We start from the raw sequence: 50495 nt of genomic DNA on the forward strand, positions 1-50495 counted from the left end.
TACGGTGATCATTCTTGGCATTACCAAAGACTTCGGCGGCATCTATTTCACTGTTCTCGTTGTTGAGCACACGAAGCTTCCCATGCGTTTCTCCATTAAGGGGGATCCACTTCTGCAACATATTTTTATCTGATATTTTATCCAGATAGCGGCTGAATTCGCGGGCATGCAAATTGATGACATTGCTCCCCTTTTTAAACGTATCAATTTCTTCCAACACGGTAATAGGAATGGCAATATCATTTTTTTGGAAGTTTTTGACGGCGTCACAATCATATAAAAGAACAGAAGTATCAAGAACGAAAATCTTTTGCTTATCAACAGGAGCCATAGAGCGTAGATTTTTGATTTCAAAAGAACAGTGACAAACAACGTATTCTTATTACAACGTTATATAATCACCCTGTGAGAATCAATAGTTAATATGAAGTTAATTAAAAGTTAATATATGGGGATACTGACGCTCAGTTTGACAAATGGTATAAGGCAATAGAGGTGGCGATGGCCGCATTTAGGCTTTCTACCGGCGGCTGCGGGGAAGGCGAAGAAATTTCTACCTGGTGGCGATTATCCGTCATAAGCCGGTTGTCAATGCCATGGCCTTCATTACCGACAACAAGCACCGTTTTCTTTCTTCTGGATTTAAGAGAGGCAAGCGGTACCGATCTGGCGCCCTTGTTAAGCAACAACACCTCCCAGCTATCTTCTTCAAGAGCTTGAAGTAATGTGGCCAAACCTCCATTGAGATGAGGAATGGTTCCGGTCGCTCCCGCCGTACTACGCACTACTTTAGGGTGAAAAAGATCAACCGTTCCCTTACCGGACAAAAGTGCCCGCGCCCCGAACCAGGAAGCCGTGCGAATGATCGTGCCTACATTGCCCGGATCCTGTACAGCATCCAAAGCCACGACAATGCCTTCATTTCGGCTTATGGACTCAATGGAGGCTTCTTCGGGCATATGGCATAAAGCCAACACTCCCTGGGGCGTATCCGTATCGCTGACCTCCGCAAAATGCGCTTCATCCAAAATAACGCCCTCAACTTTTTTCGCTCTTTTCTTCCATTCTTCTTCCCTCTGATACCCCCGTGTCTTGTCAAAAAACAGCGTTTTAATACGCACAGATTGGTTCTCTGCAACCTGGCGCACAGCTCGCCCCCCCTCCACTATAAAAAGTTGCTCTTGTACTCGGTATTTCTTCCGATTCAGTTTTCGCAGGAGGGTTAGCTGACGGTTAGACGCAGTTCTCATAAAATATTTTTTGAATAACGATTCTATCTTCTTAGCCCGTAAATTAAACAGCTTCTTCTTTTAAACACAAAAACTATCCTTATCTTAACGCCCAACGAATAGTAAAAAAAGACATTAGATCCATCATGGAATTTCTGAAGAAACTGGGCATTGAGGGCACCAACCTGGGAACGAGTACCGGACAAAAGTTTATAGGCTCGGGTGCAAAAGAAACCATTTCGAGCCATACCCCTATCGATGGCTCCCAAATTGCAGATACGACCGTCACTACCAGAGAAGAGTATGACCAAGTGGTAAATACTGCTTTGGAAGCCTTTGAAGAGTGGCGTATGACTCCGGCTCCCAAACGGGGTGAAATAGTTCGCCAAATTGGGCTGGAACTGCGAGAACATAAAGAATACTTGGGACGACTGGTGACTTATGAAATGGGAAAAATTTACCAGGAAGGCCTTGGAGAAGTCCAGGAGATGATTGATATCTGCGATTTTGCAGTCGGTCAGTCGCGCATGCTTTATGGAAAAACGATGCCCTCTGAGCGTCCCCGGCATCGAATGTATGAGCAGTGGCATCCGCTGGGCATTACAGGTATCATTTCTGCCTTCAACTTTCCTGTCGCCGTCTATAGCTGGAACGCCATGATCGCAGCCGTGGCCGGCAATGTAATGATTTGGAAAGGATCCGAGAAAACACCGTTGTGCAGTATCGCCGTACAAAATATCATTGCCAAAGTCTTAAAACGTAACGACCTGCCGGAAGGTATTTTCAACCTTGTTACGGGTGGACGCGAAGTTGGTGAATGGATGACCGAAGATGAGCGCCTTCCGCTTATTTCAGCCACCGGTTCTATTCGCATGGGTAAAGAAGTAGCCAAAACGGTTGCCGGACGACTGGGGAAGACGATCCTTGAACTGGGTGGAAATAACGCCATCATTGTATCAAAAGATGCTGATTTAGAGATGGCAGCCCGGGCTATTGCTTTCGGGGCTGTCGGTACCTGTGGACAGCGCTGTACTTCTACCCGGCGGCTGATTATCCATAAAGAGGTGTTTAACCCGCTCAAAGAACGGCTCGTTGAAATATACAAAGAAGTTAATATCGGCAACCCCCTCAAAGAAGATACCCTTGTTGGTCCTTTGATTGATCAGCAGGCAATTGACAATATGCAGAACGCGCTACAAGAGGTGCAGGATGAAGGCGGAGAAGTTATTTATGGTGGAGAAGTATTAGAAAACAAACAACTTGATGGGGGGCATTATGTACGACCGGCGATCGTGACGGCCCAAAATGACTGGGACATCGTACAGGAAGAAACCTTTGCACCTATCCTTTACTTGACTCAGTATTCTGACCTCGATGAAGCCATTTCATTACATAATGGTGTCAAACAAGGGCTTAGCTCTTCCATCTTTACGTTAAATATTCGGGAGGGCGAAACCTTTTTAAGCGCCCGGGGATCCGATTGTGGCATCGCCAACGTCAACGTTGGTACCAGCGGGGCAGAAATTGGTGGTGCCTTTGGTGGCGAAAAAGAGACCGGCGGGGGACGTGAGTCGGGCTCTGATGCCTGGAAAGCCTATATGCGCCGGCAAACAAACACTATTAACTGGGGCTCGGAGATGCCCTTGGCCCAAGGTATTGAATTTGATGTAGATTAGCCGACAACAAAACCGAAAGTCATCCACTGGCCTCCACAAACTTTAGCATAGCGCACCAAAACTACAAAGCCTTCCTCTCCGGAGGGCTTTATAACTATATGACAACCTTTTCAAATTCAAGAGTCTATTAATATGTCTATAATATATTGACCGATAAACCGGCAGAAAGAACCTGCTTAACCTGCACTTGTTTTGAAAAGTCTTCATCATAGATCATCACGAACTGGAAAGACATGTTCATAAAGTCATTGATCTTTCCAACTACTTCATTAGAAAAGTTAATGTCTGTCCGGTTGATATGCCGCTGCAGGTTGGTAAAAGTCTCTACAGAACTAACCAGGTGAACATTTTTAAAAATATCCTTTTCAAAAAAGAATGCTGCCGAATAACCAGGCTCAAAACGGAAGCTTTTAGGATTTCTGGTATAAACCCCGTACGAACCCGATGAAAATGGGTCGATCAACCTGCTTACTTCGGAGTCATATAACCCATAACGTTCTGCCAGTGCATCATTCGCAACGATAGTTTCTTTCATTGCTAAACCCGTCTGTGCAGAAAAATAATCAGCTGGAGTATAGGCAATACCAACAACCTGGGTAAAATAAGCGGGCGAAAAAATCTCCGAAATCAATTCAGGATTTTCCCCATCCGGCACATTATAGTTAAATCCTTTGTCGAACTGAGTACTGAAATTGATATTGGCAAATGCACTCCAGCGCTTATTATCGAAGAGATAACTGAATTTATTATTGATCGCAATACGATCGTCGGTTTTGCGCGTCCCTTCATCCTGAATCCTTGCCTTACCATACTTAAAATTGGTATTTAAGGCATAGGCAAACCGATCCTTACGATACATCAGGTTAAATACCGTAGAGGCCGTTACACTTATAGTATTCGTCCCCCCCTGGCTCCAGTTGTCATAAGCAGCCTGGGCTCCATTAAGCCCGCTAACCCAAGAAGCATCCCAACCTTCCAAAGAGTCAGCAACGATGACCGTTTGATCAATTCTGGAAATATCATGGATAGATATATCTTCATCATCCTCAAGAAGTTTACTTATCCGGATTGCTTCCTGCCCCGATACATCCCGGACTGCCGATAGTATCAGCACTATCAGAACAAACAAGGAGGCATATTTGCGCATATTGATGCAGTCGTTTTAAGGAAAAATTTCGGGTTAAAAATACAACAAATAATTAAACCGGGAAACACTACTTTATTGATGAAACAAACGGACCTGTTGAACATGGTCTTCATCTGTAACCACGGTTACATGCTCATCCAGCTTAGTGGGCAACTCCATACCACAAAATTCTGCTTTAATCGGGTATTTCCGATGGCCACGGTCAATAAGCACCGCCGTATGCATTTCACTTGGTTTCAGCAATTCATCGATTGCTTTTAAGGCTCTGAACATGGTATGACCTGAAAAGATCACATCATCAACAATGACTATAAAATATTTCTTGTCGGCCTCTTCTGGGCTCCACTGCTTATTCTCTTCCGAACCTTCCTTTACCAAAAACTGCCGGGCTTCTATATCCGCCCGCAGAATATTTGAAAGCATCTCTGCCAGTTGTCGGGCCACGACGTAACCACGCTGATCGATACCGAACAACAATACCGGATTATTGGATCGATTCTGTTCATTAATTTCGTGAGCCATGCGTTCCAGCGTTCGCTGAACTCGCTTTGCCGTCATCAGTGTCAACGTATCTGTATCAATCATATTACCTTATATTAAATTTTATAAAAATAATTACTCTGCACATTTAAAATATCTGACACATTTCATACCTTAAATATAGAAGATTAGCAGATAAGGTAACATTCATTAAAACAGACTTATTATGACAAAGAGATCCAGCCTCCGTTCCCTCTTGTTAGCTACCGGTTCATTTATTGGGGGAGTAACACTCGGCGTTTTATTGACTCCCAGAAATGGCCGTGAAACCCGACACTGGGTATCATCGCAGGCCTCAGAACTGTCTGACTGGATGAGTAAACATCACAGGACAGCTCGCCAGAAAGGAGAAACAGAGCTTCATAACATCCGTCAAAATGTACACAAAGGGCTGCGCCGTAACATTCCCGACTTGTATGAGGCTACCGAAAATATCGACTTGAGTGACGATGGGTTAACCGGTGCGTAAAACTGCTCCCACATACCATGAAAAGCTCCTCCATTGGATATGGGAGACCCGCAATTTTAACACTCGGAGCCTGCATACTGCTTCCGGAGATCCGGTTAAAATACATTTTCCCGGCCAAAGTAATAAATCCGACGGCCCTGATTTTTCCGGTGCCCAAATAGAAATTGGTCAACTTCAGTGGTATGGTGATGTGGAGATACACTGGAAATTGTCCGACTGGCATGCCCATGGCCACGGGCAGGATCCGCGATATAACAATGTTGTTCTGCATGTGGTATTCCGCTCCACAGATCAGCGTAGCCTCCGCAAGGATCGAACTTCGGTGCCTACTTTATGCCTTGCTCCCCAGCTCTCACATCCGCTGGAGGCCTTTCTGGAAGAGTACCTTAAACATCCTCAGCTTCCCTGCAGCAAACAACTGTCTTATATTTCTGAAGAAGCTTTTGCCCGGCAAATAAAAAAAGCGCACAACGAATATTTTGAGCAAAAAATTGATGACCTGCTATCATTCTATGACCCAGATCTCCCTCCCAGCCGTGCCTGGTTAAAAATTCTAACGGTTGCATTATTCGACGGCCTGGGCATTTCCCATAACCGCGAATCAATGCGTAAATTGTGCTCCCACTTAGTTGAACGAATTACTGAATTCGACTCAGCAGACGATTGTAAACGCCATGCGCTATCTCTTTCCGGGCTATTGGATGACAGCCCCTCGCCTACTTCCTATAAATGGAATCATAAAGGGTGCCGGCCGAATAACCAGCCCCGCATCCGTATTCAGCAAGCGGCCCTTGCGTTTTGGTATATTTATCAGCAGCCGTTTGGTCACTGGATGCGCACGCCCCCGCAGAAGTCGTGGAAAAAACTCATTCAGTCCATCGACATGGCCCCTTCTGTGGGTCCGGAACGATCTTCTATTCTATTTGGAACCGTCTTTTTGCCTTCTTTATATATATTGGGCAATCTCTTCCATAAAACATCACTAAAAGATAAAGCCTGGAACCTGTGGGTTAACCATGAGGTAAAGCTACCAAAATCACTATTGAAGAAGTTTCACAAAACTGAACTTCGTCCGGCACTCTATAACAACAAACTGGGAACCATCCACCAGTTGCGCAACTATTGCCAAAAAGGAGGATGTCAAAAATGTTTTGTGTTTAAAAATGAAATTTTCTCTTGATTAATAATCAGTAAATCCCTATTATCTGAATCTCTTAAAAAAGGGAACAAATTGCCCGGTCGTCTAATGGCAGGACAGCGGTTTTTGGTACCGTCAGTGGGGGTTCGAGTCCTCCCCGGGCAACAACATAAAAGCTTACAAGAAAGGATGACTGCAAGGCCATCCTTTTCTTTTATTTTAAACTTCTGAATTTCGCTTCTTTGGACACCCCATTAGCTATATTCGCCGGCCGTAGTAATTTAGCTTTGACGCGAGCTATCGCTGAGCAATATGGTACTGAATTGGGAGAAGTAACCATCAGGCCATTTTCAGATGGCGAGCTCTATGTTAAGTATGAGCAGAGCATCCGCGGGGAAGATATTTTTGTGGTACAATCAACCACCCCGCCGGGAGATAATATAATGGAGCTTTTGCTTCTGTTGGATGCTGCAAAGAGAGCCTCCGCGAAGCGGGTAACAGCCGTGATGCCCTACTTTGGCTACGCCCGGCAGGACCGAAAAGACCAGCCGAGGGTCTCTATTGCTTCTAAAATGATGGCTAACCTGTTAACTGAGGCAGGTGCCGACCGCATTTTAACCATGGATCTTCATGCGGCACAAATTCAGGGCTTTTTTGACATCCCGGTTGATCATCTATATGCCAGCAGGTTATTTATCGATTATTTCAATGAAAATCCGATAGATAACCTGGTGGTAGTAGCGCCGGATGTGGGCAGTCTTAAAATGTCTCGCTCTTATGCGAAACGTCTTGGTGCACGCTTGGCCTTTATTGATAAACGCAGACCTAAGCAGAATGTGGCTGAGGTCATGAATATTGTTGGAGAAGTTGAAGGCAAAAATGTCCTCATCGTCGATGACCTGATCGACACGGCAGGTACGCTTACCAATGCCGCATCGGCCCTCAAAGAACGGGGTGCCCTAAATATTATCGCCACCTGTACGCATCCTATTTTATCGGGCCCTGCGTATCAGCGTATAGAAGATTCACCTATTGACCAGCTTTTGGTAACGGATACTGTTCCGCTGCGCAAGCCTTCACATAAAATACAGGTATTAAGTGTAGCCGGAATTTTTGCAGAAGCGATCCAACGTATCCATACGAACGATACCATCAGCGCACTTTTTGATGATTAACTTGGTAACCACAAAAACACGAAAGCACTAATTAATAATCTTCACTATAGCTTACATTCATCGAATAAAGCTTTGTACAAACTGAAAATTATCGAATTTTGAGAAATCACATTTGGTGATTTTGTGCTTTAGTGGTAAAAATTTAACTTAACAGAATCATGACTACTCCTGAAGTTGTTACATTAGAAGGAAAAGTAAGAGAAACCGGTCGCAAGGCCGCCGATGCACTACGCGATGCTCTGCGTGTGCCCAGCGTGTTGTACGGACCTGAAGTTGATGAAAACATTCACTTCTCAATTGATGAACTTGAGCTTGAGAAGGTCTTGTCTGTGAGCAAGCGTCAAATTATTGAGATTGAAGTTGACGGGGAAACCTACCGCACCTTGCTCAAAGAGGTAGAATTTCATCCATTGACAGACCGACCAGTACATGTTGATTTCTATGTATTGGCTGATGACCATAAGGTTACCCTGAGTGTACCTATCCATCTCGATGGTACGCCAGCCGGAGTTACAGAAGGAGGCGGTCGTATTTTCCAGCCAATGCACATTTTGCGCATTCGTGTAACGCCTGATCTTATCCCCGGCGTTTACAGCGTAGATGTAAGCTCCCTTGAAATTGGTGATTCTTTGCACGTGCGAGATCTTGACCTCGAAGGTATTATACCCCTCGATGATCTCGGCCGGACCATTGTTACTATACGTCCTCCAAAGTCCGAAGAACTGCTTACTTCTTCTCTCATTACCGAAGAGCCCAGCGAAGAAGAGCTCGAAGAAGGCGAACTGCCCGAAGGCGAAGAAGGAGAACTTGCCGAAGGCGAGGAAGCTGCAGAAGGAGAAGACGAAGAAGGTGACGAAGAAGCAACCGAATAACGATCTTCATAAATCTGATGGAATGACGCTATGCCTATTATTGTAGGTCTGGGCAATCCCGGACAAAAGTATGCCGGGACTCGTCATAACATTGGCTTTGAATTTATCGATTTACTGGCAGATGCACTGTCAGTACGAATGGGGCCCGGCAAGGGCCCTTTTCATGTTGGTAAAGGTCGCCATGCGGGCCATAATCTTTACCTCGTAAAACCTACCACCTACATGAACAAAAGCGGCGATGCCGTTCGCAAGGTATTGGACTGGTATAAAGAAGTACCCAGCCAGTGCCTGATCTGTTATGACGACCTTGCCCTTGATGTTGGAACCATCCGGTTACGGCCCGGGGGAAGTGCTGGCGGACATAACGGCATTAAGGATATTATCCAGAAACTCGGTACGAACAAGTTTCCCCGTTTGCGCATTGGCATCGGTGATGACTTTCCCAAAGGCCAACAGGTGCAACATGTACTTTCTTCCTTTACAGCAGAAGAAGCTGACGTTATGGAATCGACTTTAGAAAAGGCCGTTGATGCCACCTTTACCTTTACAAGAGAGGGTATCGAACAGGCTATGAATGATTTTAATTAACGTACCCACGGCCTTTGACATTATTACCTTTCTGAACTTTCAGAAACTACCCCTCCCTTTAAAATTCGATCGAAATTTATAAAAGGCAGAATGTCCTGCCACTACCCTCCAATTTTGGCCCTCCCTCCCCTCTTGTTGCTTTTCCAGTAACACTTTCCGTAATTGATTATTTACTTTTCCAATTATATTCGCCAATAATAATGCTCAAAGACAACTCATACTTCTATGGATACATTAATAACCTACCTTATACCGGCCAGCGGTGTAATAGCTCTACTTTATACATTCCTTAAATCTTCCTGGGTTTCAAAGCAAGATGTTGGAACGGCTAAAATGTCCAACATCAGTGATCACATTGCCCGTGGTGCAATGGCCTTTTTGAAGGCTGAGTATAAAGTACTCTCGATTTTCGTTCTCAGTGTTGCAGTACTTCTTGGTGTTACCGCCAATGCTGAAACATCTCACTGGCTTGTTTCGCTCTCTTTTATTATCGGTGCCTTTTGTTCCGGTATGGCTGGATTTATAGGCATGAAAGTGGCTACCAAGGCGAACGTGCGTACCACTAATGCCGCTCGACAAAGTTTAGGCAAAGGCCTGAACATTGCTTTTGCAGGCGGCTCTGTAATGGGACTGGGGGTTGTAGGATTAGGAGTATTAGGATTAGGACTACTATTTTGGTTATTCGGTGATATGTTTGGCACAGGCTCCTACCAAAGTGTGAACAAAGTATTGGCTGTCGTTACCGGATTTTCTTTTGGAGCTTCTTCTATCGCACTTTTTGCCCGTGTCGGTGGTGGAATTTATACCAAAGCGGCAGATGTAGGTGCCGACCTTGTGGGTAAAGTTGAGGCGGGTATCCCGGAAGACCACCCCTTAAACCCCGCCACTATTGCTGATAATGTCGGCGATAACGTCGGTGATGTAGCTGGTATGGGGGCCGACCTATTTGAATCTTATGTGGGCTCTATCATCGGATCTATGGTGCTGGGCGCAGCTTTTATGGCCAATCCAGAATGGTCGGATAACTTTAACGGGCTTTCTGCAGTGCTGCTGCCTCTTGTACTGGCGGGAACCGGTATTTTAACTTCTATCGTAGGCACATTTTTTGTCCGCGTCAAAGAGGGCGGAAACCCACAAACGGCACTCAATATTGGAGAATTTGTCTCAGCAGCCATTATGCTTATTGCATCCTATCTTCTCATTCAATGGATGCTTCCCGCCAGCTGGACGTTTACTGATCCTATCTCAGGCGCCCAGCATACTATTACCAGCCTGGGCGTCTTTTGGGCTACTATCTTTGGATTAGCCGCCGGTTTACTCATCGGGCTAATCACCGAACATTACACCGGAACAGGAACAGGACCGGTAAAATCTATTGTTGAACAATCCTCAACCGGATCAGCAACCAATATTATCGCTGGTTTGGGTGTGGGGATGATGTCAACGGCTATTCCCATTGTAATTATTGCCACCGCTATCATTGGCGCCTATCATTTTGCCGGACTCTATGGTATTGCCATTGCCGCCGTAGGTATGCTTTCCAATACAGGTATCCAGCTGGCCGTAGATGCCTATGGCCCTATTTCTGATAACGCCGGCGGCATTGCCGAAATGTCCGAACTCCCCGGAGAGGTGCGAGAGCGTACAGACAAGCTGGATGCTGTAGGAAATACGACTGCTGCCATTGGAAAAGGATTTGCCATCGGTTCGGCGGCTCTAACCGCTCTGGCTCTTTTTGCTGCGTTTATAACCTCCTACAATGCCACGCATGAAGTAGCCCTCACAGGTATTGACGTCACCCGACCGACCGTCATGGCCTCGTTATTCATCGGGGCGATGTTACCCTTTCTATTTTCCGCGCTTTCCATGAAGGCCGTAGGGCGGGCAGCCATGTCTATGATTGAAGAAGTGCGCCGTCAATTTCATGAAATTCCTGAACTGAAAGCAGGACTCGAGGCTATGAATAACAACAAAGGAAAAAAACTTGAAGAGTGGTCCTCTGAAGATCAAAAAATATTTGAAACAGCACTTGGAAAGGCTGAATATGAAAAGTGTGTCGATATTTCCACAACGGCCTCCCTGCGCGAAATGGTTGCGCCGGGCGTGCTGGCGGTTGTCGTTCCCGTAGCATTTGGTTTTCTCGGCGGTGCCCAGATGCTGGGTGGCTTATTGGCAGGCGTTACGGCCTCGGGCGTGCTCATGGCCCTCTTTCAATCCAATGCCGGTGGTGCCTGGGATAATGCGAAAAAAATGATTGAAGAAGGTTATGAGTACAATGGAGAAACGCTTACCAAAGGGTCTGAGGCCCACAAAGCAGCCGTGGTTGGAGATACGGTCGGAGATCCTTTTAAGGATACTTCCGGTCCTTCACTCAACATTCTGCTCAAGTTAATGTCCGTTGTAGCCTTGGTTATTGCTACAATGATCTAAGCAGGTTTATTATTTTATATTATTGCCCTGCTCTATATAAAATGGAGTAGGGCTTTTATTTTGAGTTTATTGCGTACGAAGTATTGCGTATCTTCAGAACAGGCTAAACAATATGTAATACGAAATACACACTGCGCATATCTATATGGATATTTTCAAGCTCTTCTTCAACCATGATCAGCGGTTGGACAAACTCGCAAAACGAAATGCCAATAAAACACCCGAAGAAGTTGAGGCTACGCTGGCTGACTTTATGAAGCCCGACCCCACTTACTCGAAATTCTATATTACCGGAACGCGGTTGGAGGAAGAAAAGTTTGGGCTCGACACCCTCAATAAGGGTTCTCATATCATCAATCAGCTTGGAGATGTTTTCTCTGACCGTACCATCTACACTTCAACAGGTTCTTTCGAGAATTTGAGTAAAGCCCTGTCAGCTACGGATATTGGGGGCGTTATGGTTATTGCATCAGAAGAGCCAACCATAGACTTTGAAACACTTCGGATTGATGAAGAATCTAATATTGGCCATAAAAAAGAAGGTCTTAGCAATATTTTAAAATCGGGAGCTTATGTCATGTATAAAGAACAGGCTCATGATGGATTCGACCTGCATCTGCTTTCAATGGAGAATATTTATCCTTCCCTATTTGATGCCTTTCAGCCCCTGGTAGAAGAAGATTTTCGATTTTTTAGCATCAATAGCAAACGAATGGGCTCAGAGCGTCACTTCTACTTCGAAACATGGACCCTCGACCGCCCCCCGCACGGCGCTGAAGAGGTATTTACAGAGACTGTGTTATAGATAACAAACGTGAGACGGCAAAAATGAAAAGTGAGTAAAAAAACATAAAACGATAGCTACACAATATTAGCTGGGCCACCTAAAGCCACGTTTTAGAGCTGTTGGCACTACTTTTTACATCACGTTTAGCGTCTTCCTTTTCACCTCTCACTTTTGCCATCTTCTTCTAAATGACTGATAATCAGCAAGCGTGAGCTCGTATCCGGATTAAACTCATTTCCTTCGTAATCGCCGTATATCTGGTCTATTACCAATCCACGGTCGTGCATTGTTTCCTTAAACCATGGAAGCTCATAAAGTTTAACCCGTTCCGAATAGGTTTTTGTTCCCTCAACATGGTCTCCATCTCCCTTAAATTTGATTTCTTTGTGTACGGCATCATCTTTAATATATCGTCGTATCTTATAGTCAATACCGTGAAAAGCACCTTCATCAGAGGGTTGGATCGACCGACGAACCTTAGCCGCATTTAAATAATCCAACACAAAAACACCTCCTGGTTTTAGCATCTGTACGATGCTGTCAAAGACGCTGGCATTTTCTTTTTCTGTTTCAAAATAGCCGAAAGTCGTAAATAAATTAACAATAGCATCGAACTTCATCGGTAACGGATTTCGCATATCCCGCACTTCAAATCGCAAATGTTCAGCATCCAGTGCCTCAGCCTTCTCCCGGGCCGTCGCTATCGCCTGCTCCGAAAGATCAATACCTGTAACATCATACCCTTCGCGGTATAAATTGATGGCGTGCCTTCCACGACCACATCCTAAATCCAATATTTTTGAACATTTCTCCAACGGAAGCGTCTGTGTGAGCAAATTGACTAGCCGTCTTGCTTCCTCCTCATCCCGATCTGCATATAACTGTTCATATAGTGGACTATCAAACCACTCTTCAAACCAATCCATAAATTATCTTTACCTGTTCTGGAAAATTATTTCTTATAGGTGAATTAAAATTGTCCTTTTTCCCACAAACTTTGCTTTTATATTTGCCGAATTTTAACTTGTTCAAGTTAACAGTGTTAACCCGTTGCCTTTTTAGACTTCAGCAATCATCTAAAATAAAGAAATTCAGGCAGTCATCTTAACCAATTACCTCATATTAACTTTCTAATTTATCACAGAGGTTTTATGCGAAAAATATTAGCTACTATCTGTCTCATGTTATTGAGCTCCGGGGCCGCTTATTCCAGTGGTTTCTCGATCTATGAAGCCAGCATTCGTGCCAACGGCATGTTGGGTGCATTTGCAGCCTATGCCGATCATGTATCTACGATCTATTACAATCCGGCCGGCTTGAGTGGACTCGATGGACTCCGGATAAGCGGAGGAGGGACCATTATTGCTCCGCGTTCCTCCTTTAGAGGGCCATTTGCGAGTTCTTCCGCCTATCCAAGCAGTAATAAAAGGTACGATATGGAGGAACAGAATTTCTTTGTCCCCAATTTTTATGCTTCCTACGAAATTCAGGATGGACTTACCGCTGGCATTGGCGTATATGCCCCTTTTGGATTGGGAACCAAATGGGACCAAGACTGGGTTGGGCGTACAGAAGCTATTAATAGCTCCATCGAAACCATCTTTGTACAACCTACTGTAGGATACCAGTTACCCGATTTTGGCATTGGAAAGGTCAAAGTTGGAGCAGGGTTAGTGATTGCCGCTTATGGGAAAGTAGAGCTCTCTCGGGCGGTAGAAGAGTTTGCAGTCCAGAATGACATATTCGATCTTGAGGGAGAATTGGAGCGACCCGGCTTTGGATATAATCTCGGCCTCCTCTATGAGCCCACCGAAATGGTCACGCTTGGCTTTACCTATCGAAGTAAAGTAACAACAGAGTATAGCGGAGACGCAGACTTTGGGGATCTACCTCCCTCCCTCTTCCCCGAAAATACTGGCGGTGGCACGACCCTCGAATTACCGGCCAACTGGGTGGCTGCGGTCAATGTACAAGCGACCGAAAATTTAAGCCTGGAAGCTGATTATATCTGGTGGGGATGGTCCAGTTACGACGAGCTTGTTATTGAATTTGACCAGACGATCCCTGCTTTTCAGTCCGACCAGCTCGCAAGCACCCGTGGCTACGATGACTCCTGGCAACTCAGGCTCGGCGGCGAATATACGGATGCCTTTACTACCGGGCTTGACCTGCGCGCCGGATTTACTTTTGACCGGTCCCCTCTCAATGAACGATATATGGATCCCACCCTCCCCGATTCTGACCGTCTACTCTTTTCAGGTGGCCTGAGCTATGCTGTTACCGACTACCTGGCTATCGATGCCGCCTATATTTTTATTCGAGCCAAGGAGAGGGAAAACAGATCATCCGTAAATGGCTTGCATGGCGTTTATAATACGCATGCGAACTTACCGTCACTCGGTTTAACCATGAAATTCTAAGCATTAAGGGGATCTTATTATGAAACTTCGAAAACCATTATCTCTTCTCATTCTGGCGTTTGTCATTACGTCAGTGAATCTATATTCTTGTAAAGATTTTAATGATGTAACCTTTGAAGCGGAAAGTGGCAGTGCTGACTTTACAACGGTCGCAGCGGTAGGCAACAGCCTGACTGCTGGCTTTCAAAGCAGTGCCCTATATAATACGGGCCAGCGGTATTCGTTTCCTTCCCTGGTAGCGGGACAGGTTGAGTCTGTTCAAAATTTTGAGCAACCCCTTATCAGCGATCCCGGAATTGGTGGCCGGTTAGAACTCGACAGCTCTCTTCCTCCTACTGATCCGAGCAATACGCCCGTGCCAACCGATGAACAAGGCCAACCCATCAACGCCGATCTCGACCGTCCTTACAACAATCTCGGTGTCCCGGGAAGTATCTTAGCTGATTTTACCGGCCAGGATTTACCGGGAGCGCCCTACTCGGCCCGCAGAGGTAACAATCCGTTTTTTGATATTGTTCTTCGAGATATGGGAGCAACCCAAGCGGAACAGCTGGCCGCCCTTAATCCAACATTTGTTATGTTTTGGCTGGGCAATAATGATATCCTGCGGTATGTAACCAGCGGTGGAACCGAAAACTACCTTCCCCCTGAGAACTTCCAGCAACTTTACCAGGCTTCCATGCAAGCCCTCGCACAAACCGAAGCCGGGGCTGCCCTGTTTAATATCCCTGATGTGGCCAGTATTCCGTATGTATTCCTGGTGAGGCAACGACTCGTACAGCAAGGGGCTATTACTTTTGATGAAGCTACGGGAACGTACCAATTGGTTACCCCTCAGGGAAATCTACCTATTTATATTGAAACCTCCGAGGCTCCTCGTGTTATGCAACAAAATGATTTTCTGTTGCTCCCCTCATCCAGTTATTTCGCTGGTATACAAAGTGGGAATAACCCTCCGCCTGTAAGCCCGTTAAATCCCATCCCGAACAATCTTGTGCTCGATGGCCCCATTACTTCCCCTCCTACGGGTGCGTCTGAATTTGCGCAGGCCCGTGGGGTCGTGCAGCAATACAATAATATCATTGCCTCAGCAGCATCAAGCAATGGATACGCCTTGGTTGATATCAATGCAAGGTTTAGCCAGATACTTGCAGAAGGTGGAGTCACCATTGGTGGCGAAACACTGCGGCCCGTTCCAGGCGAATTGTTTAGCTTTGACGGTGTACACCCGAGTAACCAAGGGCATGGAGTTGTTGCCAACGCTGCCATTAATGCTATCAATAATACATTTAATGCTAATATTCAGACTATAGATATCAGTACTATTCCTCGTGGAATCCCGGTGACAAATTAAAAAAGTCGCTATTTATTTTATTGGAGTCACCATATGGTGGCTCCTTTTTTTATCTCATAGAACTTAACAAGATTTTTAATTTTCCATTTCAAAGTTACATCGGATATTTTTATATTCGTTTAGATTGAGTTTAAATTGAAGTAAGCACCTACACATGCATCCATTAAATACTACCGAAGCCGGAGAACAAATTAACATCCAGTGTTTAGGGTGTAATTGCCAGGATGCCTGTCGACTTCGTGAATTAGGATGTATTGAAGGTGTCAAGGGTAAAATCATTTCCAATAACTCCAACATTGTCTTACAGATCGGCGAATCTCGCCTGGCGATCAGCGAAGAGCTAGCCCGAACCATCCTGGTAAGTCTCAAATAGTTGTACACTCCCCTCTTATGAGTATTCTCCTTTCAGAACAGAAACAGAACGGCAAAAAAACGATTGCAGATGTAACAGGCCCAAAGGCGGCTCGTCTGCTGGAAATGGGACTCTTACCCGGAACGACGGTCGAAGTCATCCGGAGTGCTCCCCTGGGCTTTCCCATCGAAATAAAAGTACGAGGCTATTTATTGACCCTTCGTAAAGAAGAAGCTGAATGTATAGAAATTGAATGAGCGATATCTTGAAGAACCAACCACTCACCATTGCTTTAGTTGGAAATCCTAATACCGGCAAATCTACCCTCTTTAATGCTCTCACAGGGCTTAAACAAAAGGTAGGAAATTATCCCGGAGTTACGGTTGAACGTAAAACCGGCTCTGTAGAAATTGACGGCACCCGGCATAAAATCATTGATCTGCCGGGTACCTATAGCCTGAACCATAAAAAGGTTGACGAACGCATTGCTTACCAGACCCTGATCGGCGAATATGAATACGAGGAAACGCCCGACTTGGCAGTGCTGGTACTTGATTCCACCAACCTCGATCGTAATATGTACCTGGCCACCCAGGTTATGGACCTTGAAATTCCCATGATTGTCTTGCTCAATATGAGCGACTTAGCAGAAGAGCGGGGCATTGAAGTGGATACGAATACTATCCAGAAACGACTGGGAGTTCCTGTGCTACCCATTGTTGCCAAAGATAAAGGCGACATCCAAAACGTTCGACAAGCAATTGCTGATCATGATCTGGAGGCACCCAAGCCGCTAAGCTGGAAACCTCAGCAACCGCTCGCTGAAGCCATCACCCTTATTACAGATGAATGGCTCCATCCGCATACCGATCTGCCGGACCGTGCTCATCCAATTGAAGCACTGCGCTTAATCAGTAACAACCAAGTCTCGGATGATTTCAAAAATCATCCCCGCCGAGAAGTAGCCGAAGAAATTATAGCCAAGGCTCAATCTCAACTCGAAGATGCAGGAGAGAATCCGACCGCAGTTGAAGTGATGGCCCGGTACAAGTTTATTGAACAGTGTACCAGTAATGGTAACGGCAACCATCGGCAAGAAGAGTCGGAAACGCTGAGCGATAAAATTGATGCTGTGGTCACCCACAAGTTCCTGGGACCCGTCATTCTGGTTGCTATCCTGCTGCTAATGTTCCAGGCCATATTTTCCTGGGCTGAGCCCTTCATGAACCTTATTGACCTGTTTTTTGTACAGGCCGGGAATACTGTAGCCGAAACGTTACCGCCGGGTATTCTAAATGATTTACTGGTAGAAGGTATCATTGCTGGATTGGGAGGGGTCGTAATCTTCTTGCCGCAAATAATGTTTCTCTTTTTCTTTATCTCCATACTGGAAGGTACGGGATATATGGCACGCGCTGCTTTCGTGATGGATGGTTTCATGACACGTATTGGCCTGCATGGTCGATCGGTTGTGCCACTCATGTCTGGTTTTGCCTGCGCAGTTCCCGGCATTATGGCTGCACGTACTATCGAAAGCTGGAGTGACCGGTTGATTACCATCATGGTGCTCCCCTTTATGGCCTGCTCAGCCCGACTCCCGGTATATGCCCTGATGATCTCTGCCTTTGTTCCCAATGAAAATGCTTTTGGGTTTATTTCGATGCAGGGCCTAACCTTTTTCGGACTATATATTTTTGGTATTGTGATGGCTATCCTGGCTGCCTGGGTCATGAAAATGTTCTTCACAGATGGCGAATCCACGCCCTTCATGATGGAGCTACCCAGCTATAAAATGCCAAAATGGTCAGCTGTTTTTTACAATATGTTTGAAAGAGGCTGGATCTTTGTCAAAGAAGCCGGTAAAATTATTATGGCTATTTCCATTGTACTCTGGTTCCTGGCTTCTTATCCCAAAGTTGAAGTTCCCGATAGTATCACCAATAGTACAACTACCACTGAAGCATCCTTTAATGCTCAGGAATCTGCCTCTTCGTATAAATTAAAGCACAGCTATGCCGGACAGATTGGCCAATTCATTGAGCCCGTCATCAAACCGCTCGGCTTTGACTGGAAAATAGGTATCGGCCTCATTACCTCTTTTGCAGCTCGCGAAGTGATGGTTGGTACCTTAAATACTATTTACAGCGTTGGAGAAAGTGGCGGAAATACTACCACTTTAAAACAAAAACTGATTAACGATAAAGATCCGGATACCGGTGAAGCTGTTTTCTCAACGCTTTCAGCTATTTCACTTATGGTCTTCTTTGCCTTGGCTATGCAATGCATGAGTACCCTGGCCATTGTACGCCGCGAGACGAACTCTTGGAAGTGGCCTGCTATTATGTTTATATATATGACTGCCTTGGCTTATATTTGTTCTCTGGTTGTCTATCAGGGTGGACAAGCCTTAGGATGGTAATTTAATCCAATTCAAGTTCTTGGTATTATGCAGACGTTTATCGCATTCGGATTGTTAATTGTAGCCGGAGCTTTTTTAAGCTGGAACTTTATCGGAAAGAAGTTCAAAACCTCTTCTGATAAAAGCGGCGAGGATTGCGGTCCGGATTGTAAGTGTTCATAAGCAACACATGTAAATGGATTTCTTTTCGGTTTAATAATTCACATTGCCTTCCAGTATTTGTAACTTCCGCTTCATTATAAATCCTTTGATATATGAGCTTTTTACAAAAACTGGCAAGCGCCATCAGCGATAACCAATCCTGCCTGTGCGTGGGGTTAGATCCTAACCTCGACCTTCTTCCAACTGATGTTCAAGAACTGGATAAATCTGACGTGCAGAAGGTAGAACGGTTTCTTAAAACGGTTATTGAAGTTACGCAGGATCATTGCGCCGCTTATAAGCCTAATCTTGGTTTTTTTGAAGCACTTGGCAGTCAGGGCTGGGAACTTTTTTTTCGTATTCTGGATGAAATTCCCTCCGATAAAATCATCATCGCTGATGCCAAAAGAGGTGACATCAGTTCCACGGCCGAGCATTATTCCAAGGCATTTTTTGAGCAAACAGAAGTCGATGCCATTACTTTAAATCCACTGATGGGTTTTGAAACCCTGGAGCCCTTTTTAGCCGATAAAGATAAAGGCATTTACACATTGGCCCTCACCTCTAATCCCGGGGCGGCAGACCTGCTTCTTCAGAAGCTATCTTCCGGCCAGACAATATCGAGCTATATCGCTCAGCAGCTCAGCTATAAACAAGAAAATAGTGAAGGGGCCATTGGTATGGTTGTAGGGGCTACACAGGCAGAAGACTTACGGCCGGTTATCACTGAATTCTCGGAGGCTCCTCTTCTTATTCCCGGTGTTGGCAAGCAGGGGGGATCTATTACCGCGCTGGCTGATGCTTTGGATGACCACTTGGGTCTCCCGCTTATCAACTCCAGCCGAAGTATCATTTATGCCGGTAATGATACTTCTCATTGGGAACAAGCCGTCTCGGAATCAGCAGAACAATTAACGCATCAATTAAGGCCCATTACAAAGAAGTATGTCTAACAAGAAGACGGTGATTGTATTTACGGATGGAGCCTGCAGTGGGAATCCGGGTCCCGGTGGTTGGGGCGCACTCCTGCAGTGGAATGGCAAGGAAAAAGAAATTACCGGCGGCGCTCCTGAAACGACGAATAACCGCATGGAGATGCGCGCTATCATTGAAGCACTAAAGGCTATAAATCAACCCTGCCGTATTAAAGTTCACAGCGACAGCGCACTGATTGTCAATGCTTTTAACAAAGGCTGGGTCAATGGATGGGTGAAACGAGGCTGGAAGAAATCCAATAAAAAACCGGTCAAAAACCGAGACCTTTGGGAAGCAATGCTTAATGCTATGAAACCGCATGACGTTCAATTTATCAAAGTCAAAGGCCACTCCGATAATGAACGCAACAATCGGGTTGATCGACTGGCCGTAGAGGCTTCTAAAAAGTTTCAGTAAACAGCAAGAAGTGTTGTGTAGGAGACTTTGCAAAACTACACCATCCCGAAAATGATCGGGGCAGGCTTTGTCATTCTCAACAAAGTTCAGGCAGATCCCCCCCCTCTTTTTACTTACGACTATTTGCTTGCCAAATTGGCGAAGGGCTTCAAGTTCATATCTGCGAACTGATTGCGTTGGGCCATCATATAGCCGGTAATGGCAATCATAGCAGCGTTATCGGTACAGTAGGCTAATTGGGGTATGTGTAATTGGCACCCCCTCTCTTTAGCAAGTGTTTGGGCCTTTTGACGCAGCATTGAATTTGCTGACACCCCGCCAGCAAGCACAATCGTGTCAACCTCCGTGTGTTCTATGGCATTAGCCAGCTTCTTGACCAAGACTTCTGTTATAGCTCTTGAAACACTGGCACAAACATCATCCAGATGGTCTTCAAGGAACCCAGCCTGATCATCCTGGTCTTCCAGATAATACATCACCGATGTTTTGAGGCCGGAAAAGCTGAACTCAAAGTCGTTGTCCAGCATGGCTTGGGGGAAATCATGAAACATGGTATCTCCTTCTTTCGCCCGCTGATCAATAACGGGACCCGCCGGATACGGAAGTCCTAATATTTTACCGATCTTATCAAAGGCTTCGCCGGCAGCATCATCGCGCGTTTCGCCCAGCAAGGTATGATCAAATGGCCCCTTGACGTGCACCAGCTGGGTATGTCCCCCTGAAACCGTCAAAGAAACAAAGGGATAATTGGGTTGGCCTTCAATGAAATTAGCGTAGATATGGGCATCCATATGATTGACGCCAACCAATGGAATATCCCTGGAGAGACAGAGTCCCTTAGCGAAACAGAGTCCTACCAGCAACGAACCCATCAATCCCGGCCCCTGCGTTACTGCAACTGCATCAATGGCTTGCAGTGAGGTGTCGGCCTCGGTTAATGCTTGTTCTATGGTCCTCCAAATGGTCTTGTGGTGAGCGCGTGAAGCCAACTCGGGGACGACTCCGCCATACTGTTCATGCACGGCCTGAGAGGCAATTATATTTGATCTAAGCCCCTCATCAGTATAGACCGCTGCCGCTGTTTCATCACAAGAAGATTCAATACCTAAGATATTCATGAAATATTGCGTATCACGTAGTGCGTATTATCTTTATCTGAGATTGAAAATACGAAATACGCATTAAGCCATAAAAAAGGGTTATACATTTTCGCTCACTGCTAATTTATGCCACACTCAGCATCCTTTCTATTGGCAGGTGGGCACGCTCGGCTAGTTCTTTGGGCACCTTCACCTCGTGTTGGTTGTACTTGAGGGACTCATACAGTTTTTCGAGCGTAATCATTTTCATGTATTCACAAACCGCATTATCATTCGCAGCATGGAATGTTTTATCTGGATTTTCTTTGCGCATCCGGTGCAAGATGCCTGTCTCTGTAGCGACCACAAATTCGTTGGCCTCTGATTCACTGGCCCGATTCAACATACCGCTGGTAGAGTGGATATGGCCATCATCACAGTCAAAATACATCGCTGATTTCATCATACAAGAAGTGGAGCATCCACATTCCGGGTGAATCAATACCTCCGCATCCGGATATTCTTTCTGCTTGTCGTTCAGATTCAGCTCGCCAATTTTTTCGTGCACGTGGCAGGAGCCATCCCAGATATTGAGTTCACGTCCGGTTACCATCTCAACATATGAACCCAGAAACTTATCCGGCAAAAATAGCACTTCTTTTTCTTCCGGAATAGATTCTACAATATCAACGGCATTGGAGGAGGTACAGCAGTAGTCGCACTCGGCTTTGATAGCTGCGGTCGTGTTAATATAAGTGACTACCACGGCATCGGGATGCTCGGCTTTCCACTCACGAAGCTGTTCGACCGTGATGCTATCGGCCAGGGAACAGCCTGCATCCAGATCCGGAATCAACACTCTTTTGTCTGGTGAAATAATCGACGCCGTTTCGGCCATAAAGTGCACGCCACAAAAAACGATAACTTCGGCATCCGTCTCAGCAGCCTGGTGCGAAAGGCCCAGCGAATCGCCTATGTAGTCGGCAATATCCTGTACTTCCGGCACCTGGTAGTTATGGGCCAATATAACTGCGTTTCGTTCTTCCTTTAACCGCTTTACTTCGGTTATTAATTCTTGGGTATTCATAAGTTATCCCACAATTTGTATTGTATTCAATTAAGTAAGTTCTTGTAATGTTTGGCTAATATCAAAAGCTTGTACGGAGTGGGTTAGCGCACCCACTGAAATACAATCCACGCCTGTTTCGGCAATATCGCGCACATTCGGGAGCGTTACATTACCGGATGCCTCGGTCTTGGCACGGCCTGCAATTGTTTTAACAGCTTTCCTCATTTCCGCAGGACTCATATTATCAAGCATAATGATATCCGCATCGGAGGCCAGGGCCTCTTGGACCTGCTGAAGTGTTGACGCCTCTACTTCAACATCCAGTTCCGGATAATGATTCCGCACTTTCTGCACGGCCGGTGCAATGCCGCCTGCGGCTATAATGTGATTATCTTTTATCATCGCAAGGTCATAGAGTCCCATGCGATGATTCTGCCCTCCTCCGGCCTTCACGGCATATTTATCTAACAAGCGTAAACCGGGAGCCGTCTTCCGGGTATCCAAAATTTGGGTATCTAACCCCTCCAGCACATCAACAAATTGACGGGTTTTAGTGGCTATGCCCGACATACGCTGGGTAATATTCAAAGCCAGTCTCTCAGCCGTAAGGATGGCGCATGCTTTGCCCTTCATGGATACAATTTCTGCGCCCTTCTTGACGGTCTCACCATCTTTCACATGAGGCTCCCACTGAAGCTCCGAATCCAACTTCTTAAATACCTTTTCAGCAATAGATAAGCCTGCAATTATTCCCTCGTCTTTTGTATTCCAAACCGCTGTCGCAGAGGACTGTTCATCAATAATAGCATTGGTGGTTGCATCACCCGTTCTAATATCTTCCTCAAAGCCCCGGTTTATTAACTCATCAATCATCGCTTCCAGATTGGGGGAAGCCTGGGTTATCTTTGTAGCCATAATTTCAGATAGACTCTATGTGCTGAAATGATCGGTTAAATGTAATATGCCTGGAATCAGACTTACTTTCCGGGAAATCCGTGCGTGTATGCACGCCACGACTTTCCGTTCGTTCCAGGGCAGCCCGTGCAATTAACTCTGCCAGCTGCAGCAATCCCCGTGACCGGATAGAAAAGTATTCTTCCGCTTGGGTTGCCAATAGATTCGACAAATTTTGTAACTGCCCAACGGCATAGGTTAATCCCTCTTGGTTACGCTGAATACCTACATGCTGGCTTAGTAAGCCTGATACTTTTTGCTGCAGATCGGTAAACTGTTTGGATGCCCCTTCGTCGATATCAAATCCACCCACGGATATTGTACCTGTTGAACCGCTGTAATACCGGGCGTGATCGACGGCCCGTTTACTAAAGACCAGACATTCAAGCAGTGAATTGCTGGCCAACCGATTAGCACCATGCACCCCTGTTGCGGCCACTTCGCCACATGCATATAACCCATTGATCGAGGTCTGAGCATCTAAGTTGGTAGCCACACCACCAATACAATAATGAGCAGCCGGTGCTACCGGAATACCTTCCTTTTCAATATCGATACCGTGCTCCTCAATCTTTGTGAAAATATTGGGGAAATGGGCCCATAATTTATCTGCTTCGAGATGACGAACATCCAGGTAGACACAGTTGCTTTGCTGTTGTTGAATCTGGCGGAAGATTTCCTGAGATACGACATCACGGGGAGCCAATTCTTGCTGGGGATGATCCTCCATGAATCGCTCCCCCTCTTCATTAAACAAGTAGGCTCCTTCTCCCCGCACGGCCTCGCTAATTAAAAAAGTTGAACCATCATTAGCATAAAAAGCAGTAGGATGGAATTGAACCAATTCAAGATCCTGGAGCGTAGTTCCAATATTGTACCCCAGCCAGAGACCATCTCCCGTTGAGGTATGGGGATTAGTACTGCGTTGAAATAGGCCCGAGTAGCCCCCTGTTGCCAGGATAGTCACCGGGCTTTGTATTTGTATCGTTTGGTTTTCGTTATACAGGTATGCCGCAGCTCCCTGGCAGGAATCCCCATTACGAAATAATTCATAGACAAAAGCCCGTTCGGTAATAGAAATATTGGGTTCTTCCTGAACCAGTGCCGTCAAAAATTCAATTAATGCTTTACCGGTTGCCGCGCCATTGGCGTGCAAGACCCGACGGTTTGAGTGCCCGCCTTCCAATCCCAAATCCAGCGCCCCGTTCGTATGGTCGAAAACCATGCCAAGGTCGATACATCGTTGTACTTCACGTGCCCCTTCTTTGACCAGAAGATCTACCGCTTCTGTATTACAGAGGGCACGTCCGGCATCAAGTGTATCGCTTTTATGACTCTGAAAGGTATCTTCGCCATCTAAAACAGCAGCGATTCCACCCTGAGCCCAATAACTGCTACTATCTTCTAAATCAGACTTCGTTACAAGTGTAACTTGCCCATACTTGCTGGCATGCAAAGCAGCATTTAAACCGGCTGCACCACTGCCAATAACGAGAAAGTCTGTACTGAGCGTTGTGCTGTTCAAATTATTTGGATTCCTAAAATTTCACCCTAAATATAAGGCATTATTGGCAAGCTCCCCAAGATAATAAAAGAGCCCTTCATTTTTATATGAAGGGCTCTAATTTATTCGATTGTACGGCTGCTTTTATTCTTTGTCGTCTTCGTCAACGACCTCAAAATCAGCATCAACCGCATCGTCTTCATCATCCTGATCGGCTGCTTCTGCATCATTTGCTCCATTAGCAGCTGCACCGGCTGCGCCAGCGGCAGCACCTGCAGCGCCAGGACCAGGTTGACCTTGTCCCTGAGCAGCAGATTGATAAATTTCCTGAGAAGCTTCAGACCACGCTTCGTTCAGCTCGTCCATGGCTTCATCAAGTTCATCGACCTTTTCTTCATCATGCAGCTTCTTAACATTCTCGAGGGCTGCTTCGATCTTCTCCTTGTTGTCATCAGAGATCTTATCTCCGTGCTCATCCAGTTGCTTACGTGTCGAGAAGACCAGGCTATCGGCTTTATTTAACTTCTCGGCACGTTCACGGATGCGTTCATCCTCTTCGGCATGTTCTTCAGCCGATTCCTTCATTTTTTCGATTTCTTCCTCAGAAAGACCGGAAGAAGACTCGATTCGGATGCTCTGTTCCTTGCCGGTACCTTTATCCTTGGCACTAACATTCAGCACACCGTCAGCATCAAGGTCGAAGGTTACCTCAATCTGAGGTACGCCCCGAGGTGCCGGTGGAATTCCATCCAAGTGGAAGCGGCCCAGTGTTCGGTTATCCTGCGCTTTGGCACGTTCGCCCTGCAGTACATGAATTTCTACACTGGTCTGGTTGTCAGCCGCGGTAGAAAATGTTTCCTTTTTACTGGTCGGGATAGTCGTGTTTGACTCAATCAGCTGTGTTGACACACCGCCCAGCGTCTCGATACCGAGGGTCAATGGCGTAACATCAAGCAGAACCACATCGTCAACATCGCCCGACATAACTCCGCCCTGGATGGCAGCACCGACGGCCACTACTTCATCAGGGTTCACGCCCTTGCTTGGATCTTTACCAAAGAATTCTTTGACCACTTCCTGGATTTTAGGGATCCGTGTAGATCCACCCACCAAGATAACTTCGTCAATTTCGTTCTTGCTCAATCCTGCATCACTCAGCGCTTTTTTGCAAGGCTTAACCGTCTTCTGAACCAAGTCATCAATAAGCTTTTCAAACTGTGAACGACTTACATCCACATTCAGGTGCTTAGGCCCGGAATCCGTAGCTGTAATAAACGGCAGGTTCACATTCGTTTTCTGCGAGCTGGAAAGCTCAATCTTGGCTTTCTCTGCGGCGTCTTTCAATCGCTGCATTGCCATTGGATCTTCTCGCAGGTCGATACCTTCATCCTTCTTAAATTCTTTGGCCAGATGATCAATCAGTCGAGAGTCGAAGTCATCTCCACCAAGGTGCGTATCTCCGCTTGTGGACTTCACTTCAAAGACGCCCTCACCCAATTCAAGGATAGAGACATCAAACGTACCGCCACCCAAGTCATAAACAACGATGGTTTGATCCTGGTCTTTCTTATCGAGACCGTACGCCAGCGAAGCTGCTGTCGGCTCGTTAATAATACGCTTTACATTCAGACCGGCAATATCTCCAGCCTCTTGCGTAGCTTTACGTTGTGCATCGTTAAAGTAAGCAGGTACCGTAATAACGGCATCTGTTACCTTTTCACCGAGATATTCTTCGGCGGTCTGCTTCATTTTTTGCAGTACCATTGCAGAGATCTCCTGTGGCGCATACTTGCGATCTTCAATCTGAACGCGAGCGGTATCATCGTCGCCTTTAACGATCTCATAAGAAACCTGTTTGGACTCTTCCTTGACCTCGTTGAAAAAACGGCCCATGAAGCGCTTAATAGAAGAAACAGTTTTCTCTGGATTCGTAATGGCTTGTCGCTTAGCGGGTGCGCCCACCAAACGTTCTCCGTCTTTGGAGAAGGCTACAACTGATGGAGTTGTTCGGCCACCTTCAGAGTTTTGAATAACAGTGGGTTCGTTCCCCTCCATAACGGCAACGCAGGAGTTGGTCGTACCCAAGTCAATTCCTATGATCTTTCCCATAATAGTTATTTATGATTTTTTGTTGGTTATTTAATTCTTTTGTAAAAATCTTTTGTGCTTGTCATCCCGAACTTATTTCGGGATCCAGATGCTGATCTGCCAGCCGGCGGACAGCATCATAAGGCTCTATTTAATTGGTATTGATGTCGCATCATTGAGAACATCAGACTTTGGCATCGTGATCGAGAGCACCCCATCTTTAAACCGGGCGTCTGTTTCAGCCGTATTTACATTTTCCGGCAGTGCGAATGAACGGGAAAAGACCCCCGTCGACCGCTCTTGCCGGCGATAGGTGCTCCCATCGTCTAATTGACCAGTGCGTTCTCCTTTGACGGTCAAAACATGCTCTTTCAGAGCAATATTAATTTCTTTTTTTGATAAACCCGGTAAATCGAGCTTAATGATAAAAGTTTCGTCACTTTCAATGATGTCACAGTCGGGTCTAAAATCATGCCCCTTGTCTTCAAGTGGCACAACCCGTTCTACAAAATCTTGGATATCTCTACCAAGCTTTGTTAACTGTTTTTCGATATCAATGGTAAATTCATTCATGGAGTAACCCATTAATTGATGTTCGCTCTTATAAGAGCAATCACAATGCCAAGTTACTCCGGCAGGATTATTTTATGACGTATTGACATTATTGTGTCAACAACAGGCAGGATTTGTCAAATTTGCGGATTGAAGCATCAATTCGTCAGCACTTGCAGGTCATCCCAAAAGCCAGGATACGAAATGGCCGTACACTCGCCATCACGAATTTCAGAAGGGTCATCTGCCATTGAGGCGAGCACCGCCGCTGACATAGCAATCCGATGATCATGATAACTGTCGAAAACAGCAGGCTTTGGTGTAAATCCAGTATGGCCTTTAATTTCGAGGCCATCATTAAATTCTTCAAAATCAGCACCGGCAGCTTCCAGCATTTCAGCCAGGGCGTGCAGACGGTCGGTCTCCTTATGGCGAAGCTCTTCGGCTCCGGAAATGCGGGAAACGCCGTCAGTAAACAGCATGGCTATTGCCAGAATAGGAATTTCATCAATGCAGTTGGGAACCACTTCTTCGGTTATCTCAACCGGCTTAAGCGAAGAACTGCGAATCGTAATATCGCCAATGGGTTCTGCTCCTTCCCGCTGCTGGTTCGCAACAGTAATATCGGCATCCATCTGCTTCAGGATCTCTAAGGCCCCGGTCCGGGTGGGATTCAACCCTACTGCAGGTAAAGTGATTTCTGCATCCTGATGGATAGCACCGGCAACCAGCCAAAATGCTGCCGCTGAAAAATCGTTCGGCACCCGGTACGATTGTTCCGGTATGACATCCTCCCGGCTTGCACTAATCACTTTTTTATTATCCATTTCTTCAATAGATAAGCCAAGCAAACGTTCAGTATGATCCCGACTGGGAAGCGTTTCAATAACTTCCGTAGGATCCTCACCAAAGAGTCCGGCAAGCAGGACACATGATTTTAACTGAGCACTGGCAATAGGGAGTGGAAAGTACAGGGGTTTGACAGGCCCTTCTCGGTTTATGTTCAACGGAGCATAATCCGCCTCACGTGCTTCAATTATTGCCCCCATTTCCGTAAGGGGATCGATGATACGCTTCATAGTACGTGCTGAAAGCGATTCGTCACCCGTCAGCCGTGCCGATACTCCAGATCCGGCAATAATGCCGCTAAGCAACCGCATCGTCGTTCCGGAGTTACCACAGTCTAAATCTTTGGATGGTGTTTGCAATCCATCGCGCCCCTTGCCTTCCACAATGACCGTATTATCACCCGGTTCTTCAATAGTAATGCCCAACCGTCGGAGGCAATCCAGCGTGCTATGCGGATCGGCTGCCTCAGAAAAATTAGTGATGGCCGAACGTCCATTATGCAGAGCGGCAAACATGGCCGAGCGGTGCGAAATGGATTTATCTGCTGGTAAGTCTATTTTTCCCTGGAGTGTTGTCGCCGGTTGTACTTCGTAATTCATTAATTTGTTGAGTTCAATAATCGTTGTGCTTCCTGCGCCTGGGGAGTGTCCGGGTGGTTTTCTGTAAGTGTATTTAATATTTGGCGGGCCTCTCCCGGTTGCTCCAGTTCGATAAAACATTCTGCTTTCTTCAGCAGGGATTTAGCCACCCAACTGTCGAAAGCTTCATACAATACACTAACTTTGGAATACGATTGTATTGCTTCCTGAAAATTTCCATTACGTTGGTCAGCGACCCCAATTAAATATTGAGCTTCAGCTCCGACCTGCGTTGTATTTGCCTCTGCCACTAAACTCAGCAAATCCTTTGCATCCTGGTAGGCGCCATTCTGTAGAGCCACTTTACCAAGACCTACATTGGCCGGAGCGTGACTGCCGTTGATCTGCAAGGCAGCACGATATTCTTGTTCAGCTTCAGAAATGTTGTTCATCGCTATCTGGGCATTCCCCATTCCAATATGTGCCTCAAGACGAAATTTATTGCCGCCCTGTTCAAGCAGCTGGCTGTAATAATCATAGGACTGTTGATCGTTACCTCGTTTTGCGGCAATGCGTCCCAGAGCCGCTAATGCGGGTCCTGCGCGCTCTGAGTCAGGATATTCCTGCACTATTGTCTGGTAGGCATTTACTGCTTCAGCCATACTATTATTTTGCTCATAGGCATTCGCCAGGTTATAATGAGCATCCGGCAATAAGTCTTCACTATTGGTGATACGAATATATTGTTGAAACTCATCAATAGCCGCCTGGTAATCACCGGTTTGCATCAATTTGTCGGCCTTGCGGAAACGCAGACGGTCGGCCATCGAGGTCTGTGGATTTTCTTCCAAAAAGTCTTCCAGAACCGACGATGCTCCATCTGGATTTCCAGTGGAAGCTTGGGCATACTCAATACCGTTGGCCGCCTCAATGATATAATCACTATTGGGGTACTTTTGCATCACGGCTTCATAAGCAGCAATCGCCTTGTCGTAATCACCGGCATTGTAATAAGTATCACCAATGTTATACTGTGATCGGGCGGCCCAGCTCGTTCCAGGATATTTGTTGATAACCGTTTGAAATTCTTCTACAGCCTGACTGTAGTTACCCGTATTCAGATAAATGTAAGCGATATTATATTGTGCCTGCTGACTTAACTGACTCCCGGGATAGGTTTCCAGAAACCTGCGGAATGTTGTTACCGCATCATAGGTGCGCTCGCTGCGATAATAGCTGTTAGCAATCTGAAACAAAGCATAATCCCCGCCTGGTTCAGCATTTAGCGCCTGCTTGTACGTTGCGATAGCCTGATCATAGCTATCCAAAGCATAGTAGGCGTCCCCAATACGAAGACGCGTATCGGTATCATAAGGGTATAGAGCCGTTTCAGGAGCTTCGTAATTCTGTAAAAAGTTATTCAGTGGATCAATGGCTTGTTCATAGCTCCCCATTTTAAAATAACTCCAGCCCAAGGAATAATTAGCGGGCCCCACTAATTCGTGGCCGGAATATTGCTGAATAAACTGGGAAAACTGGTTCGCTGCCGGACCAAATTCCTCCATGTTATAATAGGCATCCGCACTCCAGAAAAGCGCTTCCGTACCGACTTCTTCATTGGGAACCTCATCATAAAGAGACTCAAAATTAGCTTGCGCCTCTTCATAAGCCTGGTTGCTATACTGTACCCACGCCTTTTGGAAACGAGCCTCTCGCTTCACGGCAGGATCCACATCGGTAACTTGTTCGGCCGCCTCAAACGCCTGAATAGATCGTGTAAATTCTTCATTAGCAAAATAGGCTTCGCCCAAGAGGGTATATATTTTACCGGCCCAAGCCAATGAATCCGCAGACTCGGCATTACGTACCAAAGGCAGAAGTACTTCAATAGTTTCGGAATAGTTACCCACTTCGTATGCCGTTATCGCCCATTCGTAATAGGTCTGCTCTACCCAGGGACCTTCCTTAAACCGTTCGCCAAAACCGCGGAATGTGTCCATGGCCTCACGGTATCGTGATCCCAGCTTTTCATTTACGGCCTTATAGTAAATCGCTTTTCTAGCCAGTTCATCTTCCCCTTTGGAAGCCTTTTCAAACTCATCAGAAGCCCAGTGGTAAATTTCCTGTTTATGGTACAACCATCCCAGTCCATAGTGTGCATCCCGCTCTTGCGGAGTGCCTTTGGTTCGGTTAATGTACTCTAAATAACTTGCTGATGCTTTATCAAAATTTTCCAGGTAATTGTAACTCTCTGCAATAAGCAAAACAGCCTTGGTCTTCATCTCCTCATCCAGGTACGGCATAGCATCTTCAAAAGCTCCGATGGCCTCCTCGTACCGCTCCTGCTGATAATAAGATTCACCAAGCGCCATTGCCGTTCGCCGCGTAATCTCAGCATTCGGATACCGCTCCTTCAAGAGCTCAAAGGCATCGGTAGAGGCATCGTACTTATTTTCACTCAAAAACAGGCGTCCGCGGGCATACAGCGCTTTGGGGGCCCAGTCTGAGCCTGGAAACTTATCAGCCAGAGTCAAAAAGTATTGCCTGGCCTGTTCGGTATCTTCCGCTTTAGCGGATGTCTCTCCCATCCAGTAGTAGGCCTCGGCGGCTTTCTTCTTGGGCAAGCCCAAATCAAGGGCGCGTTGGTAATATTCAATAGCCTTGCCATACTGCTTTTCACCTTCGGCCTGCTTTCCTAATTCGAACAATAACTTTGTAGCGGAGGAAGAATGCGGATAATCGGCAATAAATTGTTCGTAATAAGAGAGGTTATTTACAGAATCAACCTGTCCTCGCGCCCGTGCTATGTATAACTGAGCCGACGGGATAAGCTGGTGATCCTCGTAATGGCTCACAAACTGCTCCAACTCGCCGATGGCCTCCTCATAAAGACCCTGGTCGAATAATGTTACTCCCTGCTGATAAAATTGAGTTGAAGGCTTTTGCACTTCTTGAGCATAACTCATTGCGATAAAGCCAAGTACAAGAAGGAAAAGAGAACTAAAGAATTTAAGCGTTTTTACCATGGGATCCGGGAACCATTTGCTGTTTCAGTTGCAAAGATAAATATCGAGGTAATAGTATTTCCGCACCAGATTATACGAAGCCTTAATGTAAAAAATAAGTTTGAACCCACCTATTATTTTACCATTCTTCTTCATAACCGTAGAACCTTATTCGCTACAGACAATAAAAGCTACAGATGCTTACTATTCTACGTTTGGCACTACAGATTAGTATAAATATAGAAGCAAAATGTTCCCTTGAAAATAATTCGCGGAGCTAGGTAAACAGAGATTTGCATTCCTCAAAAGCAGCCCAACAAGGTCTACATATCAATATACTTGAGAAGTTCGTCGGCACGATTTTCCAGATCCTGGCTGAAAATTTCATTTTCTGAATTTGTAGAAACCACATAATCATAGCGACGAAGCGCTGCAGCTACCCGACTCACATCCTGTAAGTCAAGCTTAAAAGAAACCTCATACGTTTGCGCATCATGATTGGGTCTTTCTACCGTCACACCCAAAATCTTGGCGTTCTCCGTCTCTATGATATTAACCATTTCGGAGATGGAAAAGTCGATGGGTTCAAGTGTAACCGATATTACCGACCCGGATTCTGTCAGGTTCAGCATCTGGGGGATCATATCCAGAATACATTCTTTCTCGATGACCCCAAGCATGGTCCATTCTTTATCTACGACGGGAATCGCCTTACGTTCATACTGTAACATCAGGCGGACTGCTTCAAAAAGATGTTGCCCACGATACACCTTTACGGGCTCATCCAGTTCCAGGTCGGAAATAGAACGATCCGTTTCATCTTCCGGTAAATCGGAATAATGAACCTGTCCTATAAGCGTATGTGTAGTCGTATCAACTACCGGAAGTGTTTGAATATCTTCTGCCTCCATGCGTGCTTTGACAGCCTCCACCTTATCACTTCCTGTGAGTGGATCAAATTTGGACGTTATTAAGCTTTTTTTTACCAACATATCGGCCACCTTTTGTATCGGTTACTTACATAACTGATTCGGTTGCATCAATATTATCCAGCATCGACTTAAGCCGCATTAAATCGGGCTTTGCTATACTAAAAGTAAGCTTTATATCTGATCCTACATATTTTTTTTCTTTAATATTTGCCTCACGGTGCAAGAAAGCCACCCCTTCGTACTTAGCGGCAGGGATCGTCATAGTTTCCGTCACAAAATCTTCTTCAATAAGATTGCGGATATGTTTCTCAAGCTTTAGCAGCCCAATGCCCCGCTCAGCGGAGATAAATACCGCATCCGGATATTGATTCTGCAATTCCGTGATCCGCTGGGAATCCAGTTGGTCAACCTTATTAAATACCAGCAACATTTTATTATCATCGGTGGCATCCATATCACTGAGTGTTTCATCAACCACATCTATATAGTCCTGGACCATCATTGCTGAGGCATCTACTACGTGCAGCAGGATATCGGCTTCCCGTACTTCATCCAGCGTTGATTTGAAGCTTTCAATCAAATCGTGGGGCAACTTCCGGATAAACCCTACCGTATCGGAAAGCAATACATCGTAGTTGGCTATCTCGCAACTGCGCACGGTAGAATCAAGGGTGGCAAACAGACGGTCTTCTGCCAGTACCTTGGTATCCGTCAAAGCATTCATCAGCGTTGACTTTCCGGCGTTGGTGTAGCCTACCAGGGAAATGCGGATACTGCCCGAACGGCCCTTGCGTTGGGTTTGACGCTGGCGGTCCAGTTTGTCCAGTTTATCTTTAAGGTTGGATATACGCTTATCAATTAACCGACGGTCGGTCTCAATCTGTGTTTCACCGGGTCCACGCGTCCCAATCCCCCCTTGCTGCCTGGAAAGGTGTGTCCAAAAACGGGTTAACCGGGGCAGCAGATACTGCAACTGTGCCAGTTCTACCTGCGTTTTTGCGGCGGACGTCTTCGCCCGGGAGGCAAAGATATCCAGAATTAAACCGCTGCGGTCCAGTAGCTTGGCTTTTGTTTCTTTTTCAATATTTCGGATTTGCGTGGGCGACAAATCATCATCAAAAATGAGCGTATCGATTTTTTTATCGCGCACCATCCCCTTCAGTTCACGAAGCTTTCCCGACCCTACATAGGTTGATGGATCCGGATGCATACGATTTTGCAAGACTTTATCTACCGTAATGCCACCGGCAGTACGGGTCAACATTTCAAGCTCATCCAAATATTCTTCGGCTACTACACGAGGCGTATCAGGGCCGTAAATTCCTACCAAGAGAGCCCGCTCTTGGACAATGTCAGAATTCTGTATCTCTTCAAACAAATGACTGTATCCTAAAAATTAAAATTGAGAAACAGTTATTATTACTCAAACTGCTCTACATTAATATCGTTGTCGTCTTTGATATAACAACGAATTCGACGTCCGAGTTTATGTGAAATTAGATTTTGGAACGCCTGTTTCTTTCGAAACGGCACTTCCAGTTCCAAACGGATTAAATCAGAGGTTTCATCATAGGCTTCGGATCGATAGATGAAAATATAATGAATATGTTGCTTTTTTTCTTTCTCAACAAAATCACGGATTTGATGCCAGGCTACGGTCTGATCCGGTTCATTCACGTTCTTAACAATACCGTGATCGGTGATAAAATGCTTACTGGCATAGAAACTGGTCGTAAACCAACAGCCCCCGACACAAGCGTACAGGCCTGCGGCCATAATCTCCGCCAATGCTCCCTGATGAAGGGCAATACTGCCTACCACCACGGCCGACAGTAAGAAAAGTGTCGAAAACAGCGGATATCCCATTACCTTACCTGCCTTCCAACTCAGCCGAACATTACGCAATCGGACCACATTCAGCAGCGTAGCTGATGCAAAAATAACCGCTGCCAGCGTAAAGCTTCCAAGAATAAACCAATAAATAATATTCAAATCCGTTTCTGTCATATCTCAGAAATTATGTTTCACCTTAGGCATCAACCAAGAAGCTGTGCCTATTATCTAAATAAAGCAATGCTGAACAAATAAACCAGCTTATACTTTGGCTTTATTTTTTATAACGCAACAAAGGGCTATCAATTATATACTTTTAAAGATTTTTAAGCCCCCATGCTTCGGCTGTACTCCTTCTAATATAATTCCGGGGATTAATGAGACCGGAACTTGTGCAAACGGGAAGGGGTATAACGATTTTCATGAGAGTGGATTTAAATTAAACACCTTCATTTATTGTAATTATTGTTACTTTTGGGATCGGTTGCAGCTTGTATATAGGCTAACTCAAAATACGACTACATACTAAATTTCTTAGAAAGCGATTTCTATTCATGAATAATTTGAAATATCCGGTACTGCTTCTGCTTGCTTTTATCACGATCTCGTGTTCTTCTAACAATAATGCTCCCTGGTCGCAAGCTATCCCTGCCGAAGCACCGTTTGTTATTATACCCGCAGAAGGAGCAACGCTCCACTCGGTACTTGGCTCCTCTTATACTCCTTTCCTGGATGACATCACCTCTTCGGCCATACAACTGCTGTCGGAAGTTGATTCTACCTCCAGCTCGGCGGTAAACATCAAGAGCCTTATCCTGTATCCGGGAACCAACAACAAACTCGATATTGTTTGGATAACCGAAGCCGCAAATGGCTATATCGATAAGCTGGAAAACAAATACGACAAGGAATTTGCCCAGAACCAATATTTCTTCAAAGAACATACCATTCAGAAACTCCACCTAAAAGATCGTACACTATTTGCTTCTGCTCTTAACGATCTGACCCTGCTCTCTGAGTCAAGCCTTGGCATTGAAGAAGCGATTCGAGCCTATGAGGGGGATGTTCCACGGGCTGACATTAGTGATATCACGCTCCAACCGGGGCATATCCTCATGAATACTCCGGCCTTGGATCACGGCATCCGGCAGCTGGCCAAAGTCACCTATCATCCGCAACTTAAAAAAGCACTTCAAGGCACGAAACCCTCCCTCTTATCGCTGATCCAAGAAGGAGAAGACCAGAAGCAGACCTATCAGTTTTCGGGCACTATTTCGCTGGATGACAGCCCCAAATCCAATTTAGTGGATATCATTTCGGGCCAGAACGCCCCGCTAACGCTGGACCAGTATGTTTCGTCTAATGCAGCGGCTTTTGGCTTCTTTCGACAGTCACCGGCAACCTCACTGCCCGACTCCTTTTCACATGCAGACACCTCAAGTGCTGATTCACTATTTATTAACGAAGAAAGCCGCTTTGCTGAAATTGCTCAACATCTTGACCGTTCCTTCGCACTGGTTATGTACGCGGAGTCAGGCTTTCTCACTAATGGCGAACACTTATTCATTCGAAAGCTGTCGGATGTAGACGGATTTAAAAAAGAACTGGATCGTCTTGTCCCTCAGAACTATGCCGAACGTATTAATGGAACCTATTTTATCCAGAGTCAAAGTCTGGCCCAGCTTATAGGCAGCTCACTTTGTGACTTTCCCGGCTTCTACCTGACGATAACTGATGATGTGGCGATTATCTCTAAGCGAAGAGAGCTTGCAGAAGTTGTGGTGGATGACAAAAATCGCAGGCGAACCATATTTTATGAACGTCAATTCCGTGATATTAAAGAAACCCTGCCGGATGAACTGAGCAGCCTGTTCTTTATCAATGACGACTTTGACCTCTTCCTGGAGCCCTACTACTATCCGAATAGCTATCTAAATGTGCTGTTATCCAAGTTTGATCTTCTCACTGTTGCTACCACCCTTAACGATGACCAGTCAGCGCTTGAGTTTCATGCCCAGACCTATCGGGCCGATGAACAACAGGATCCATATGAAGAAAAATGGCATTTCCCGATAGAAACAGACCTTGCAGGCCAACCGGTGCTTGCTGATATAGGAGGCAGTAGTCGCCAGGAAGTTATCTTTACCTCTCAAACAGGAACGGTACAGGTGTTGGCATCTGATGGAACCTCTGTTTTGGAAATGAATACCGGGGGTGATAATCCGATTGGTTCTCCGGTTGTATATGACTGGTATGGCACTGACCAAAACGTCATTTTACAGGCCGCCGGTAATAAAATTTACGGCTGGAATGGAGAAGGAGAACCTTTGTCGAATTTTCCTTTTGTACTGGATGAAACCGTTACCGCTCCCTTGGCCATCAGCGACATTGATGGCGATGGACGTCCCGAAGCGCTTGTAGCTACAGCCAATCGCAGGTTACACGCTCTTAGCGAGCGCGGTCAAAATGTATCCGGCTGGCCCGTCACTACCAATACCAGCGTTATTACAAAGCCCACGGTTGGAGAATTCAGACGGACCAAAACCGTACTTACATTCTCTGGTAATGCAGTTCATGCCTGGCGTCCGGATGGAACCTCTCAGGCTAACTTTCCCATGTTTGTCAATGCCCCACTGAAAGGTTCTCCCACTCTTTACAATGACAACATACTGGCCAACGCGGCGGATGGTAATCTCTATACCCTTGGTACCGAAAAGCCCTTTGCCGATTCCCTGGATGTTCTCTCGGCTTCAGGCAATGCCTATCAACAGGGGCTTTATGTCTCCAATAGTTCGCTGGTAGGGTCTCCCGTCGTTGAAAATATGCGCGTACAGAGTGATGGAAAGACATTTGATGAATCGATGATTATTACCATGGATACCAACGGCTCATTCTTTGTGTTTAACACCACCGGCAAACTGTTGCTGAATAAAAATATGAGCCAGCCGGCTGACCCTTCCTTTTCTCCCGCAATAACAGACATCGACCGGGACGATCAGCAGGATATTATAACCCTGGCTAATTATGGCCGGCTCTACATTTGGAATGGGATTAATGGCAATCGGATGCATATTGTACCTTCCACAGGCATGAAGTACCCCATCTTTTCAGATATTGATGAGGATGGGTACATCGAGCTGATTGCCAAAACTGATGAAGGGATTCAGTGCTGGACGATATTTGGAGAATGACTCATAGTAAAGGATAAAGAGAGACCGGAGAAAGGTAAAAAAGGAGAAATTTTTAATTAATTTAGCCTAAAAGATCCTTATCAAAAAAATACATTTATCAAATAACCGACGAGGTAGGAGGAATCGATCCCCAATAAAATAGAAAAGTTCGAGGATTTACATGTCTGGAAGGAGAGCATGAATTTGTCAGTACAATTGTATGAAGAATTAAAAGAGTGCAAAGATTTTAATTTAAAAGATCAAATCCAACGCGCTACAGTATCAATCCCGTCTAATATAGCTGAAGGATTCGAAAGGAGAACAAACAAGGATTTTATCAAATTCTTATATATCTCAAAAGCTTCCGCTGGTGAAGTACGTACTCAACTATATCTTTGCAAAAAGATCGGGTTGATTCCTCCCAGTAGATGTGACGAACTTATAGAGGTCACAAAGAAAATATCCGCAATGATTTATAATCTGATCCAAACAAGATATGAGAATTTCTCATAGATGATTTAAAGACTCTGTTCCACAAATAGTTTACTATTCGCCTGGCTCTGATATCCTTTTATCCCCTCCTCCATTTATAAAATATCTCCGAATGCACTCACTAAATGAGGATACTGAAACTCAAATCCATGTTGTTGCAATTTCTTGGGCTGCAGTCGAAGACTGTTTGTTATCGGGGCTGCCGCATCACCAAGAACCAGCTTTAAAGCAAACTCAGGAACTTTCATAAAAGAGGGACGATGTAACTGAGAACCTAATTCATTGGCAAAAGCACCCATCGTAACCGGGTTTGGAGCATTAAGATTAAATGGTCCTTCCATCTGTTCTTCCTGGATAGCAAAAAGGATGCCCCGGCAAAGATCGTGCATATGAATCCAGGGGAAATATTGCTTACCGCTCCCCACCGGTCCGCCAACAAAACATTTAAAAGCCGGCAGCATCTGTTCCATGGCTCCTCCATCCCGCTGCAAAACAATGCCAATGCGTGGGATAGCCAAACGAACGGCATCCTCTGTTACTTTTTGCGCCTCCTTTTCCCAATCCACACAGACGTTTGCCAAAAAATCGTTGCCCGGCTCTTCAGATTCATCCAACACATCATCCCCACGATCACCGTAATAACCAGCGGCCGATGCCGAAACCAACACCGACGGAGGCTCACTCGCAGCCTTGATGGCCTCTACAATGTGACGGGTACTTTCAATACGGCTCTCATAGATACGCTGCTTCACTTCCTCTGTCCACCGCTGACCAAAGATAGACGACCCCGCCAGGTTAATAACGGCATCAGCCTGCTCTATTGCGTTCACCAAGTCGTCATCCCATGAGACAAATTCCTGATTCTGCGCCGTCTCGCTGGCATATTTTCCAGGATCCCGTGTCACCAACGTTAACAAATGACCTTGCTGCAGCAGCATCATCCGCAAATAGCTGCCAATAAATCCTGTTCCGCCAGATATAAAAATCTTCATAAAATTGTTTCTACTTTTTGCTTTTTATCAATTACATTAGATAGCAAACCTTCGTTCCCTGCTTAATGTAACTCTAAGATAATGAAGCCCAAAAACAAACGCCGAATTTTAACAACCATTCGTTTTATCCTGGGGATCATCTTCCTGGTCTCCGGTATTGGCAAACTGATCAGCGGCTCGGAGGCTCAGTACCTGGTGGAACTCCTGGCTACAGAATTCTACTGGCTGATCGAGTACAGCAGCTTCATTGTTATTACCACTTCTATTATCGAGCTGGTCATTGCCGTGTTTTTGTTATGGGGAAGGTATTTAAAATGGGCGCTTTCGGCTATGCTCTTAATGCTGATCGGCTTCTCCTCGGTCCTTTTTCATTTCTACCTGCAGGGTATGAATGTAGAAGGCTGCGGATGCTTTGGCGCCTTCGGCTTCTCTTCCGGGCTGGAGTTTACCCTCATCCGCAACGTGGTGATGATGCTCTTAGTGATCGTGGCGTTTGTGCTTACGAATTCGGACAATGGGTAGTCAGGAGTCAGGAGTCAGGAGTCAGGAGTCAGGAGTCAGGAGTCAGGAGTCAGGAAAGACTGCTAATTTCTTAGCTTCGTATCAAGCATTACATTTGAAGTTCTAACTTCCAAGCTCCAGCTCTCATACTTTTAACTTGCCCTTTTCTACCCCGGGACGCCCGGTTAACATAGCTATTTTATGTCCCCCTTCAGCTGGATTTTTCTTCGCCCGCTGTCATTGTTTTTGCCCTCCCTACCCTCTCGCAATATTGCACACTCATTGATTCAGCGAATAACATCCCATAGTTATGTAAACACATTATGTAAAGAGGTTATGTCAACAATAAGGTCTATTTTAGGTTTTTCTTGAAGATAAGCCCACAAATGATAAGTTTAGTCCAGTGCGTTTTGTTGCTATATGTTTAAGTTAGACGGCTTATAAAAATAAATCGGAAGCAAAGTTTAAAAAAATCAAAATGGATTTCAGAAGTAAATATTGGGTTGCCATTTTCCCATATCTGAAAACATCTGAACATTTACAATATAAAGACCTTACAGTCAGAAATAGTGAGGATTTAGAAAATATTCCTGATGAGATAGTTGGTTACATAGAGGAATTAACATCTATGTTTTACCTCCGCTATGGTGTTCAAATTGAGAAGTTATCTTTTGCCTATCACATAACTGAAAAAGAAGTTCAGAGCCCAAATGATTTCATCGAAGAATTAAATGAATTTCAAACCCTGTTATGCTTTATCTACTCCTCCCCTCACCCCACTTCAAATGAGCCCTTTTTTAGCTATGAGCATTCTAGCTATTTCTTATTTAGACCCACAGAATTTTCAAAAAACCTTATCTATAATAATCACAATGTTAACGTCCAGATAGATATTGATGAACTTGATATTAATGATAGAAAAGAGATCGCCGGGTATGAAGGCAAACTAAATAATAAAACAATGCTATGGGTTACACATAGAGATAAAATATTCCCACCTGTTGCTCATATGTGGCTTAATATACCACAAGATTTACATAAAAATTTTTCCAATAGTTTAGATCCTTCATCTAGATACTATCCAGTCGTAAATTATTTTGCTAGAAGGAAAGAAAAAGATGAATTGGGTCAAAGGGTATTAACTTCCATTAATTGGTATAATCGTTCTTTATTAATGGATATTGAAGATGAGGTAGCCTTAGTTAACTTAGCTATAGCATTCGAATGTTTACTAAATTTAGATCAAGGAAATAAAATAACAGAACGTTTTAAAGAAACTGTAAATGTTTTATTAGGAGGGTTTCCGCGGTTAGAAAGTTGGCTAGAACAATTTTATGATGCCCGTTCTGAAATAATGCATGAAGGAAAATCTAAAAATTTATCATTTGTACCAACCGATAATCCTTCAAAAAATGACTCTGATGAATTGATTTATAGGCCTTTAGTTTCATATGGTAGAAAAATTTTTATAGCCTGTGTCACAACTATTCTTAGTGGTGCAAGAATATCTAAAAAAATGAACTTGTCATCACAATTAGTTACAAATAAGCAAAGAATTGAAAAAATATGCAGAAAGCTCAGTAGCAATAATGGGAATGCTAAAGATCGTATTTTATCTGTAAGTAAAGAGATTAGAGAAATTGAGACTTATAGATTTGTGCCAGAGCAAGGATTAAAAATAGATCAACTAATAGGAGTGCTAAAACTTCTAACAAAACAATATTTGCTGACTGATCCTGATATTAGTTCTGAGTTGACAAATAACATGCAAAATTTTTCAAAATCTGATGTTAAAGATCATTTTAAAACTCTATCTAACTTAAATGACATAGTCCAAAACTTAGATGATTTACCTTCATCACGACCAAATGACACATCCGGCATATTTTTAATAGTAAGATCCCTTATTGATAGTATTTGGCATTATGTTTTCAGGTATTACTTTCAATTAAAACAAGAGCAATCATGAAAAAGAAAGGTTACAGCCACCTAACCCGCGCATTTATTAGACTTCCCCTACCGACTTGAGATGCCCGACAACGTCTCACATATTTAACAATACCAGCACGGCGGGAAACAGGCTAGCCCGCGCATCAGGCTCCGAGCCTAACGCTTGAATCAGCCCTCCCGCCGATGATATTACCAAAACCTAAATAGCATTCCAGCCGGGATTGCCCCCAGGCTATTAATAGAGTCAGGTTTCGTAGTACAATGCTGGTATAATCATCATACCATGAATAAGATCAGCATTTGTTATGGATACTACAACCCCTACGTCAAGGGGGCACACCTCGTTGCCGCTCTTGATTTTGAGCCCCTTCCTCCTTTGGTTGTTAACCCGCTGCAATTTTTGTACTCTTGTAGCAGAGACCATTATAAATCAAATCTATTTATCATGAAGTACCCGCTGGGCATACGACTTCTCTTTGGTTTTATAATCGTACTTACCATTTCAGGGCTTATGTTAAACGTAAGCTTTGGGGAACCGCTCTCTGCTATTCTATCCTGGCTTTTTCCTACAGCCGTAGTGCTTACCATAGGATTCCTGTTGGCCCGATGGGGACAAAAGAAAAGAGAAAGCTACCATAATACCTTTTCAAGTGGTGGTGAGAACCCCCATTCGTAACGCCCTCTACCATCCTAATCACTATTTACGGCCAAACGCAGTCCCGGTTTGTCACTCAAAACAAGCCTCTTCTTCTCATCAAGTGTTGCTCCTGTAAACGGATCGTCTTTTATCAACAGGTGACCATCCAGGTCCACATAGTCGGCATAGGTGCCCAGCAAGGCGCCGGCCGTAATGGCCACTGAGCTGCTGATCATACAACCGATCATCACCTTCAGGTTCCGTTCCCGGGCGTGCTCAATCACCTTCCGTGCTTTAACCAAGCTGCCGATCTTGCTGAGCTTAATGTTAATGCCGTCAAATTCGGTTGCTACCTGGTCCAGGTTTTCATCCCCTTTAAAGCTTTCATCGGCCATCAGCGGCAAGGGCGACCATGCTTTTAACTCCGTCATCGCCCGGTGCATAGCCGCGGGCATGGGCTGTTCTACCAACTCAATATCCTGCTCGGCCAGAAAAGAAATCTGATCCTTCGCTTCTTGCAAGGTAGTCCATCCTTCGTTGGCATCCACCCGGATGGGTTTGTCGGTCACTTCCCGAATGGCTTTTATGATTTCCCGGTCGCGATCGGTACCCAGCTTTACCTTCAGGATGGGATAGTCCTCTGCATCCCTCACCTTCTGCTGCATCACCTCCGTGGTATCCAGTCCGATGGTATAAGAAGTGGGTGGCGTAATATTGGAAGGCGCCTCCCAGAGTTTCCACAGCGGTTGCCCCTCCTGCTGTCCCCACCAGTCCAGCCAGGCCGTTTCTATCGCAGACTTTGCTGATTGAACAGGTTCCACCGATAAGTGCTCTATTTTTTGATGTAGCTGATCGGGCGATGCTACAGAATCAAAAAAGGTGGCGGGGAGCTGCTCAAGATAGCCGGTTACGGTCGCTGCGTCTTCCTCATACCGCTTATTGGGATCTGCTTCCCCGTAGCCGGTCATACCGTCAGAATGGAGTTCCACAAACACATTGCGCACATGCGTTTTGGTTCCGCGGGCGATGGTGAACGGTTGATCAAGTTGTAGGTCGAAGGTTTCCCAGGAAAGGTTAAAATGAGGCATATCCACTAATTTGTAGCCAGTAAATGTATAAGTAAAAGGCCGGGGCTGCTAAGATCAGAGCATCGAAGCGATCAAAAAAGCCGCCGTGGCCCGGCAATATGGAGGAAGCATCTTTCACATTGGCAGCTCGTTTAAGACGACTTTCAGTTAAATCTCCGATGGGTCCAAATATACTCACTAATACCACGGCAGGCAGCATCTGCCACCAGACCGCCGGATAGGTTAATGGAACCAGGTAATATACGATCAGCAATCCAACGAAAGCCCCCAAAACCCCAAAGAAGAAGCCTTCCCATGTTTTATTGGGACTCACCGACGGTGCCAGCTTATTTTTACCCAGCGACTTTCCCCCGAAATAAGCAAACACATCATTTCCCCAAACCATTAACAACAGGCTGAGGGTTAAAACAAAACCTGTTTCCGCAGCCCCTGTTTCACGGATCAGGATGAGCATAAGAAATCCTGCAGGGGCATAAATACTGCAAAAAAAAGTGGCGATGAGTGATCTCAGTTCTTGTCCTCCTACCCTAAAAATCTGTATCCCAATGAAGAGTAAAAACAGGGCTAATACAATTGCCGGTGCATGGGGAACCACAGAAGCCCCGACGATACATAAGCCAATGAGATAGGGGAAATAGGAATCCGCTTTGAACCCCGCATTTTGTAGAATGACCAGTAGCTCTTTCTGCACAAAGAGTGTTATGAGGGTTATCAGAGCTGCAAAAAATAGTCCCCCGAGATAAGTGATGTATAAGAAGAGTGCCGCCGCAGGAACTGCAAAAAGAATACGTTTTGTTAGTTCACTCACAAAGGCTATTCCTCTTCCTTGTCTGAATCTGATTCGGCCGGCAGATCCAATTCTTCCATAGCTTCACGAGCCTGCTGCTCATACTCCTTGGGAACATACAGGTACACCAGTGCGGTGTCTCCTATATTCAGGCTAAAAGCGGAATCCCTCTTGGAAAGAATCTGGGACGGAATGTCCATATTTGACAGATAATTTTTGGCGGCCTCCACTTCATATTCCGTTCCTCGTTCGAAAATACAAATCCAATCTTCTATTTCATTTGGTTTAAGATTATCAAACATAGCTGGTACCTCCGGTGGATATCTTTTTGTGCTGATTATACATCCAATATACAATATATCCTGAAATTACCAGACTCAGAACGACGCCCCACAGGGGAGGCATAGTCTCAGGGGTCATTTCTGCAAAAGCGGATGTTGGATAATAGGTTCCCAGTAAAACGCTCCCCCCGTTATTGACAAAATGGGCAGCCATGGCGGGGAATACACTCTTCGATACCCAAGTAACATAGGCCAGTAAGATGCCGATGCCGGTTAAAGGTAATAAGTTACTTAATTGAACATGGTAAAGCCCAAACAAAAGTCCGGTTACAATAATAGCCGGCCAGATGCCCCAGCTTTTTTCAAAGGCCCGTAATGCATAGCTTCGGTATAATACTTCTTCACAGATGGCCGGGACAACGGCTACATGGAAAAGCGTAAGCCACAATATATGGTCACTTTTTAGGAAGTTTTCGATCATCTCCATCTGAGAGCTCTGCAAATTAGTAAAATATTCCGGCATGGGAATCAAGGCATTAAGCCATCCCAGGAACCAAATGGTAGGCTGAATGGAGAGTATTAATACTACAGCCAGGAACAAGTTACGCACTGTATCAGAAGGAGCCGAAAAGCGCATAAACGCGGATCGCTGCTCAGATGAGGTGTGCAGACGGACAAAGAACCAGGTAGCCAGCCCAAGAAACAGGATCTGTCCGGTGGAATTCCCAATAAAAAACAGGTCCAGGTAGTCGGTCATGGACTCGTAAATGGCCACGGGGTCAATATTTCCCTCCCGTGTCATCACCAGTATGGTAAAGACCAGGAGAGCGGCAAACTGGAATAAGAAAAAGGCGGCGATAATCCACAGCAGGGCCAGTACCCAGTTGGCAAAACCATGTCGCTCGGCCCAGGATTGGTAGGCTGCCTGCATTGACTGCTGCTGATCTGAATCTTGCTTCATTGAAGATAAAATAGGTTATCCTTCTTGTTGGCCGAAAATTTTTGCTCCAATCATCCCGGTAATGAGGTTTAGAATACCATTTATGGGGATACTCCACAGCAGTTGCGAGAACATACTGTTTTGACTTTGTAATCCTTCTGCTGTTGCATCAATAATTTGCTGCTTTTGGGCTTCAGGCAACTCCATAGCCTCTATACTGGCGATGGTGCTTTCAATCACTTTCTGAGTCATATCGGGATCAATAAACTGCCACGCTTCTCCAAGTATAACATTAACAACGGTGATGCCAACACCCGTTAAAAATCCTATCAACGCGCCTCTGCCTAATTGTATAAACAGATCATATTCCCGGGCGTAGTGCCAGACCGCCAACATACCACCAAAGGATCCGGCTAAGCAGGCAAAAGTCCCAATAAATTGAGTAGGATTAAGCAGGGAGCCGGTTGGTTCTGAATTAATAACGGCGTAACTGGATACCAGTGACAGCACAAAAGCGACAATCCCAAAGATGACACCCGCTGTAGCTACGGACTTCCAGTACGAAGGCTCATTAGGCTGATCTGAAAAATCCGGTTGTGGATTATCAAATCCCTGTTGCTGTGACTCTTCCATGATGGTCCCTTTCTGATTTTATATTTCGATTAAAAAAAGTGCCGACAAAGAGTAGGGCAACGCTTAACCCTGCCAGACTTCCCAGCATAAATCTTGATAGCAACGTATTTTCCCAAAAACCAACCAAATTTCCAATTATATCAGCTAAATTTACCAGGACTGCTCCAATAGCTGCCCTTTTGGCGGGCTGTGGCCTGTTTTTAAAGTAATCTATAAGCGGCAATAATAGCCATCCCGATAAAAAGCCACCATAAATTCCCAGGCAACGGCTACAGACAGCCATCGGTTGATTATTAAGCCAAAACGACCGATCCGGCAACTGATGGCATACGTAACTTAAAGCCTGATGCTGCCATTGCAATGCCCAAAATGTCTGCTGATCCCAAATTCCACCGCCAAGGCCTGCGACAAAAATTCCCGTTACGGCCAGTAATATCAAAAAATATAATTTGATATTGGAGGCTCCCTTAGCCATTTACTGCTCCACTGCAGTGGTTAAGCTATCAAGAAAATCTTTGGGAGCCCGACAGGGTTTTCGGGTCTCTTCTTTCATAAAGCAGAGTGTGACCTTGCCTTCAATATGCGGGGTTTCTTGCCGATCGGTATAGAGCCGGTAGTACGTCTCCAGCTTTACCGTGGGAATATCGTAAAGCAGAACTTCTACCTGCATCAACTCATCATAGAATACCGGTGCCTTATAATTTACTTCAGTGTGTACGACCGGTAACATAACGCCATTTTTTTCGAGTTTTGCATACGGAAAGCCGAGCGAGCGGATCATTTCGGTACGCGACTCTTCAAAATATTCCAGATAGCGTCCATAATAAACGTACCCCATCTGATCCGTCTCACCATAACGGCTTCTCAATTGATGCTCATAAATGTATATCGGATCTTTTGCGGGAAACACGCTTATCTATTTAGATTCTACCTGGGCTGAGGGTTGTTCCCATTCACCCATTCGGGCATATTTTTCAATACGTGTCTCGACCAATTCTTCTGCACTCTTCGTTTTAAGACGTTCTAAGGATTCGAGCAGTTGTTTTTTGACTTCCTCCGCTGAGACTTCCGGATTGCGATGGGCACCTCCCAACGGCTCTCCTATGATACCATCGATTACCTTAAGATCCTTTAGATCCTCGGCTGTTAGTTTCAGAACGGCGGCAGCCTGCTCTTTATAGTCCCATGTTTTCCAAAGGATGGAAGAACAGGATTCCGGAGAAATAACCGAATACCAGGTATTCTCCATCATATACACCTCGTTGCCCATTCCTATACCGATAGCTCCGCCACTGGCCCCTTCCCCAATCACTACCGATATAATGGGTACTTTGAGGGTTGCCATCATCTTAAGGTTCTTGGCAATGGCTTCGGCCTGTCCTCGTTCTTCAGCCTCTAATCCAGGATAAGCTCCCGGGGTGTCCAGCAAGGTAATGACGGGGATATCAAACTTCTCGGCCAACTTCATCAACCGGTGAGCTTTACGATAGCCTTCCGGATTGGCCATCCCAAATCGACGGAACTGCCGGCTTTGCGTATCGCGGCCTTTCTGATGCCCCATAATAACTACCGATTGTCCATCAATGGTCGCAAATCCACCGACAATGGCTTTGTCATCACTTTGATACCGGTCTCCGTGAATTTCCACAAAGTTTTCGGTAATCCGTTCAATATAATCTAATGTGTATGGCCGATCAGGATGACGTGCCAACTGCACTCGCTGCCAACGGGTTAAATTGGTAAAAATAGACTTTCTCAATTCGTCGACCCGTTCTTCGAGTCGCTTAATATCGGGGGATAATACATCCTCATCAGTAATGGAAAGTTCGCGTAATTCTTTAATTTTTTTCTCTAAATCCGCAATAGGTTGTTCAAAATCTAAATATTGCATAAGAATAATCTAACAATAGGTTCAAACAATGATGACCAAATATACAAACTACTGGGGATAGTTTAAGGACTTTCTTTAGCAGTTAGCAGTTAGCAGTTAGCAGTTAGCAGTTAGCAGTTAGCAGTTAGCAGTTAGCAGTTAGCAGTTAGCAGTTAGCAGTTAGCAGGCTGACCATTTCTCAACTCCCGGTCAAGGATTAATTGCAAAACTTCCGCCTTCTCACTTTAAACTTCTAATTTCTGACTTCCATCTTCCAGCATCTAAACTCCAACTTCTCACGTCTGCCGTCTCACATTTCACTCTTTACTTAACACTTCTTGCTTTCCTTCCTCACAACCGCTTATTTTGCACTTGTATCCCACAACTCATCACTAAAAACTACAACATCCCCAATATACTCTGGATCTTCAATGACCATACCCGCCATGCGGCCTCCCACATAATACCCTTCGACATTTTGGAGACCCCTTCTTCTCGTTCACGGAAAATGATCGCTACTTCCTTCAGATTAAAGCCGGCCTTCCAGGCTCGATAATGTAATTCAATCTGGAAAGCATAGCCGTTAGAACGAATACTTTCAACGGATATAGTCTCCAGCACCTTTCGATGGATGCATTTGAAGCCTGCGGTAGTATCGAAAATAGGTAAGCCGGTAATAAACCGAGCGTACAAATTTGCGCTGTAAGACAATATCAATCGGCTGAGGGGCCAGTTAATGATACTTATACCATTTGCATATCGAGACCCGATGGCTACATCACAGCCTCCTGTTTTGACCTCCTCAATAAGATGGGGAAGATCATCAGGATTGTGCGAAAAATCGGCATCCATTTCGCATATATACGTATAATTCTGCTCCAGGGCATACTCAAAACCCCGAACATAGGCCGTTCCGAGTCCCAACTTACCCGACCGTTCTATCAAAAAAAGCTGATCGGGATATTCTTCTTGCTCTTCTGTTACAATTTCAGCCGTACCATCGGGCGAACCGTCATCAATAATCAATAAATCAACTTTATCAAGACTCATAACGGCCTTAATAAGCTTTCTGATATTATTTGATTCGTTGTATGTTGGAACAATAACTAATGTAGAATTAGCCATAAATGGGCCTTGAGAACACAATTTCCGAATTTTTTAACGCAAAATTTCCTTAAGGATAAGAAAAATCAGGCATTAAAGTTACAGCAATAAATTCATTATTTTAAATCGATCTTTCATAAACAGTAAATCACTTAATCATTTGACTTTTGTTCGAACTACATAAAACTGCTGATTCAACTAAAGCTCGTTTAGGTACCTTAACTACAGACCACGGCAAAATTGAAACACCCATTTTTATGCCGGTAGGTACGCTCGGGACGGTGAAAGCCGTTAAACAGGATGAACTTCTTGAGAAAGTAAAAGCTCAAATCATCCTGGGTAATACCTATCATCTCTATCTAAGGCCCGGTTGTGATATCATCGAAAGCGCAGGTGGATTGCACTCCTTCATAGAATGGGACCAACCTATATTAACGGACTCTGGGGGATATCAAATTTTTTCCCTCTCTGATAATCGAGAATTGTCTGAAGAAGGCGCTGAATTTCAAAGCCATATTGACGGTTCAAAGCACATGTTTACTCCTGAAAACGTAGTGGATATCCAGCGAACCCTGGGTTCAGACATTATGATGATCCTGGATGAATGTCCGCCCTATCCCTGCAGCTATGAATATTCCAAGGAGTCCATGGAACTGACTCATCGTTGGGAAAAACGGGGGCGTGACGCATTCTTAAATACTGAGCCTAAATACGGCCATCAACAATTTCAGTTTGGCATTGTTCAGGGAGGGACTTTTGAAGATTTAAGAATAGAGTCTGCTAAATACATCACCGATCTTGATTTTGAAGGTATTGCTATAGGTGGACTTAGCGTCGGCGAACCTACCGATCTAATGTATGAAATGACGGATCTTAATACCGATTATCTTCCAGAAGAAAAGCCACGCTACCTGATGGGGGTTGGCAAACCCGCTAATTTGCTACATGCTATCGCCCGCGGGGTAGATATGTTTGACTGCGTACTCCCCACACGCAATGCCCGCAATGGACAGATCTTTACACAGAACGGCTATATCAATATCCGTAATGCTAAGTGGAAAAACCATCATAAGCCCTTAGATCCTAATTTTCCAACGGATATATGCTCCAAATATAAAATGTCCTATATTCACCATCTCTTCCGTAACAATGAATTACTGGGTCTCCAATTGTCTTCTCTTCATAATCTCACCTTTTATTTGTGGCTCATGGAAGAGGTCAAAGAGCGAATTGCAGAAGATACTTTCCATGACTGGTACAAAGAAAAGGCTGAAATATTAGATACAAAAATCTAATTTAAGCAGATAACAAATAAAAAAGCCCTTTACGCCAGAGCGTAAAGGGCTTAACTAAATAAAGAGAGCAGGAGGGGACCTACGCTTCCGCCCGGAGGGCAGTACCATCGGCGCTGCAGGGCTTAACGGCCGTGTTCGGGATGGGAACGGGTGGGGCCCCTGCGCTAAACCCTTCTGCTCAAT

General features: G+C 45.1%; 47 protein-coding genes, 1 tRNA gene and 1 rRNA gene (1 of these 49 only partly in view). 22 read left to right on the top strand and 27 right to left on the bottom strand.

From position 1 onward, the window contains the following. On the bottom strand, nucleotides 1-331 hold the beginning of the coding sequence (locus J6I44_RS16900) for a PhoH family protein (RefSeq protein ID WP_265767340.1). It extends 1001 nt beyond the left edge of the window; only the first 331 of its 1332 coding nucleotides appear in the window; the start codon lies at nucleotides 329-331; the stop codon falls past the left edge of the window. A 133-nt stretch (nucleotides 332-464) separates the two neighbouring features. Then, nucleotides 465-1250 carry a TrmH family RNA methyltransferase gene (locus J6I44_RS16905; protein WP_265767341.1) on the bottom strand — a complete coding sequence of 262 codons (786 nt, stop codon included), beginning with the start codon at nucleotides 1248-1250 and terminating at the stop codon, nucleotides 465-467. A 125-nt stretch (nucleotides 1251-1375) separates the two neighbouring features. On the opposite strand from J6I44_RS16905, the gene amaB reads away from it, so the two are divergent. Then, on the top strand, nucleotides 1376-2905 hold the full coding sequence (amaB, locus tag J6I44_RS16910) for an L-piperidine-6-carboxylate dehydrogenase (RefSeq protein WP_265767342.1): 1530 nt from the start codon (nucleotides 1376-1378) through the stop codon (nucleotides 2903-2905). Nucleotides 2906-3041: 136 nt separating this feature from the next. Here amaB and J6I44_RS16915 read toward each other — a convergent pair whose 3' ends face one another. Beyond that, nucleotides 3042-4052 carry a DUF3078 domain-containing protein gene (locus J6I44_RS16915; protein ID WP_265767343.1) on the bottom strand — a complete coding sequence of 337 codons (1011 nt, stop codon included), beginning with the start codon at nucleotides 4050-4052 and terminating at the stop codon, nucleotides 3042-3044. A 72-nt stretch (nucleotides 4053-4124) separates the two neighbouring features. Continuing rightward, nucleotides 4125-4637 (bottom strand): phosphoribosyltransferase family protein, encoded by a 513-nt coding sequence (locus J6I44_RS16920; protein ID WP_265767344.1) that lies wholly within the window; start codon nucleotides 4635-4637, stop codon nucleotides 4125-4127. A 121-nt stretch (nucleotides 4638-4758) separates the two neighbouring features. Between J6I44_RS16920 and J6I44_RS16925 the strand changes: the two genes are divergently transcribed. From J6I44_RS16925 to J6I44_RS16960, 8 genes are all read left to right on the top strand, one after another. Further along, nucleotides 4759-5061 carry a YtxH domain-containing protein gene (locus tag J6I44_RS16925; RefSeq protein WP_265767345.1) on the top strand — a complete coding sequence of 101 codons (303 nt, stop codon included), beginning with the start codon at nucleotides 4759-4761 and terminating at the stop codon, nucleotides 5059-5061. Beyond that, nucleotides 5054-6241 (top strand): DUF2851 family protein, encoded by a 1188-nt coding sequence (locus tag J6I44_RS16930; RefSeq protein ID WP_265767346.1) that lies wholly within the window; start codon nucleotides 5054-5056, stop codon nucleotides 6239-6241. Before J6I44_RS16925 ends, J6I44_RS16930 begins: the two co-directional genes overlap by 8 nt. Before the next feature lie 52 nt (nucleotides 6242-6293). Continuing rightward, nucleotides 6294-6364: transfer RNA gene (locus tag J6I44_RS16935), tRNA-Gln, on the top strand. Between the two features lie 77 nt (nucleotides 6365-6441). Beyond that, on the top strand, nucleotides 6442-7374 hold the full coding sequence (locus J6I44_RS16940; protein WP_265767347.1) for a ribose-phosphate diphosphokinase: 933 nt from the start codon (nucleotides 6442-6444) through the stop codon (nucleotides 7372-7374). A gap of 158 nt (nucleotides 7375-7532) precedes the next feature. Next, nucleotides 7533-8246 (top strand): 50S ribosomal protein L25, encoded by a 714-nt coding sequence (locus J6I44_RS16945; RefSeq protein WP_265767348.1) that lies wholly within the window; start codon nucleotides 7533-7535, stop codon nucleotides 8244-8246. A 30-nt stretch (nucleotides 8247-8276) separates the two neighbouring features. After that, nucleotides 8277-8834 carry an aminoacyl-tRNA hydrolase gene (gene pth / locus J6I44_RS16950; protein ID WP_265767349.1) on the top strand — a complete coding sequence of 186 codons (558 nt, stop codon included), beginning with the start codon at nucleotides 8277-8279 and terminating at the stop codon, nucleotides 8832-8834. A 225-nt stretch (nucleotides 8835-9059) separates the two neighbouring features. Next, nucleotides 9060-11264: a sodium-translocating pyrophosphatase gene (locus tag J6I44_RS16955; RefSeq protein WP_265767350.1), complete on the top strand. Its 2205-nt coding sequence runs from the start codon at nucleotides 9060-9062 to the stop codon at nucleotides 11262-11264. A 145-nt stretch (nucleotides 11265-11409) separates the two neighbouring features. Further along, nucleotides 11410-12069: a hypothetical protein gene (locus tag J6I44_RS16960; protein ID WP_265767351.1), complete on the top strand. Its 660-nt coding sequence runs from the start codon at nucleotides 11410-11412 to the stop codon at nucleotides 12067-12069. Between the two features lie 140 nt (nucleotides 12070-12209). Here J6I44_RS16960 and J6I44_RS16965 read toward each other — a convergent pair whose 3' ends face one another. After that, nucleotides 12210-12977: an SAM-dependent methyltransferase gene (locus J6I44_RS16965; RefSeq protein WP_265767352.1), complete on the bottom strand. Its 768-nt coding sequence runs from the start codon at nucleotides 12975-12977 to the stop codon at nucleotides 12210-12212. Nucleotides 12978-13202: 225 nt separating this feature from the next. Between J6I44_RS16965 and J6I44_RS16970 the strand changes: the two genes are divergently transcribed. The 7 genes from J6I44_RS16970 (at nucleotide 13203) to rnhA (ending at nucleotide 20129) form a co-directional block, all read left to right on the top strand. Then, on the top strand, nucleotides 13203-14471 hold the full coding sequence (locus J6I44_RS16970) for an OmpP1/FadL family transporter (RefSeq protein ID WP_265767353.1): 1269 nt from the start codon (nucleotides 13203-13205) through the stop codon (nucleotides 14469-14471). A 19-nt stretch (nucleotides 14472-14490) separates the two neighbouring features. Next, nucleotides 14491-15825 carry an SGNH/GDSL hydrolase family protein gene (locus J6I44_RS16975; protein WP_265767354.1) on the top strand — a complete coding sequence of 445 codons (1335 nt, stop codon included), beginning with the start codon at nucleotides 14491-14493 and terminating at the stop codon, nucleotides 15823-15825. A 154-nt stretch (nucleotides 15826-15979) separates the two neighbouring features. Next, a complete protein-coding gene (locus tag J6I44_RS16980; protein WP_265767355.1) occupies nucleotides 15980-16198 on the top strand; it encodes a FeoA family protein in 219 nt (72 codons plus the stop codon). A 17-nt stretch (nucleotides 16199-16215) separates the two neighbouring features. Then, nucleotides 16216-16434 carry a FeoA family protein gene (locus tag J6I44_RS16985; protein WP_265767356.1) on the top strand — a complete coding sequence of 73 codons (219 nt, stop codon included), beginning with the start codon at nucleotides 16216-16218 and terminating at the stop codon, nucleotides 16432-16434. A gap of 8 nt (nucleotides 16435-16442) precedes the next feature. Beyond that, complete coding sequence (feoB, locus tag J6I44_RS16990; protein WP_265767357.1) at nucleotides 16443-18596, top strand: ferrous iron transport protein B; 2154 nt, start codon at nucleotides 16443-16445, stop codon at nucleotides 18594-18596. A 254-nt stretch (nucleotides 18597-18850) separates the two neighbouring features. Then, nucleotides 18851-19690 carry an orotidine-5'-phosphate decarboxylase gene (pyrF, locus tag J6I44_RS16995; protein WP_265767358.1) on the top strand — a complete coding sequence of 280 codons (840 nt, stop codon included), beginning with the start codon at nucleotides 18851-18853 and terminating at the stop codon, nucleotides 19688-19690. Next, complete coding sequence (gene rnhA, locus J6I44_RS17000) at nucleotides 19683-20129, top strand: ribonuclease HI (RefSeq protein WP_265767359.1); 447 nt, start codon at nucleotides 19683-19685, stop codon at nucleotides 20127-20129. The genes pyrF and rnhA overlap by 8 nt, the downstream gene beginning before the upstream one ends. A 119-nt stretch (nucleotides 20130-20248) precedes the next feature. Here the strand turns inward: rnhA and tsaD are convergent, their stop codons facing one another. The 11 genes from tsaD to J6I44_RS17055 form a co-directional block, all read right to left on the bottom strand. Beyond that, nucleotides 20249-21247 (bottom strand): tRNA (adenosine(37)-N6)-threonylcarbamoyltransferase complex transferase subunit TsaD, encoded by a 999-nt coding sequence (gene tsaD / locus J6I44_RS17005; RefSeq protein ID WP_265767360.1) that lies wholly within the window; start codon nucleotides 21245-21247, stop codon nucleotides 20249-20251. Between the two features lie 106 nt (nucleotides 21248-21353). Further along, nucleotides 21354-22295 carry a quinolinate synthase NadA gene (gene nadA, locus J6I44_RS17010; protein ID WP_265767361.1) on the bottom strand — a complete coding sequence of 314 codons (942 nt, stop codon included), beginning with the start codon at nucleotides 22293-22295 and terminating at the stop codon, nucleotides 21354-21356. A 30-nt stretch (nucleotides 22296-22325) separates the two neighbouring features. Then, nucleotides 22326-23192, bottom strand: a complete 867-nt coding sequence (nadC, locus tag J6I44_RS17015) for a carboxylating nicotinate-nucleotide diphosphorylase (RefSeq protein ID WP_265767362.1) — start codon at nucleotides 23190-23192, stop codon at nucleotides 22326-22328. Between the two features lie 4 nt (nucleotides 23193-23196). Beyond that, entirely contained in the window at nucleotides 23197-24756 is a 1560-nt protein-coding gene (nadB, locus tag J6I44_RS17020) for an L-aspartate oxidase (protein WP_265767363.1), read from the bottom strand. A 123-nt stretch (nucleotides 24757-24879) separates the two neighbouring features. Further along, nucleotides 24880-26844, bottom strand: coding sequence for a molecular chaperone DnaK (gene dnaK / locus J6I44_RS17025; RefSeq protein ID WP_265767364.1), 1965 nt, complete (start codon nucleotides 26842-26844; stop codon nucleotides 24880-24882). A 126-nt stretch (nucleotides 26845-26970) separates the two neighbouring features. Further along, nucleotides 26971-27408 (bottom strand): Hsp20/alpha crystallin family protein, encoded by a 438-nt coding sequence (locus J6I44_RS17030; protein WP_265767366.1) that lies wholly within the window; start codon nucleotides 27406-27408, stop codon nucleotides 26971-26973. 125 nt (nucleotides 27409-27533) lie between these two features. Then, nucleotides 27534-28823: a 3-phosphoshikimate 1-carboxyvinyltransferase gene (gene aroA, locus J6I44_RS17035; protein ID WP_265767367.1), complete on the bottom strand. Its 1290-nt coding sequence runs from the start codon at nucleotides 28821-28823 to the stop codon at nucleotides 27534-27536. Continuing rightward, nucleotides 28823-31828, bottom strand: a complete 3006-nt coding sequence (locus tag J6I44_RS17040) for a tetratricopeptide repeat protein (protein WP_265767368.1) — start codon at nucleotides 31826-31828, stop codon at nucleotides 28823-28825. Before J6I44_RS17040 ends, aroA begins: the two co-directional genes overlap by 1 nt. A 302-nt stretch (nucleotides 31829-32130) precedes the next feature. Further along, complete coding sequence (locus tag J6I44_RS17045; protein ID WP_265767369.1) at nucleotides 32131-32799, bottom strand: CBS domain-containing protein; 669 nt, start codon at nucleotides 32797-32799, stop codon at nucleotides 32131-32133. A 25-nt stretch (nucleotides 32800-32824) separates the two neighbouring features. Next, nucleotides 32825-34117 carry a GTPase HflX gene (hflX, locus tag J6I44_RS17050; RefSeq protein WP_265767370.1) on the bottom strand — a complete coding sequence of 431 codons (1293 nt, stop codon included), beginning with the start codon at nucleotides 34115-34117 and terminating at the stop codon, nucleotides 32825-32827. A 41-nt stretch (nucleotides 34118-34158) separates the two neighbouring features. Beyond that, nucleotides 34159-34746, bottom strand: coding sequence for a hypothetical protein (locus tag J6I44_RS17055; RefSeq protein WP_265767371.1), 588 nt, complete (start codon nucleotides 34744-34746; stop codon nucleotides 34159-34161). A 380-nt stretch (nucleotides 34747-35126) separates the two neighbouring features. On the opposite strand from J6I44_RS17055, the gene J6I44_RS17060 reads away from it, so the two are divergent. Beyond that, nucleotides 35127-37763, top strand: a complete 2637-nt coding sequence (locus J6I44_RS17060) for a hypothetical protein (RefSeq protein WP_265767372.1) — start codon at nucleotides 35127-35129, stop codon at nucleotides 37761-37763. Nucleotides 37764-37901: 138 nt separating this feature from the next. Beyond that, a complete protein-coding gene (locus tag J6I44_RS20940) occupies nucleotides 37902-38255 on the top strand; it encodes a four helix bundle protein (RefSeq protein WP_350356716.1) in 354 nt (117 codons plus the stop codon). A 74-nt stretch (nucleotides 38256-38329) separates the two neighbouring features. On the opposite strand, the gene J6I44_RS17065 is transcribed toward J6I44_RS20940, so the two are convergent. Then, nucleotides 38330-39226: a TIGR01777 family oxidoreductase gene (locus tag J6I44_RS17065; protein ID WP_265767374.1), complete on the bottom strand. Its 897-nt coding sequence runs from the start codon at nucleotides 39224-39226 to the stop codon at nucleotides 38330-38332. An 81-nt stretch (nucleotides 39227-39307) separates the two neighbouring features. Between J6I44_RS17065 and J6I44_RS17070 the strand changes: the two genes are divergently transcribed. The 3 genes from J6I44_RS17070 to J6I44_RS17080 all read left to right on the top strand — a co-directional run bounded on the left by J6I44_RS17070 (nucleotide 39308) and on the right by J6I44_RS17080 (nucleotide 42353). Beyond that, on the top strand, nucleotides 39308-39748 hold the full coding sequence (locus tag J6I44_RS17070) for a MauE/DoxX family redox-associated membrane protein (RefSeq protein WP_265767375.1): 441 nt from the start codon (nucleotides 39308-39310) through the stop codon (nucleotides 39746-39748). A 457-nt stretch (nucleotides 39749-40205) separates the two neighbouring features. After that, nucleotides 40206-41696, top strand: a complete 1491-nt coding sequence (locus J6I44_RS17075; RefSeq protein ID WP_265767377.1) for a HEPN domain-containing protein — start codon at nucleotides 40206-40208, stop codon at nucleotides 41694-41696. A 426-nt stretch (nucleotides 41697-42122) separates the two neighbouring features. Then, complete coding sequence (locus tag J6I44_RS17080) at nucleotides 42123-42353, top strand: hypothetical protein (protein WP_265767378.1); 231 nt, start codon at nucleotides 42123-42125, stop codon at nucleotides 42351-42353. Nucleotides 42354-42367: 14 nt separating this feature from the next. Here the strand turns inward: J6I44_RS17080 and J6I44_RS17085 are convergent, their stop codons facing one another. The 9 genes from J6I44_RS17085 to J6I44_RS17125 all read right to left on the bottom strand — a co-directional run bounded on the left by J6I44_RS17085 (nucleotide 42368) and on the right by J6I44_RS17125 (nucleotide 49038). Continuing rightward, a complete protein-coding gene (locus tag J6I44_RS17085; RefSeq protein WP_265767379.1) occupies nucleotides 42368-43402 on the bottom strand; it encodes a dipeptide epimerase in 1035 nt (344 codons plus the stop codon). Next, nucleotides 43389-44210, bottom strand: coding sequence for a phosphatidate cytidylyltransferase (locus tag J6I44_RS17090; RefSeq protein WP_265767380.1), 822 nt, complete (start codon nucleotides 44208-44210; stop codon nucleotides 43389-43391). Before J6I44_RS17090 ends, J6I44_RS17085 begins: the two co-directional genes overlap by 14 nt. Before the next feature lie 5 nt (nucleotides 44211-44215). Further along, on the bottom strand, nucleotides 44216-44491 hold the full coding sequence (locus J6I44_RS17095) for a hypothetical protein (RefSeq protein WP_265767381.1): 276 nt from the start codon (nucleotides 44489-44491) through the stop codon (nucleotides 44216-44218). Beyond that, nucleotides 44484-45431 (bottom strand): CPBP family intramembrane glutamic endopeptidase, encoded by a 948-nt coding sequence (locus J6I44_RS17100; RefSeq protein ID WP_265767382.1) that lies wholly within the window; start codon nucleotides 45429-45431, stop codon nucleotides 44484-44486. The genes J6I44_RS17095 and J6I44_RS17100 overlap by 8 nt, the downstream gene beginning before the upstream one ends. 15 nt (nucleotides 45432-45446) lie before the next feature. Then, the gene (locus J6I44_RS17105; protein ID WP_265767383.1) at nucleotides 45447-46043 is read right to left on the bottom strand and encodes a DUF4199 domain-containing protein; all 597 of its coding nucleotides are present in this window, start codon (nucleotides 46041-46043) and stop codon (nucleotides 45447-45449) included. Further along, nucleotides 46015-46518, bottom strand: a complete 504-nt coding sequence (locus tag J6I44_RS17110) for a DUF2085 domain-containing protein (RefSeq protein ID WP_265767384.1) — start codon at nucleotides 46516-46518, stop codon at nucleotides 46015-46017. The genes J6I44_RS17105 and J6I44_RS17110 overlap by 29 nt, the downstream gene beginning before the upstream one ends. Further along, on the bottom strand, nucleotides 46519-46953 hold the full coding sequence (locus tag J6I44_RS17115) for an acyl-CoA thioesterase (protein WP_265767385.1): 435 nt from the start codon (nucleotides 46951-46953) through the stop codon (nucleotides 46519-46521). Nucleotides 46954-46959: 6 nt separating this feature from the next. Further along, a complete protein-coding gene (locus J6I44_RS17120; protein WP_265767386.1) occupies nucleotides 46960-47934 on the bottom strand; it encodes an acetyl-CoA carboxylase carboxyltransferase subunit alpha in 975 nt (324 codons plus the stop codon). 378 nt (nucleotides 47935-48312) lie between these two features. Then, complete coding sequence (locus tag J6I44_RS17125) at nucleotides 48313-49038, bottom strand: polyprenol monophosphomannose synthase (protein WP_265767387.1); 726 nt, start codon at nucleotides 49036-49038, stop codon at nucleotides 48313-48315. 146 nt (nucleotides 49039-49184) lie between these two features. Between J6I44_RS17125 and tgt the strand changes: the two genes are divergently transcribed. Next, nucleotides 49185-50312, top strand: coding sequence for a tRNA guanosine(34) transglycosylase Tgt (gene tgt, locus J6I44_RS17130; protein ID WP_265767388.1), 1128 nt, complete (start codon nucleotides 49185-49187; stop codon nucleotides 50310-50312). A gap of 66 nt (nucleotides 50313-50378) precedes the next feature. On the opposite strand, the gene rrf is transcribed toward tgt, so the two are convergent. Next, a 5S ribosomal RNA gene (gene rrf, locus J6I44_RS17135) occupies nucleotides 50379-50490 on the bottom strand. Nucleotides 50491-50495: the final 5 nt, after the last annotated feature.

It is taken from the genome of Fodinibius salsisoli, assembly GCF_026229185.1.
GTDB lineage: Bacteria > Bacteroidota > Rhodothermia > Balneolales > Balneolaceae > Fodinibius > Fodinibius salsisoli.

What these genes read in the sequence shown, in the direction of transcription:
- J6I44_RS16905 (WP_265767341.1), bottom strand. Translation starts at nt 1,250, where the DNA reads ATGAGAACTGCGTCTAACCGTCAGCTAACCCTCCTGCGAAAACTGAAT.
- amaB (WP_265767342.1), top strand. Translation starts at nt 1,376, where the DNA reads ATGGAATTTCTGAAGAAACTGGGCATTGAGGGCACCAACCTGGGAACG.
- J6I44_RS16915 (WP_265767343.1), bottom strand. Translation starts at nt 4,052, where the DNA reads ATGCGCAAATATGCCTCCTTGTTTGTTCTGATAGTGCTGATACTATCG.
- J6I44_RS16920 (WP_265767344.1), bottom strand. Translation starts at nt 4,637, where the DNA reads ATGATTGATACAGATACGTTGACACTGATGACGGCAAAGCGAGTTCAG.
- J6I44_RS16925 (WP_265767345.1), top strand. Translation starts at nt 4,759, where the DNA reads ATGACAAAGAGATCCAGCCTCCGTTCCCTCTTGTTAGCTACCGGTTCA.
- J6I44_RS16945 (WP_265767348.1), top strand. Translation starts at nt 7,533, where the DNA reads ATGACTACTCCTGAAGTTGTTACATTAGAAGGAAAAGTAAGAGAAACC.
- pth (WP_265767349.1), top strand. Translation starts at nt 8,277, where the DNA reads ATGCCTATTATTGTAGGTCTGGGCAATCCCGGACAAAAGTATGCCGGG.
- J6I44_RS16955 (WP_265767350.1), top strand. Translation starts at nt 9,060, where the DNA reads ATGGATACATTAATAACCTACCTTATACCGGCCAGCGGTGTAATAGCT.
- J6I44_RS16960 (WP_265767351.1), top strand. Translation starts at nt 11,410, where the DNA reads ATGGATATTTTCAAGCTCTTCTTCAACCATGATCAGCGGTTGGACAAA.
- J6I44_RS16965 (WP_265767352.1), bottom strand. Translation starts at nt 12,977, where the DNA reads ATGGATTGGTTTGAAGAGTGGTTTGATAGTCCACTATATGAACAGTTA.
- J6I44_RS16970 (WP_265767353.1), top strand. Translation starts at nt 13,203, where the DNA reads ATGCGAAAAATATTAGCTACTATCTGTCTCATGTTATTGAGCTCCGGG.
- J6I44_RS16975 (WP_265767354.1), top strand. Translation starts at nt 14,491, where the DNA reads ATGAAACTTCGAAAACCATTATCTCTTCTCATTCTGGCGTTTGTCATT.
- J6I44_RS16980 (WP_265767355.1), top strand. Translation starts at nt 15,980, where the DNA reads ATGCATCCATTAAATACTACCGAAGCCGGAGAACAAATTAACATCCAG.
- J6I44_RS16985 (WP_265767356.1), top strand. Translation starts at nt 16,216, where the DNA reads ATGAGTATTCTCCTTTCAGAACAGAAACAGAACGGCAAAAAAACGATT.
- pyrF (WP_265767358.1), top strand. Translation starts at nt 18,851, where the DNA reads ATGAGCTTTTTACAAAAACTGGCAAGCGCCATCAGCGATAACCAATCC.
- rnhA (WP_265767359.1), top strand. Translation starts at nt 19,683, where the DNA reads ATGTCTAACAAGAAGACGGTGATTGTATTTACGGATGGAGCCTGCAGT.
- tsaD (WP_265767360.1), bottom strand. Translation starts at nt 21,247, where the DNA reads ATGAATATCTTAGGTATTGAATCTTCTTGTGATGAAACAGCGGCAGCG.
- nadA (WP_265767361.1), bottom strand. Translation starts at nt 22,295, where the DNA reads ATGAATACCCAAGAATTAATAACCGAAGTAAAGCGGTTAAAGGAAGAA.
- nadC (WP_265767362.1), bottom strand. Translation starts at nt 23,192, where the DNA reads ATGGCTACAAAGATAACCCAGGCTTCCCCCAATCTGGAAGCGATGATT.
- dnaK (WP_265767364.1), bottom strand. Translation starts at nt 26,844, where the DNA reads ATGGGAAAGATCATAGGAATTGACTTGGGTACGACCAACTCCTGCGTT.
- J6I44_RS17030 (WP_265767366.1), bottom strand. Translation starts at nt 27,408, where the DNA reads ATGGGTTACTCCATGAATGAATTTACCATTGATATCGAAAAACAGTTA.
- aroA (WP_265767367.1), bottom strand. Translation starts at nt 28,823, where the DNA reads ATGAATTACGAAGTACAACCGGCGACAACACTCCAGGGAAAAATAGAC.
- J6I44_RS17040 (WP_265767368.1), bottom strand. Translation starts at nt 31,828, where the DNA reads ATGGTAAAAACGCTTAAATTCTTTAGTTCTCTTTTCCTTCTTGTACTT.
- J6I44_RS17045 (WP_265767369.1), bottom strand. Translation starts at nt 32,799, where the DNA reads ATGTTGGTAAAAAAAAGCTTAATAACGTCCAAATTTGATCCACTCACA.
- J6I44_RS17055 (WP_265767371.1), bottom strand. Translation starts at nt 34,746, where the DNA reads ATGACAGAAACGGATTTGAATATTATTTATTGGTTTATTCTTGGAAGC.
- J6I44_RS17060 (WP_265767372.1), top strand. Translation starts at nt 35,127, where the DNA reads ATGAATAATTTGAAATATCCGGTACTGCTTCTGCTTGCTTTTATCACG.
- J6I44_RS17065 (WP_265767374.1), bottom strand. Translation starts at nt 39,226, where the DNA reads ATGAAGATTTTTATATCTGGCGGAACAGGATTTATTGGCAGCTATTTG.
- J6I44_RS17070 (WP_265767375.1), top strand. Translation starts at nt 39,308, where the DNA reads ATGAAGCCCAAAAACAAACGCCGAATTTTAACAACCATTCGTTTTATC.
- J6I44_RS17075 (WP_265767377.1), top strand. Translation starts at nt 40,206, where the DNA reads ATGGATTTCAGAAGTAAATATTGGGTTGCCATTTTCCCATATCTGAAA.
- J6I44_RS17080 (WP_265767378.1), top strand. Translation starts at nt 42,123, where the DNA reads ATGAAGTACCCGCTGGGCATACGACTTCTCTTTGGTTTTATAATCGTA.
- J6I44_RS17085 (WP_265767379.1), bottom strand. Translation starts at nt 43,402, where the DNA reads ATGCCTCATTTTAACCTTTCCTGGGAAACCTTCGACCTACAACTTGAT.
- J6I44_RS17095 (WP_265767381.1), bottom strand. Translation starts at nt 44,491, where the DNA reads ATGTTTGATAATCTTAAACCAAATGAAATAGAAGATTGGATTTGTATT.
- J6I44_RS17100 (WP_265767382.1), bottom strand. Translation starts at nt 45,431, where the DNA reads ATGAAGCAAGATTCAGATCAGCAGCAGTCAATGCAGGCAGCCTACCAA.
- J6I44_RS17105 (WP_265767383.1), bottom strand. Translation starts at nt 46,043, where the DNA reads ATGGAAGAGTCACAGCAACAGGGATTTGATAATCCACAACCGGATTTT.
- J6I44_RS17110 (WP_265767384.1), bottom strand. Translation starts at nt 46,518, where the DNA reads ATGGCTAAGGGAGCCTCCAATATCAAATTATATTTTTTGATATTACTG.
- J6I44_RS17120 (WP_265767386.1), bottom strand. Translation starts at nt 47,934, where the DNA reads ATGCAATATTTAGATTTTGAACAACCTATTGCGGATTTAGAGAAAAAA.
- J6I44_RS17125 (WP_265767387.1), bottom strand. Translation starts at nt 49,038, where the DNA reads ATGGCTAATTCTACATTAGTTATTGTTCCAACATACAACGAATCAAAT.